The sequence below is a fragment of the Rhizobium phaseoli genome (assembly GCF_001664385.1).
In the GTDB taxonomy this organism is placed as follows: Bacteria; Pseudomonadota; Alphaproteobacteria; order Rhizobiales; family Rhizobiaceae; genus Rhizobium; species Rhizobium phaseoli.
In genome coordinates this window covers 687,341-744,695 of sequence record NZ_CP013536.1, presented here as the reverse complement: position 1 = coordinate 744,695, position 57,355 = coordinate 687,341, and the positions used below count along the sequence as shown (strand labels likewise).

The following is a 57,355-nucleotide window of genomic DNA, read 5'->3' as shown; positions in this document are numbered from 1 at the left end:
CTCGCAGCTCCGATCAACCTCGGCAGTTCCATCTGGTACCCTTCCTTTGCGATGTTCTATAACCGCATCGGTTGGGTCGCTCTCGGCCTGTTGCTGGTTATGTATCTGGCGCCGCAGTCGCAAAGCAGGCACAACGATATTGCCGATGCACTGGCCGCCGCCTTTCTTCTGCTTGTCTCGTTCTACACCAAGATGACCTACGGACTTGCCGGGACCGGCCTGATCCTGATCATCCTATCGGATCGGCAACAACGCCGCTGGGGCGTGGCAACCCTGCTGCTGACCGGGCTGGCGATGGTCGTCATCGAATACTTCTGGCGCGGAACCGCCCAGCACATCGAGGACCTTCGGGCCGCGGCCCGCGTCAGCGGCGGTCATGATGTCGGCAGTATTCTGAAGAATCTGCGCGAAAACCTGTCCGATCTGACCGTATTCGCGGCCGTCGCCTGGCTTGCCGTCTGGCGAAGCCGCAGCCTGCGGGATCTACTCTTCTGCGGGTTTTGCGCAGGCGCCGGCGTGGCGCTCATCAATCAGAATGCCCACAGCTGGGGCATCATCACGCTTTATTGCGGGGCAACCGTGCTGGCGCAGAAAACAGCCCGGCTTCAACCTGGCAATCTTGGCACACCAGCAGGACGCGTGGCTCGTGCTGCCGGCGCTCTGCCGTTGGTCGTCATCTTGTTCCTGTTGCCGCCGATCGTGCACCACAGCGCGGCCGTCGCCCTGCATACAGCCCTCGCGGCCGAGAAGGCGGGACAGTCTCTCGGTCTGCCGCGATTTGATGATCTACGGGAAGTCGATCCACCTGGTGGGGAGCCTGATTTCATAAGACGCTACCTCGACGACATCGTCAGCGGCGGTGCGCTTCTCCAGTCTCTACCGATTCCCGCCGAACGGGTTTTCGTCCTCGATTTTGCAAACCCCTTTTCGGCCGGACTGGGCATTCGCCCGCCCGCCGGTGACACCGCCTGGCTTCACTGGAACCGCAACATCAATGAAAAGTCCTATATCCCGCCGGACGTGCTCTTTGCCGACGTCAAGATCGTCATGGTGCCCAAAACAGGGATCAACAGCCTGCCGCTGCAGGAGCTGTATGGCCCGTTCCTTTCGGCGAATTTTGATGTGGTGCGCAAGACATCCGAATGGACAATTTACGAATGGCGCCCAGGCAAAGGCCCAAAGTGAGGCAAGGTGACGCGAGCATCCACGTCGATATCGCAGAAAGATAGATCGTTACCGGCCGTTCAGTTAGACCGGTGGCGTGCCATTGTCCCCGGCATCGGATTGCTTCTTGCCGGCCTCCTCGCTCTGCCTGGCGCAACGGTCACAACCAAATACGTCAACGACCTCCTGATTTTCCTTGATGGCGCACATCGGATCGCGGCTGGACAGGTGCCGAGTGTCGATTTCCACACACCTCTTGGGCCGCTGACATTCTATATCCCGGCTGTCGGCTACGCTCTATCCGGCAGCATGGGCGCGGCAATGCCAGTGGGAATGTCCCTACTGACCGTCCTGTTTTCGTTCGTCGCCGCCGAAATCGTCGGCAGCCGAATGCATTGGGCGCTCGGGCTGCCGCTGGCAACCTGTCTGCTTCTGGTGCTCGCGGCTCCTGCAAACCCGGGCGAACGGATCGGGGAACTCACCTTTGCCATGTTCTACAACCGGATCGGCTGGGCGTCACTCGGCTTGCTGTTGGTCATGTACCTATGCCGCTTGCCTGGCGCCACCAGCGGCAAAGGGACGGACGCAGCATGTGCCAGTTTCCTCGTGCTGCTGATGCTTTACACCAAGATCACATACGGTGGGGTGGGCCTTGCTTTTCTGGTATTCATGCTTTTTGACCGTCGCCAGATCGGTTGGGTCACGCTCGCGTTTGGGATGATCATTGTGAGCGTCCTGGCGATTGAGGCAGTCTGGGGCGGAGGGGTCAACTACCTTCTCGACATCCGTCTTGCCGGGAAGAACAGCGGCGGTTTCCCAACGATGACAGCAATCGGTCACGTGGTACGGAGCAATTTCGTCGACCTTCTTGCTTACCTGGCTGTCGCCGTCATCCTTCTCATCCTAACGCCAACCTATCGGCATCTGCTCTTTGCCGGCTTCTGTATGACAACCGGAATCCTCCTGATCGAGCAGAACTTCCAGTTTTTTGGGATTCTGACGCTCGGCGCGGGCGCTGCCGTGCTCTCGGAATGTTTCTTTCGCGCCGAGCATGGCTCCCGGTATGCAAGAACGCGGATCGCGCTGCCGCTGCTCGTAGCACTTCTGCTTCTGCCGGCTGCGGCCGGCAATGCTGCGTCGCTTGTCCTTCATGCCGCTTATTCGGCCGGAGGGCGAGGCGAAGCTATTCCGCTGCCTGCCTTTTCCCGGATCCGGGTTGTAGAGATGTGGAGTCCCGGTCAACTCGATTATTTCCGAAGATACAACCGCACGCTTGCCGATGGCGCCGCAGCCCTTTCGCAATTGGATGGCGGGTCCGAGCGTGTCGCCGTTCTCGATTTCGTTAATCCGTTTTCCGCAGGCCTCCGTCTCCCGCCGCCGGTCGGAGACAGCGTCTGGTACCACTGGGGACGCACTCTCGGGCCTGAATATCATCCAGCCGCGGAAGAGATGTTCGCCGATGTCGACCTGATCCTCGACCCGAAGTGGCCCATTGAAATCTGGACAGGAAACGGCATGCGGGACGTCTATGCGCATTATAGAGCCCGCCACTATCACCTCGTACGGGAGACGGCCGATTGGCGCATCTACCGCAAGAACGCCTCGCCGGCGAGGGGTTAAACCTGCAATCTCAGCAATTCTGTTCCAACCGCTCGATCTGATGCGATCGCCGACACAAATTGCCGGTCTGTCCGGTTACTCCCCAAACGGACGGGAGATGTCCGTAGTGGAGGCTGAGATTGTCAGACCACGGCTTTCCGCCTGCCCCATCGCCGTCACCAGTGCGATGATCGATGCACGGATATGGGGATCGGCGATCTTCAGAAAGGCCCGATTGAGGACCAGTCCCTCTTTGGTCTGCAGGAATTCAGCGACCGGATCGGTGCGGTCCCGTCCACCTAGCCCTGGCGCTGCCACCGGCTCGGAGTCGCCCTGCTCGAAAAAGAAGCTCGGTGAGGTGTGAAGCACTTCGGCGATCCGCTGCAAACGACTTGCGCCGATGCGGTTGATGCCCTTCTCGTATTTTTGAACTTGCTGAAAGGTCACGCCGATCTGCTCGGCAAGCCGCTCCTGGCTCATTCCGAGCAACTGCCGGCGCGTCCTGATGCGCGCTCCGACATAGCTGTCTATGGCATTTGGTGTCTTGACGTTCATTGGGTATTTTCAGCCTCGATCGCATTTCAATCGGCGCAGCTGTAGTGCCCCTCTGAACCGTTTTCCACGGTTTCTTTTCGTATAGCCTACCGCATATACGATGATCCCGGCTGACTGTGATATGAAAACCCCCATCGGAAAGAGGCGCGCCTGCGCAAGAACCCGCCCGCGACGGGAAAATCGAACAAAAGCCGTACCAATTCCGGAGAAACCGGGCTGGCGATTGAGGCCAGGCGCGGGTTAGATGCTTTTCAGCGACCGTCGCTCCGCTGTCTCGCCAGCCGCGATTGCCGCAAATCCATCGAAAACGAATGCAGCACGGCACCGATTGTGCCCGTTCAGGAGAGATATTGATGGCAACCGTTGCCGAAGGCGCGCCCCGTTTCGAAAAAACGACGATGTCTATTCTGATGGCGGTCAGCTTCTGTCATATGCTGAACGACATCATGCAGTCGCTGCTTGCCTCGCTCTACCCGCTGTTCAAGGCGAATTACGACTTGGACTTCGTGCAGATCGGCCTTCTTACCATGACGTTTCAAGTCACCGCTTCCTTGCTGCAGCCGGTGGTCGGGATCGTCACCGACCGCTGGCCGATGCCCTATTCTCTGCCGGTCGGCATGGGGAGCACCTTTTGCGGTCTTATTCTGCTCGGCAACGCCGGCAGTTTCGCACTGCTGCTGCTGGCGGCAAGCCTGATCGGCTTCGGTTCGGCGGTCTTCCATCCGGAATCCTCGCGTGTTGCCCGTCTTGCCTCCGGTGGTCGCCACGGTTTTGCGCAGTCCTTTTTTCAGGTCGGCGGCAATGCCGGTCAGGCGATCGGTCCGCTGCTTGCCGCCTTCATCGTGCTGCCGCTCGGGCAGCACAGCGTCTCCTGGTTTGCCGCCATCGCCATGGTCGGCATGATCGTGTTGAGCTGGGTGGGCAACTGGTACATGGGCCATAGGCGCCAGAACGCCAGCAGGGCTGCCGTCAGTCGAACCCTGCCGCTGCCGCAAAACAGGGTCGTCTGGGCGCTGCTGATCCTCGTGCTGCTGACGGCAACGAAGAACGTCTACATGGCGAGCGTATCCAGCTACTTCACCTTCTATGTCATCGACAAGTTCGAACTCAGCGTGCAACAGGCGCAGCTGATGCTTTTCCTGTTCCTCGGCTCGGTCGCCGTCGGCACTTTCCTCGGTGGACCGATCGGCGATCGCTTCGGTGCCCGTTTCGTCATCTGGTTTTCGATCCTCGGCGTCATTCCCTTCGCATTGTTGCTTCCCTATGCAAATCTTCTCTGGACGGGCGTGCTCAGCGTCGTCATCGGCCTGATCTTTGCTTCGGCTTTTTCGGCAATCGTCGTCTTTGCCCAGGAGCTGGTACCGGGCCGCGTCGGCCTGATTGCCGGCGTCTTCTTCGGCTTCGCGTTCGGGGCAGGGGGGCTTGGTGCGGCGCTGCTCGGTGAGTTTGCCGATACAAACGGCATCGACTTCGTCTATCGCATCTGCTCCTACCTGCCGCTGCTCGGCCTTCTGACGGTCTTCCTGCCGCGCATCCCGAAGCAGAAATCGGTCTGAGGCCATACGGCCCAGCGATCGATGCGAAGATTTCCTCCGCACCTTGGATGGGGAGGATTGGCACGGCTTTACCTGATGTCGGGCACCTGCGACTAGTCAACTGCTGCGCCATCACGATCTCGGCAGACCCGCAAGCGCCGCTTTCATTCTTTAGAACATTCTTACGGGCCGCAATTAATCCATAAATTTGATAGAAATTTATCCTGCCGATATTCATAGCAGGGCAAGAGTTTTTCAGGCCCTTCCTTCACATCAGACTTTCGTGCTTCGCCCCCGATACGCGCATTTGCCATGCTCAGCCTGCTCGGGGCGTTCGGCCTCATTCAGTCAGACGGGATATAATAATGACCAAGAACAAAAAACTTCACCGACTACAGCTTTCGCGCCGGGTGGCTCTTGCCGCCGTCGCCGTTTCCGCTGCCGCGCTTTTTACCTTTGCAGCACCCGCTCCCTCATTCGCCGAGGACAAGTCGATCAAGGTCGGGATCATGGCCGGCGAAGAGGAGGACATCTGGCGTGTGGTCACAAGTGAGGCGGCCAAGAAAGGTCTCAAGATCGAGACCGTCGTCTTCAACGACTATACGCAGCCGAACGAAGCGCTGGAGCGCGGTGAAATCGACGCCAACGCCTTCCAGCACCAGCCCTATCTCGACAACCAGATCAAGCAGCACGGCTACCACATCACTCGGGTCGGCTATACCGGTGTCTGGCCGATCGGCCTTTACACCAAGAAGTACAAATCCGTCGCGGAGATTCCGGAAGGCGCCGTCATAGGCGTGCCGAACGATCCCTCCAACGAAGGCCGGGCGCTGCGCGTTCTCCAGAACGAAGGCCTGATCAAATTGAAGGACGGCACCGGCATTCTCGCGACGGTCGCCGACGTCACCGACAATCCGAAGAAGATCGAAATCAAGGAGCTCGACGCAGGCATCGTCGGCCGTTCGATCGACGATCTGGATGCCGGTGTCGTCAACACCGACTGGGCACTGAAGAGCGGTCTTTCTCCGGCCGAACGCATTGCCCAGGAGCCGACCGCCGATAATCCGTATCGCAACTTCATCGCCGTCAAGGACGACACCAAGGATGCGGATTGGGTCAAGACGCTTGTCTCTTCCTATCAGAACGACACCGTCAAGGCCGAGTTCGACAAGGTCTACAAGGGGACGGGTCTCAGCGCCTATTGATCCGCAATAGGGCCGGGGTTAAGGCCTGCTAAGAGGCGGTCCGGGCGTTGCTTGCCCGGGCCGCCTTCGGTATTTGTAAGGAAAAGCACATGAATTCCTTTGTTTCCACCACGGCGATCGCGGCACAGCCGCAAGCGGCGGCTACCGAAGAGGTGGTGAAGCTGACCGATGTGAAGCGGCGGTTCGGAACCACACCCGCTCTCGACGGCATTTCGCTGAGCGTGAAGCGGGGCGAGATCCTCGGCATCATCGGCCGCAGCGGCGCCGGCAAATCGACGCTGATCCGCTGCCTGAACGGGCTGGAGCGCGTCGACAGCGGCGAGATCCTGATCGAAGGCCGCGATATAACGGCGCTTGCCGAACAGGACTTGCAGCCGCTGCGCCGCCGCATCGGCATGATCTTCCAGCACTTCAACCTGCTTTCCGCCAAGACCGTCGAGGAAAATGTCGCGCTGCCGCTGAAGATCGAGGGCGTAGCCAAGGCCGAGCGCCTGAAGCGGGCGCACGAGCTGCTCGAGCTTGTCGGGCTTGCCGACAAGGCGAAAGCCTATCCCGCATCGCTCTCCGGCGGCCAGAAACAGCGCGTCGGCATCGCCCGGGCGCTTGCGGCGCGTCCGGCGCTGCTGCTGTCAGACGAGGCAACGTCGGCGCTCGATCCCGAGACGACCCGGTCGATCCTGTCCCTGCTCAAAGATATCAACAGCAAGCTCGGCCTGACCATTCTGCTGATCACGCATGAGATGGAAGTGGTGCGCGGTATTGCCGATCGCGTCGCGGTCATCGATGCCGGACGGATCGTCGAAGAGGGACAGGTCTGGTCGGTCTTTGCCGATCCGCAGCAAACGATCACAAGGAGCCTGCTCGGCGGCATCCGCCCGCAGCTTCCCGATCATATCGCCGGCCGGCTGTCGGCGACGGCGGGCAACGAGGCGATCCTCAGCGTCGATCTCGCCGGGCCTGAAGCGCAAGGTGCCCTGTTTGCCGAACTCTCGGCGGCGCTGCCGCATTCTTTCCGCCTCGTCCACGGCGGCATCGACCACATCCAGAACCAACCGGTGGCACGGTTCTTCATCGCCGTTCCCGCACGCGACCCCGCGCTTGCGGAAAAGGTCGTACAATTTCTGACGGCCCGGTCCGCCCGGGTGGAGGTGCTTGGTTATGACACCGATCATGGTTGAACTGCTTCTTCGCTCGCTGTGGGAGACGGTGCTGATGACCGTCGCCTCGGGCGTGATCTCGCTGGTCGCCGGCCTGCCTCTCGGCCTCGCGCTTGTTGTCACCGCACGCGGCGGCATCGCCGAAAATCTCTGGATCAACCGCACGCTCGGCGCCGTCATCAACGGTTTTCGGTCGGTGCCCTTCATCATTCTGCTGGTGGCGCTGATCCCGCTTACGCGGCTGATCGTCGGCACGGCGCTTGGCACATGGGCAGCCATCGTGCCGCTCGCCATCGCTGCGACGCCTTATTACGCCCGTATCGCAGAAGTGTCGTTGCGCGAGGTCGACCGCGGGCTGATCGATGCCGTGCGCGCCATGGGCGGCAATCGCTGGACCATCGTGCGTGAAGTGCTGGTGCCCGAAGCGTTGCCCGGCATCGTCGCCGGCTTCACCGTCACGTTGGTGACCCTGATCGGTGCTTCGGCGATGGCGGGCGCGATCGGCGCCGGCGGCCTCGGCGATCTCGCCATTCGCTACGGCTATCAGCGCTTCGAGACCAACGTGATGATCGCGGTCGTCGCCGTCCTCATCGTCCTCGTCTGCGGCATCCAGTGGCTCGGCGACCGGCTGGTCGCCAGGCTGGATCGCAGATAGATCAGCGCCGGAAACTGGCGGCGGGATGCGCGTCGGGCAACCGGCCGTTCCCGCCGCCGAACAGCTTCTGGCGCAGCGGCCCTTCGCTGTAATCCGGCTTGAAGCAACCGCGCTCCTGCAGCACCGGCACGACGAGATCGATAAAATCGATCAGACTTTCCGGCGCCACCGTGCGCGCCAAATTGAAGCCGTCGATATCGCCGTGCTCGATCCATTCCTGCAGACCGTCGGCGATCTGCTCCGGCGATCCCACCATCGGCTTCATCCGGCTGCCGAGCACCATTTGGTCGATAATCTGTCGCTTCGTCACAGGCTTTGCCGCCTGTTTGGTGATGGCGGCAAGCGCCGATTGATTGGCGTTGGTCGAGTTCTGCTCGATGACATCATCCAACCGGTATTTCGCCAGATCGATGCCGATGGAGGCGGAGTAATGCGCAAGCGAGGCCTCGATGCTCGCATGGCGGCGGTAATCCTCCAGCCTGTCTTGTGCTTGCCGCTCCGTCCGCCCGACGACAACAGTAATCAGGTTCAGGATCTTCAATGCGGCTCCGCCGCGGCCGAATGCCTGCGCCTTCGCCCGCAGCGCATCGACGGTCGGCCGGGCCGCCCCGGGGTTCGGGCTGGCGACGAAGACACATTCGGCGTGGCGGGCGGCAAAATCCTGCCCGCGGGCCGAAGCACCGGCCTGGAAGAGCAGGGGCGTGCGCTGCAGTGAAGGCTCGGCAAGATGGATGCCCTCCATCCGGTAATATCTGCCGTCATGACGGACGGCGCGCACCTTCGACGGATCGGCATAAATTCCGCCCGTCCGGTCCCGGCGAACTGCATCGTCGTCCCAGCTGCCCTCCCAGAGCTTGTAGAGGATCTCAAGATATTCCTCGGCTGCGTCGTAACGCGCATTATGCTCCGGCAGCTTGTCGAAACCCATGCTGCGGGCGGCGCTGTCGAGATAACCGGTGACGATATTCCAGCCGATCCGCCCCTTGGTCAGGTGGTCGAGCGTCGACATGCGCCGTGCCAGCAAAAAGGGCGGCTCGTAGGTGGTGTTGACGGTGACACCGAAACCCAGATGTTTCGTCACATGCGCCATCGCCGAAATCGGGATCAACGGGTCGTTGACGGGGATTTGCGCAGCCGTCTCGATCACCGGCGCGGGGCTATCCTTATAGACGTCATAGACGCCGACGATATCGGCTAAGAAGATTCCATCCAGCTTACCGCGCTCCGCGGTCCTGGCGAATTCCGTCCAGTAGTCGAGATCGGTATAGCGCACCGATTGGTCGCGCGGATGCGTCCACAGACCGTGGTTGATGTGCCCGACGCAATTCATGTCGAAGGCATAGATCTGCATTGTCTTCATGGAAGTGTCCTGAGCCGGGAATAAAAATCAAGGATTTGTATCGCACGGCGATCCTGTGAAATGGTAGGGTGCGGATGGAAAAGGCGGAGGAAATGCATGACGAAGAAGACGCTGTCGGATTGGGCGGAGCTCGCGCAGAAGGAGCTGCGCGCCTCGGCCGAAACGCTGACCTGGCAGACGCCGGAAGGCATTGCCGTCAAGCCGCTCTATACGGCCGAGGATCTCGAGGGCGTCGCCCACCTCGGTTCGCTGCCGGGTTTTGCGCCCTTTACCCGCGGTCCGCGCGCGACGATGTATGCCGGCCGGCCGTGGACGATCCGCCAATATGCCGGCTTTTCCACGGCCGAGGAATCGAACGCCTTCTACCGTCGCAATCTGGCCGCCGGCCAGAAGGGCCTGTCGGTTGCCTTCGATCTGGCCACCCATCGCGGTTATGACAGCGACCATCCTCGCGTCGAAGGCGATGTCGGCAAGGCGGGTGTCGCCATCGATAGCGTCGAGGACATGAAGATCCTGTTCGACGGCATTCCGCTCGGCGACATGTCGGTGTCGATGACCATGAACGGCGCCGTCATCCCGATCCTCGCCTCATTCATCGTCGCCGGCGAAGAGCAGGGCGTGCCGAGGGCCGATCTGTCTGGCACCATCCAGAACGACATCCTCAAGGAGTTCATGGTCCGAAACACCTATATCTATCCGCCGGAGCCCTCGATGCGGATCGTTGCCGACATCATCGAATACACGGCAAGGGAGATGCCGAAATTCAACTCGATCTCGATCTCCGGCTATCACATGCAGGAGGCCGGCGCGACGCTCGTCCAGGAACTCGCCTTCACGCTGGCCGACGGCCGCGAATATGTCAGGGCGGCGATCGCCAAGGGCCTCAACGTCGACGATTTTGCCGGAAGGCTCTCCTTCTTCTTTGCGATCGGCATGAACTTCTTCATGGAGGCGGCAAAACTGCGCGCCGCCCGGCTGCTCTGGACGCGGATCATGGAAGAGTTTCAGCCGAAAAAGCCGGCCTCGCTGATGCTGCGCACCCATTGCCAGACCTCCGGCGTGTCGCTGCAGGAGCAGGACCCTTACAACAACATCATTCGCACCGCCTTCGAGGCGATGTCGGCCGTGCTTGGCGGCACGCAGTCGCTGCACACCAATTCCTTCGACGAGGCGATCGCGCTGCCGACGGAATTTTCCGCCCGCATCGCCCGCAATACCCAGCTGATCCTGAGCCACGAAACCGGCGTGACCAAGGTGGTCGATCCGCTCGCTGGCTCCTATTACGTCGAGAGCCTGACGCAGGAGCTTGCCGACAAGGCCTGGGCGCTGATCGAGGAGGTGGAAGCTCTCGGCGGCATGACCAAGGCCGTCAACGAGGGCCTGCCGAAGCGGTTGATCGAGGAAGCGGCCGCGCGCCGCCAGGCTGCCGTCGACAAGGGCGAAGAGGTCATCGTCGGCGTCAATCGCTACAGGCTCGACAACGAACAGCCGATCGACATTCTGGAGATCGACAACAGCGCGGTGCGCATTGCCCAGATCAAACGCATCGAGGAAACCAAGCGCCGCCGCGACGGCAACGCCGTGCGCGAATCGCTGGCCGTCCTCGCCGAGACCGCGCGCAGCGGCCGCGGCAACCTGCTCGAAGCGGCGATCGAAGCGGCGCGAGCCCGGGCCACCGTCGGCGAAATATCCGACGCCATGCGCGCTGCCTTCGGCGATCATGCCGCAACGCCCGAGGTCATCACGGGCATTTACGGCGAGGCCTATGACAACGAGCCGGAACTTGCCGTCCTCAAGGAGCGCATGACGGAGGTCACGGAAACGATGGGGCGCCGGCCGAAAATCATGGTCGCCAAACTCGGCCAGGACGGGCATGACCGCGGCGCCAAGGTGATCGCCTCGGCTTTCGGCGATATCGGCTTCGATGTGCTCGCCGGTCCGCTGTTTCAGACGCCTGACGAGGCCGTCGAAATGGCGCTTGGCGAAAAGGTCAATGTCGTCGGCGTCTCGTCCTTAGCGGCAGGCCACAGGACGCTGCTGCCGCAGCTGGTCGACAGGCTGAGAGCGCAGGGCGGTGACGATATCATCGTCGTCTGCGGCGGCGTCATTCCGCGGCAGGACTATGAGTTCCTGCACGAACACGGCGTCGCCGCCGTGTTCGGCCCGGGAACCAACGTTCTGGAGGCGGCCAATTCCGTTCTCGACCTGCTGCAGGGCAGGCGGCGGAATCAGTAGTTACAGCAACCCGCGCTTCGCCAGATTGCCCATCAGCGCCGCAATGCCGAAGGTCCAGGGCGGGCATTCGGTGGAGAGGCGCACGGTGTTGACGAGAGCGCCGAGACCTGCCGAGGAAATCTCGACGACATCGCCGATCTTGTGGGTGAAACCCTGCTTCGGAGCGTCACGATCCTGAGTCGGGGCAAACAATGTGCCGAGAAAGAGCATGAAACCATCGGGATACTGGTGATGGGGCCCAAGTGTCTGTTTGACGAGATCGGTCGGATCGCGGCTGATCTGCGACATCGAGCTCTTGCCGTTGAGCACGAAGCCATCGCGGCCGGTGACCTTGAGATCGAGTTCGGCCTTGCGCACGTCATCCAGCCCGTAACTTGCATCGAACAGGCGGATGAAGGGGCCGATCGCGCAGGAGGCGTTGTTGTCCTTGGCCTTGCCGAGCAGCAGCGCCGAGCGGCCCTCGACGTCACGCAGGTTGACGTCGTTGCCGAGCGTCACACCCTTGATTTCACCGCGGCTGTTGACTGCAAGCACGATTTCCGGCTCGGGATTGTTCCAGGTCGAAATCGGATGCAGACCGACATCCGCACCCCAGCCGACCGACGAGAGCACCGGCGCCTTGGTGAAGACCTCGGCATCCGGGCCGATGCCGACTTCGAGATATTGCGACCACATGCCCTCGTCAATCAGCGCCTGCTTGACCTTGGCGGCCTCGGGCGAACCGGCCTTGAGATTGGTGAGGCTGCCCCCGATCAGCGCGCTGACGCGTTCGCGGATCGAGGCGGCGCGATCGGGATTACCGGCCGCCTTCTCCTCGATGACACGCTCGATCATTGATTGGGCGAAGGTGACGCCGCAGGCCTTGATCGCCTGCAGGTCGGCGGGCGCCAGCAGATAGGGCCGCGCGGTGTCCGGCGTCCCGGTACTATTGTCGGCGACCTCCTCCAAGGACCCGACCGCCGTGCCCGTTGCCGCGCGGACGAAGCCGGCGGCATCCTGTTTTTCGAGCAGGGCGCTCAGCGTCGGCGCATCGCGCGAGGTAATATCGACCAGCATCCCCTCGCGAAGCGTCACGATGCTCGGGCCGGCGGCCTCGGGGCTCCAGACGCGGCCGACAAAAAGACCAGCCGAAGCAGCGGCATCGAGAAGGGAATGAGTCATGGTGATCCTCCGTCACATGCAAGCGGGGCGGGCGCTTTGAAATTTCCGAGATGGCGCCATCCTCCAAGCCGGCGGCGGCTGAAATCGATCACATTCACGCTGACGGGGCAAGACATGTTGGAGAAAAAGACTTTCGTCCAATCGGATCGAATAAGCGGCTTGTCCGGCAAAACGTCGTCGGAAATCCGTAAATAACTATTTAGATACAAAATACCCATTTAATTTCAAATGTTTACATATATCAATACGCACTTTCAGCCTCGATCTCGCCTTGACAGGAGGCAAGTTTCGTTATCTGTTTTGCCCGATATGGAGGATGCCGGCGTCAGCCGGGCTTGAGAAAATCCCGGGAGGATATTGCAGCGATGTTGAGATTTGCCGTCGTCGGAATCGACCATGGGCATACGTTCGATCACGTGAAGGGATTGCTGGCCGCAGGCGGCGAGTTCGTCGGCTACTGCCCGCAGACCTCGGTGCCGGCATTGCGTGAGACGTTCGAGAAGACCTATCCCGATGCGCCGCAGATCGATCGGGAAAAGCTGTTCGACGATCCGTCGATCGATGTCATCTGCATTGCCGCGATCCCGCGCGACCGCGCCGGACTTGCTATCCGCGCGATGAGAGCAGGCAAGGACGTGATGACCGACAAGCCCGGTGTCACGACCTTCGCGCAGCTCGAAGAGGTCAAGCGCACCGTCGCCGAGACCGGCAGGATCTTTTCGATCTGCTTTTCCGAGCGCCATTGCGTGCGCTCCGCCGTCAAGGCTGGCAAGCTCGTCGCCGAAGGCGCGATCGGCAAGGTGATCCAGACGCTCGGCGTCGGCCCGCACCGCCTGCAGCTGCCGACCAGGCCCGACTGGTTCTTCGATCCGGAAGCCTTCGGCGGCATCATCGTCGATATCGCCTCGCATCAGGTGGATCAGTTCCTGTTCTATACCGGCTCGACGTCGGGCGAAGTCATCGCCAGCTCGATCGGCAATTTCGGCATGCCCGACAAACCCGCCTTCCAGGATTTCGGCGAAGTGCTGCTACGCTCCGACAGAGCGGCAGGCTACGTCCGCGTCGACTGGTTCACACCGGAGGCGTTGCCGACCTGGGGCGATGGACGCCTGACCATCCTCGGTACCGAGGGTTATATCGAGCTGCGCAAATACATCGACATTGCCGGCCGGCCGGGCAAGGATCACCTCTTCCTCGTCAACGGCAAGGAAATGACCCATATCGATTGCAGCGGCGAGAAACTCGATTATTTCGATGCTTTCACCGCCGACGTCGGCAACCGCACGCAGATGGCGATGACGCAGGATCACGTCTTCGAAGTCTGCCGCCTTTCGCTCGAAGCCCAGACGAAAGCCGCGCGCATCGGCGCTCGCTGAGGAGGATAGCATGACCAGGAAATTGCGCGTCGGTGTCATCGGCGCAGGGATTGCCGCCCGGCATCTGACAGGTTTCGGCTGGAACAAGGATCTCTTTGAGATTCCCGTACTCTGCTCGCTCGATGAGGATCGCGGCAAAGCGCTGTGCGAAGAGTTCGGCATCGACGAATATACGCAGGATGCGGACTCGCTGTTTGCCCGCGACGATCTCGATATCATCGACATTTCCACGCCGCCGAGCTCGCATTTCGAGCTGTGCCGCAAGGGCATCGAATCCGGCAAGCACGTCATCTGCGAGAAGCCGCTCTTCGGCTCGATCGCCGAGGTCGACGAGATGGAGCGCATCCTCGCCCGCTTCCCCGGCAGGAAGCTGATGCCGATCTTCCAGTATCGCTACGGCTCCGGCCTGCAGAAACTGAAGCTGCTGATTGAGCAAGGCCTGGCGGGCAAGCCGTTCCTGACGACGATCGAAACCCATTGGTGGCGTGGACCGGATTATTACGCCGTGCCGTGGCGCGGCAAATGGGCGAGCGAGCTCGGCGGCGGCCTTCTCGGCCATGCGATCCACGCCCACGACATGCTGAATTATGTGCACGGCCCCTGCGCCGAGGTGTTTTCCTATGGCGCGACGCTGGTCAACCCGATCGAGGTCGAGGATACCGCCGCGCTATCGGTGAAGATGCAGAACGGCTCGCTGGCGACGCTGTCGATGACGCTCGGCTCACGCAAGGAGATCTCGCGGCTGCGCTTCTGCTTCAGCGATCTCGTCGCCGAAAGCATTCTCGAACCCTACACGATGGGCCGCGATCCCTGGGTCTTCACGGCAGGAACGGAGGAACAGCAGGCGAAAATCGACGCGGCGCTGGCCGCCTATGTGCCGGGCGAGGACGGCTATACCCGCCAGTTCGAGCTGTTCCACAAGGCGATCATTGAGGGCAAGGACCCGCCGGTGACGCTGCAGGATGCCCGCAACTCACTGGAGCTGGTGACAGCCGCCTATTTCTCGCAGCGCACCGGCAAGCCGACGCCGATGCCGATTGCCGCCGATCATCCGCTCTACCGCTCCTGGCTTCCGCAAGAATAGGGCGTGGCTGCTGGGCTACGCGAGAAGCGGGGGGTCTGATAAGGCGGAGCTTCGATCGGATCATTCCGACGAGGTCTTCGACATCGTCAAAGAGAAGATGTCGGGCGGCGCCCGGCACCTAGCTTGAACCGTTTCTTGATCCGATCGACGGCCGTTCCGTCCAGAAGCGGTACCTGGACAAGCCTGTCATAGGGCTGGAAACCCATCTTTGCGTAATAGGCAAGACCGCCGATATTATCGGCACGAATGGTCGCATTGATGAACTCGAGCCCGAGCGCTTCGGCTGCTGCCCGCGTCGCTGGAAAGAGGGCGCTGCCGACGCCTGAGATCTTCGGGCTCGCGCGGGCAAATGTTGCGATGTCGGCATACCCTTTCGGTGGATCGCCGTACAAGCTCAGCGACTGAAAGCCGACAAGCGACCGATCATACACAGCCACATGGCAGACAAGGGGAAACTCGCCGTCGATGAACCAATCTGCGAATTCCGCGGCCGTCAGCGGCGTCTCGAGCGCGGTTGTTCCGCCGGCCAGGATAATTTCGTTCAGGAGACTACACAGCTCCTCCGCATCGGCGGATACCGCCTTTGAATATGCATGACTTTGGTGGCCTCGTGTTTCGACGACAACCTAGTGGCGAGATTGAGAGAGCGCAACCCGTCGGCGGTCCCCAGCAATCCCGCTCATTCTAGAATTCCAGGGCGCGACCGAAATCCGTTCTCATCTGCAAACGAAAGAAGCACCTATGCTGAAATCCTTCGAACATATCGGCATGACGGTCAGCGACATGGATCGTGCCATCGATTTTTACTGCGGCCTGCTCGGCCTGCGCCTGCACCTGCGCAAGACGATGGCAGACGGCTCTGGGATCGCCTTTCTCGATGCCGGTGGCGGCATGCTCGAGATCTTCGCGCCGGCCGGCGGGGCGGCGAGGGCGGTCGACGTTCCCGAGGGCACGGCAGGGCTACGCCATCTGACTTTCTTATTCGAAAACGTCGATGAAACATTCGCTCGACTGGAACAGGCTGGCGTCGAGATCAAGGAGCGGCCGCGCCTGGCTGTCAATGCCGAAGTTCTGCACAAGGTCGCCTTTCTGCGCGATCCTGATGGCATTGAGATCGAACTTGCCGAGAAACGGTCGTCTGGCGTCGACCCGTTGCGATCGGCCGGGAACGATCACAGCTAGTTCTGGAAGGCGCCGGCGGGCACCGTCGTCACCAGCCGGATATCCCGGCGGAAATCCGATGGCGACATGCCGGCGATATGGCGGAAGGATTTGTTGAAGGCGCTGATCGAGCCGAAGCCGCTGTCCATCGCCACCTGCAGCACGTTGGCGCCCTCGCTCATCAGCATCGCCTGGGCGCGCGACAGCCTGAGCAGCGTCACATATTTGCTGATCGTCATGCCGGTCGATCGCTTGAATAGATTCATCGCATATTTCGGATGCAGATCGGCGGCGCGGGCGATGTCGACCGAATCAATGTCCTGCAGGAAATTGGCGGCGATGAAATCGCACATGCGCGCGACGCTGCGCGATGAATTCGGATGTGGCTGATCGCCTTCCAGGCTGACGGTCGTCTTCGATGTCGTCATCGAATAGGGTTCGAGCGCAATGCGCTCGATGCGCAGCAGCAATTCATCAACGGCGTGCTGAGCCTTGGCGGAATCGCCGGATTTGGCATAGCGGAACCAGCGAGCGAAATTTTCGTTGTCGGCGGCATCGGTTGCCGAGGTCAGCAGCGTCTCGCCTTTCATCAGCCGGCTGGAAATGCTGATCGGCAGACGCAGCCGGAAGAAATAGATGAGCGGCAGATGGGCGCCGGCATAGAGCGAATCATCCGACGATTCGTCCATCTGATGCGGCTGACCGCCCCAGAAGAGGCACATTTCGCCGGCGTTCAGCCGGAATTCGTGATCGCTCATCCGATAATGAACAGTGCCGCGCATCACGTAGTTGACCTCGACCTGCGCATGCCAGTGCGGCATGGCCATGACGAGCGGATGGGCATGAAACATCTGCAGCGCCGTCGGCGAACCCTCGATACTGCTTGCGCCGGGTTGGTAGATTGCATGCGTGCCGATCTTACTTTCCGCCAAATCCATGTTCCCTTTTTAGGAGACAGCCGCTCCCTTGCGGATAGTTTAACCGGGTTCGTGAAAGATCGGCAATTGAAAAGGGAGGATTTTCAATGCGCTTCAAACTTCTCGCTGCCACCGCAGCTGTCGCACTGCTCGCTTCCGGCTCCGCCTTTGCGGAACCGGCCAATCTCACCATCTGGAGCTGGAACGTCGCCGCGTCGGCATTGAAGTCCACGCTTCCAGGCTTCAACAAGCAGTTTCCCGACATCAAGGTCACCGTGGAGGACCTCGGAAACAGCCAGGTCTTCGACAAGACGCTCGCAGCCTGCGCTGCCGGCGGCGAAGGCTTGCCCGACATCGTCAGCATCGAAAATTTCGAAGCTGAAATCTTCTGGAGCCGCTTCCCGGATTGCTTCGCCAATCTGAAGGAGCTCGGTTACACTGCCGATATTCAGGCAAAGTTCCCCGACTTCAAGCGCACCGAGCTTGAGGTCGGCGATGTTGCCTATGCTATGCCGTGGGATTCCGGTCCCGTCGCCGTCTTCTACCGCCGCGATCTCTATGAAAAGGCCGGCGTCGATCCGAGCACCATCAGCACCTGGGACGATTTCATCGCCGCCGGCAAAAAAATCTCGGCCGCCAATCCCGGTGTCGTCATGGCGCAGGCCGATTTCAACGGCGACAGCGAATGGTTCCGCATGATCGCCAACGAGCAGGGCTGCGGCTATTTCTCGACCGACGGCCAGAATATCACCATCAACCAGCCGGCCTGCGTCGCTTCGCTGCAAAAGGTGAAGGAAATGAAGGATGCCGGCACGCTGACATCAGCCAACTGGGACGAAAAGATCCAGGCCAATACCGCCGGCAAGGCCGCGAGCCAGCTCTATGGCGGCTGGTATGAAGGCACCGTGCGCTCGACCTCTCCCGATCTCAAGGGCAAGTGGGGCGTCTACCGGATGCCGAGCCTGACGGCCGATGGCCCGCACGCGGCTAATCTCGGCGGTTCGTCGCTTGCCATTTCGGCAACATCCGCAAACAAGGAAGCGGCCTGGAAGTTCGTCAACTACGCCCTCGGCACCAACGAGGGGCAGGTGACCATGCTGAAGGAATTCGGCCTGGTGCCGTCGCTGCTTTCGGCCGAGAAGGATCCCTTCGTCAACGAGGCGCAGCCCTATTGGGGCGGGCAGAAGGTCTGGGCCGATATTCTGGCGACTCTGCCGAAGATCGTTCCGAGCCGCGGCACCGCCTTCCAGAGTGATGCCGAAGGTATCTTCAGGGCGACGCAGACGAAATTCCTCGCCGGCGGTTATCCCGACGCCAAGGCGGCTCTCGACGACGCCGCCAAGCAGATCGCTTCGGCGACGGGTCTTCCGATCGCACAATGAATGACGATGCCGGGCGCTTCGGGCGCCCGGCATTCCCCCGGCCTGCAAAGCGGCCGGTCATTCGTTGATTTCGTGTGGAGGAAACTGGATGCCGTTCAGAACCCGGAGCGCCTATGCGTTCCTCGCTCCCTATCTGCTGATCTTTGCCACCTTCTGGGTCTGGCCGATCATCAATTCGTTCCTGATTTCCTTTCAAAACACCCGCATCAACCCGTGGAAATACAGTCTGCAGTCCAATTGGGGCCGGCTCTTCTACGACCCTGCCTTCTATAACGCTCTTTACAACACGCTGATCATCCTGGTGATCCAGGTGCCGGTCATGATCGCGCTTGCGACCGTCATGGCCGTGCTGCTCAATTCGCCGCTCCTGAAAGCGCGCCCGCTGTTCCGTTTCGCCTTCTTTGCGCCGGTCGTCGTCGGTGAGGTCGCCTACGCAGCCGTGTTCCGGCTGATGTTCAGCCTCGATTTCGGCGTCATCAACAAGATGATTTCGGCCGTCGGTTTCAGCCCCGTATCCTGGTTCGACAATGCCAATGCGGCGATGGCGGTGATCATCCTCGCCGTCACATGGCGCTGGGCCGGCTATAACGCCATCATCATCCTCGCCGGCCTGCAGGCCATTCCGGACGATGTCTACGAGGCAGCCACCCTCGACCGGGTGAGCAAGGTACAGCAATTCTTCCACATCACCCTGCCGCTGCTGAAGCCGATCATCCTCTTCTGTGTGGTGCTCTCGGTTATCGGCACTATGCAGCTCTTTACCGAGCCTTTCCTGATCACAAATCGCGGCGGTCCCGGCGGTGGCACGGAGACACTCGGCCTCTTCCTCTACCGCCAGGGCTTCACCTCGCTGAACTTCGGCTATGCCTCGGCGATCGCCTATACGATGGCGGCCCTCGCCGTGGTGATCTCGCTTCTCAATCTCTGGCTCGGGAGGGAACCGAAATGAGATCCAAGTCGCAATCCCTTCTCATCCGCCAGATCGCGCTGCACGCCGTGCTCGCGCCGCTGGCGCTGATCTGGCTGTTTCCGCTCTGGATGATGTTCGTCTTCTCGACCATGCCTGATAACGGCATCTTCAGCCCTGAGATCGTGCTCTGGCCGTCGACCAACTTCGTCGCAAATTTCCAAAACCTGCAGGCCGATACCGATTTCATCGGCGCGATGGTGATCTCCGTCGGCGTCGCGATCATCTACACCATCCTCTCGGTGCTGTTGACCTCGATGGCCGGCTGGGCGCTGGCGCGTTATCGTTTCGTCGGCCGCTCCGTCGTCATCGCCATCATCCTCGGCACGATCACGCTGCCTTTCTCGGTGGTCGTCATCCCGCAATTCATCATGGTGGCGCGCGAATTCAAGCTGGCGAACACATGGGTGGCGCTGATCGTCCCGCCGCTCTTCAATTCGCTCGGCGTCTTGTTCATGCGGCAATCCTTCTCGATGATGCCGGGCGAACTCTTCGATGCGGCTCGCGTCGAGGGCGTCAAGGAATGGCAGATCTTCCTGCGCATCGCCTTGCCGTTGGCGCGCCCGACGATGGCGGCATTGGCGATCATTCTCTTCCTGCACTCGTGGAACAATTACCTCTGGCCGCTGCTGATCAATTCCAGACCGGGGATGATGACGGCGCCGGTGGCATTGGGAACGCTGATCGGCCTCACCAAGGTCTCCTGGGGCGGCATCATGGCTGGCGCGGTGCTGCTGACGGCGCCGATCCTTGTCGTCTTCGTGGCGCTTCAACGCCATTTCATCGCCGGCATCGCGGCCGGCGCAATCAAATAATCGGGTAGGCTGCATGGCAGAGCTTTCACTCAGCAATATCGTCAAGCGCTTCGGCGGCTTCGAGATCATCCACGGCGCCAATCTGGAGGTGAAGGACGGCGAATTCGTTGTCTTCGTCGGCCCGTCCGGCTGCGGCAAATCCACGCTGCTCAGGATGATCGCGGGGCTCGAGGATATCACCTCGGGCGAGCTTCGCATCGGCGGCAGGGTCGTCAACGATGTCGAGCCGGCCGATCGCCGCATCGCCATGGTCTTCCAGTCCTATGCACTCTATCCGCACCTGACGGTGGAGGAAAATTTGAGCTTCGGCCTGCGCATGAACGGCAATCCGGCGGCCGATACCGAGCGGCGCGTGGGCCATGTCGCTGACATCCTGCAGATCACCGAGCTGATGAAGCGGCGGCCGAAGCAGCTTTCCGGCGGCCAGCGCCAGCGTGTCGCGATCGGCCGCGCCATCGTGCGTGAGCCCGAGGTCTTCCTGTTCGACGAGCCTTTGTCGAATCTCGACGCGGAATTGCGCGTGCAGATGCGTGTCGAGATCTCGAGGCTGCACAAGCAGCTCGGCACGACGATGATCTACGTCACCCACGACCAGACGGAAGCGATGACGCTGGCCGACAGGATCGTCGTGCTGCGCGCTGGCAATATCGAGCAGATCGGCGCGCCGCTCGATCTCTACGACGATCCCGCTAACCAGTTCGTCGCTGGCTTTGTCGGCTCGCCGAAGATGAATTTCCTGAAGGCCGTGGTGGTCGAGGCGCAGCCGGGCAGGGCGGTGATCGCGCTGGAAAGCAATCCCGCGACGCAGCTGCCGCTCCCCATTGCCAGCCCCATCGAAACCGGCGCGAAGGTGACCATCGGCATTCGGCCCGAACATTTCGTCGATGCCGGCGCGGGCGACGCCGATCTCACCGTCTCGGTCGATGTCGCCGAACATCTCGGCAATACCAGCTACATCTATGCCGCCATCGGCAGCGAGCAGCTGATCATTGAACGGCCGGAATCACGCACAGCCGGTAATCGGGAGACGCTGACCGTCGGCCTTCCCGCCCGCCACACATTCCTTTTTGACGGCGCCGGCAGCCGGCTCCGCTAGAACAGGATGATTTTAGGCCCGGGCCGGCCTGAGATCTGAATCCCGTTCTAAATTAAAGAGTTAGAGCATGATGTCGTCCCGAAAACCACTGACACTTTTCGGCATCATGCTCTGTCGCAATCCCAAGGCAGAAAGACGAAAGAGGATTTTCCATGACTTCCGATCGACCGATCCGCTGGGGCATTATCGGCCCCGGCACCATCGCCCGCACCTTTGCAGACGGCGTCGCCCATTCGCGCACCGGCAAACTGGTGGCGATCGCCACGCGCAATCCTTCCAAGCCGGGACTTGCCGAAAACTTCCCCGGCGCCCGCATCGTCAATGGTTATGAGGCGCTGCTTTCCGATCCAGAGGTTGATGCGGTCTATATTTCCGTGCCTCATACCGGCCATGCCGAATGGGCGATCAAGGCGGCCCGCGCCGGCAAGCATATCCTGGTGGAAAAGCCGATCGCGCTGTCGGCCTATGATGCCGAAGCCGTCTACTACGAAGCCAAGAAGGCCGGCGTCTTTGCCGGCGAAGCCTTCATGTACCGCGTGCATCCGCAGACGGAGAAGTTGGTCGAACTCATCAAGAGCGGCGTCATCGGCACGCTGCGTATCATTCGCTCCAGCTTCGGCTTCAACATGGGCAGCTACCGGCCGGAGCACCGGCTGTTCGCCAATGACACGGCAGGCGGCGGCATTCTCGATGTCGGCGGCTATCCGGTCTCGATGGCGCGGCTGATCGCCGGTGCTGCGGAAGGCAAAGCCTTCCTCGAACCGGAAAAGGTTTCGGGCGTCGCCCATCTCGGAGAAAGCGGCGTCGATGAATGGGCGTCGGCCGTGCTCAAATTCCCCAATGAGATCATCGCCGAAGTCTCATGCTCGATCATGGCACAGCAGGACAACGTGCTGCGCATCATCGGCTCCGAGGGCCGGATCGAAGTCGCCGACTTCTGGTTCGCCTCGGGCCACAAGGGCGGCGCCGGCAAGATCGAGATCTTCAAGGGCGGCAAGCAGGAAACGGTCGAGGTCAAGGAGGATCGCTGGCTCTATTCCTTCGAAGCCGATGCGGCGGGCGATGCCATCCGCGCTGGCAGAACCGAATTCAGCGCCCCCGGCATGAGCTGGGCGGATTCGATCGGAAACCTGCGCGTGCTGGACCAGTGGCGCGCCTCGGTCGGCCTCGAATACGGCGTCGAAAAAGCGGCAAAGCGCACGACCAACATCGCCGGTGGCACGGTCACGCGCGGCAACAGCATCCCGCAGCGCCAGATCCCCGGCATTTCCAAGCCGGCCTCGGTCGTGACACTCGGCTTCGAATTCTTCCCGAATTTTGCCGCCGCCTCGCTGACGCTCGACGCCTTCTACGAGGCCGGCGGCAATGCCTTCGATACGGCCTTTGTCTATGGAGCCGGCAAGACGGAATCGATCTTCGGCGACTGGCACACGAGCCGCAAGGTGCCGCGTGAGGAGATCGTGCTGATTGGCAAGGGCGCGCATTCGCCGCTCTGCTATCCCGATATGATCGCCAAGCAGCTCGACCAGTCGCTCGCCCGGCTGAAGACCGACTATGTCGATGTCTATTTCATGCATCGCGACAATACCGACGTTCCCGTCGGCGAATTCGTCGACGCGATGGATGCCGAGGTCAAGCGCGGCCGCATCCGCGGCATCTTCGGCGGGTCGAACTGGACACGCGCTCGTTTCGACGAGGCGATCGCCTATGCTGAAAAGACTGGCAAGGCGGCACCGGCGGCACTCTCCAACAACTTCTCGCTTGCCGAGATGCTCGATCCGATCTGGGCCGGCTGCGTCGCCGCCTCCGACGACGATTGGAAGAAATGGCTGAACGAGAAACAGATCCCGAACTTCGCCTGGTCGAGCCAGGGCCGCGGCTTCTTCACCGACCGCGCCGGCCGTGACAAGAAGGACGACGAGGAGATCGTGCGGGTCTGGTATTCCGAGCGCAATTTCGGCCGCCGCGACCGCGCCATCGAACTGGCCAACAAGCTCGGCCGCAACCCGATCCACATCGCGCTCGCCTATGTGATCGCCCAGCCCTTCCCGGTCATCCCGCTGATCGGGCCGCGCACCGTCGCCGAGCTGGAAGACAGCCTTTCGGCGCTGGACATCAAGCTGACGCCCGATCAGGTGAAGTGGCTGGAAGGCTGATGATAAGGGGGCGCGGGCTCGAACCGCGCCCCCTTGATTTACTTGCGCGCTTCGGACGCCTTCTTTCTGGCTGCGTCATCGACCAGCTCGTACCACATGGCGTTGAGGACGGCGAAGGCGGCCGCCAGCGGCAGGCCGAGGATCCATGCGAAATACCACATTGTTTCATCTCCCTCAGTAAGCGTGACCGTTCTTGTCGGTGACGGATTTCTCGTCGACCTTGCCCCACAGGACCTTGTAGACCCAGGCGGTGTAGGCGACGATGATCGGCAGGAAGATCGCCGACACCACCAGCATGATGAACAGGGTCTGATGGCTCGACGACGCATCCCAGACCGTCAGGCTCGATCGTGGATCGAGCGAGGAGGGCAGGATGAAGGGGAACATCGACAGACCGACCGTCGAGATGATGCCCAATATCGCGATCTTACTGAAGATGAGCGTTATCACCTCTCGTCTTGCGCGCATGGCGATGAAGGCCAGTGCGGCGCCGGCAAAGCCGAGGATGGGTGCCACAATCATCCACGAATGGGCGCTGTAATTGGCAAGCCATGCGCCGTTCTCGATCACCACCGTCTTCAGCAGCGGATTGGAAGGTCCAATCGGGCTGATATCGCTGGTGATGCGATAGCCGCTGACCCCGGTCCAGAGAAAGAGGCCGCCGAGCGCGAAAAGCAAAATAGCGGCAAGAGCGGCGATACTGCCGTAACTTCTGGCCCGCTCCGCGACCGGACCGCTCGCCTTCACCACCAGCCAGGCCGCGCCGTGCATTGTCAGCATGGCAACGGAGAGCAGGCCGCAGAGCAGCGCATAGGGGTTGAGCAGGGCGAAGAACGAGCCTTCGTAGAAAATCCGCATGTCGTCGGCAAAACGGAAGGGCACGCCTTGCAGCACATTGCCGACGGCAACGCCGAAAATCAGCGACGGCACAAAACCGCCGACGAAGAGCGCCCAGTCCCAGCCGCTGCGCCAGCGGGCGCTGTCGCGCTTCGACCGGTATTTGAAGCCGACCGGGCGCAGGATGAGCGCGAAGAGGATCGCGAACATCGCGAGATAAAAGCCCGAGAAGGAGACAGCATAGAGCGGCGGCCAGGCGGCGAAGATGGCGCCGCCGCCGAGGATCAGCCAGACCTGGTTGCCTTCCCAGGTGGCGCCGATCGTGTTGATCGCCACCCGTCGTTCCGTATCGGTCCTGGCGACGAAAGGCAGGAGCGTGCCAACGCCAAGGTCGAAGCCGCCTGTGGCCGCAAAAGCGATCAGTACGACGCCGAGCAGCAGCCACCAGATGACGCGCAGGGTTTCATAATCGATGAATTCGTGAAGGATCATGGCAGGTCACTCCGCAGCCGGGATGAGGGTTTCGGAAATCAGCGCCGATTCCGGCTCGTCATCCGGTTCCGGCCCCTGTCTGATCGCCTTGATCATCAGGCTCATCTCGATGACGATCAGCACCGAGTAGAGGGCGCCAAAACCGATAATGGTCAGCAGCACCGTGCTGGCGCCGAGGCTGGAGACGGCCGCCGCCGTCGGCAGCACGCCTTCGATCACCCAGGGCTGGCGGCCGAATTCGGCCACCACCCAGCCGAGCTCGATGGCGACCCAGGGGAGAGGGATCGCCAGCACGGCAATCCTCAGCAGCAGCGGGTACGTGTCGAGATGACGCCGCGCCGACAGCCAGAAGAAAGTGGCGGTCAGCAGGATAAAGAACATGCCGAGGCCGACCATGATGCGGAAGGACCAGAAGAGCGTCGGCACATGCGGGATCGTATCGCGCGCCGCCTGAGCGATCTGCGCGTCGGTTGCCTGGCGCGGATCGTCGACATAGCGCTTCAGAAGAAGGGCGTAACCGAGATCATGGCCGAGATCCTCGAAGGAGCTGCGCACTTCCTGCGCAACCTGGTCCTGCGCCGGCGCCGTGCGGATCTGCATCAGCGCGTCATAGGCCTTGATGCCGTCGCGGATGCGGGTTTCGGCCTGCTGTTCGAGTTTGTCGATTCCGGGAATTTCGGTCGTCAGCGAGCGTGTGCCGATCAGGCCCATGACCCAAGGAATGTGCACGGCAAAATGCGTTTCGCGCGCCTCCTGATCGGGGAAGCCGAAGGCGGTGAAGGCAGCCGGCGCCGGCTCGGTCTTCCACATGCCCTCGATTGCGGCGAGCTTCATCTTCTGATTTTCGGTCGCGAGATAACCGCTTTCGTCGCCGAGCACGACGACCGAGAGCGCCGAGGCGAGGCCGAAGGAGGCGGCAACCGTCATCGAGCGCTTGGCAAGCTCGATATGCCGGCCCTTCAGCACATACCAGGCGGAAACGCCGAGCACGAAGATCGAGGCGCAGACATAACCCGCCGAGACCGTATGAACGAATTTCGCTTGGGCGACCGGGTTGAAGACCACGTCGAAGAAGCTTGTGATCTCCATGCGCATCGTCTGCGGATTGAGCGCCGATCCCACTGGGTTCTGCATCCAGCCATTGGCGATGAGGATCCAGAGTGCGGAAAAATTCGAGCCGAGCGCCACCGCCCAGGTGGCAACGAGATGGCCGACCTTCGACAGCTTGTCCCAGCCGAAGAAGAATAGACCGACGAAGGTTGCCTCCAGGAAGAAGGCCATCAGACCTTCGATCGCCAGCGGCGCGCCGAAGATGTCGCCGACATAATAGCTGTAATAGCTCCAGTTCATGCCGAACTGGAATTCCATGACGATGCCGGTGGCGACGCCGATGACGAAATTGATGCCGAACAGCGTCCCCCAAAATTTCGTCATCTGCCGCCAGATCTGGCGGCCGGTCATCACATAGACGGTTTCCATGATCGCCAGCAGCACGGACAGGCCGAGCGTCAGCGGCACGAACAGGAAGTGGTAAAGCGCCGTCAGCGCGAATTGGAAGCGCGAAAGTGCTACGATATCTAGTTCCATTGTCTTTCTCCCACGGTCCCACGGGGTACAGAGCATTCCCAAGCGCCGGTTGGCGGTTGAGGGCATGCAGGTCTCGCTTAGTCCGGCCGAAGCCGGTCGAGCGCCTTTTCGAACGCCGCCTCGCCGCGGCGCGAAATTTCTGAAATTCGGCCGCCTTCGATGACGACGATGTAGTCTGCGATGGCCGCTTCGCGGCGGATATGCGTGGCGATCACCAGCGAGCGGCCCGCCGCCATCGCCGAGAGACGGCCGAGCACGTCACGGGCGGTGGCGCCGTCGAGGCCTTCGGTCGGCTCGTCGAGCAGCCAGAGCGGCGTGTCGCGCAGGAAGAGCCGGGCGAGCGCCAGCCGGCGCGACTGGCCGCCGGAAAGGCCGAGGCCGCCTTCGCCAAAGCCGCGTATCGATCCCCCGCGGCATGGCCTCGACATCGGCAAGCAGACCGGCGGCGGCAAGCACGTCATGGAGACGGGCCTCGCTTGCATTCAGGTCGGCAAGGGTCAGGTTCCCCCGCAGGCTATCCTCAAAGAGTTCCGTCCGTTGTGTCAGCAGCGTCGCGGTCGTCGCGGCAATGCTTCCCGTCCTTGCCGGCAACTCGCCGGCAAGCAAAGCAAGCAGGCTCGACTTGCCGGCGCCGCTGCCGCCGATGACGGCCAGGCGTTCGCCCTGCCGGAGCGCAAGATCGATATCCTTGAGCGCCGCCGCAGTGGAGCCTTCATGGAAGGCGCACACATCCGCCAGCGAGAAGGCGTATCCCGGCATAGGAGGGGCCACTGGTTCGGGCGGGACGACGACGGCAAGCCGCGGCGCGATGCGCCTTGCCGCAAGCAGCGTCCTGCCGAGGTCAAGGGCGCCGCGACGCAGCGCCGCAAAGGGTTCGACCGCTGCAAAGGCGATAAGCAGCCCGAGGGCCGCAACGGGAGCGGTGATCAGCTTGGCTTCGGCAAGAGCCGCAACGGCAAGCAGCGATGCCGTCAGCAGCAGCGCCGAGGCAAGGCCGAAACCGAAGATCAGGCCGGTCTCGACGCGGTTCAGGCGGTCGTCGGCACAGGCGGCGTACCGATCGGCAGCGGCGATTGCCTCTTTCTGCGCAGAAAGCCGGCCGGCCATCAGCAGGTCGGTCTGGCCGGCGACGAGATCGATCGTCCGCGACCGCAGCGCCTCGATGCCATGGGCGCGCCGGCGGGCATGGTTGCGGGCTGCGCGGCCGGCCAGCAGCGGCAGACCGAGGCCGGCGCCGGCGAGAAGCAAGCCAAAACACAGTCCGAACAAGGGATGTATCAGCCCCAGTGCGAGGCTCGCGACCAGCGCTGCGCCGACGGCCACCGCGGCCGGCACGAGAATACGGAGATAAAGGGAGTCGAGCGCATCGACATCGGCCGTCAGCCGGAACAGCAGCCGTGCGGGACGATAGTGCAGGGCGCGCGCCGCACCCGGTTCGGCAAAACCGCGAAACAGTCTCTCACGCAGGGCGGCAAGCACGCCGAGCGTGGCGTCATGGGTCGCAAGCCTTTCGCCGTAACGGGCTGCCGTGCGGATGATGGCCAGCAGGCGAATGCCGGCCGAGGGCGCGAAAACGTCGAAAGTGACGGCGGCCGCGGTCGAAAGACCGGCAAGCGAGGTGGCGGTGATGAACCAGCCGGACAGGCCGAGAAGGGCAATGCCCGCGGTCACCGTCGCGGCCGAGAGTGCCGCACCGAGCAGCAGTGCTCGCCGGCGCTCGGCAAGGAACAGGCGCAGGATCGGCTTGAGATCTGCAGCAAATCCGCTCATTCGGCCGCCTCCCGGAGAAAGCTGTCGGAATCGATGCGGACACTGCGATGCATGCGCGCAGCAAGCAGCGGATCGTGGGTCGCGACAACAAGAGTGCGTCCCCGGGCGAGTGAAAGCAGGCTCTCGGTAACCTCCGCCGCGGTGGCGGCATCGAGATGCGCGGTCGGCTCGTCGGCCAGGATCAGCCGCAGGTGAGGATTGCAGGCCGCCCGCGCGATCGCAAGCCGCAGCGCCTCGCCGCCGGAAAGCCCGATGCCACCCTCGCCGAGCGGCCGTTCACCATAGGCCTCTGTTACCTTTCCGAGTCTCGCGACACCAAGTGCATCCGTGATATCGAAGCGTGCTATGCCGGACCTGCCGAGCGAAATATTGCCGGCGATGGTGCCGACAAAGATATGCGGCTTTTGACCGATCCACGCCATGGCGCCCCGCAGGCTGCCGACAGCTGCATCCGCAAGCTCGACGCCGCCGATGACGATGCGACCACCGCTGCAGGGCGCCAGCCCCGCGATCAAGGAAAGAAGCGTCGATTTGCCAGAGCCGCTTGCCCCGAGAAGCGCCAGATGTTCACCAGCGGTGATATCGAGGTTGAAACCGTCAACGATCAGCGGTTCGCCGGCACCGTAGCGAAAGGCGAGATTTTCGAGGCGGACGGCCGGAGCACCGACGCTGGCAGGCGCTGCTGCTTCGTTCGATCCCCGGATCGGCAAACCGCCTGCAGCCAGAGCGTCCAGCGCTTTCAGCGCCGCTTCACCAGCCGCTCGATCGTGCCAGACGGCCGAAAGCTCGCGCAGCGGCTCGAAGAAGGCCGGCGCCAGCAGCAGAATGAACAATCCCTCGGTCAGGTCGAGCCGGCCTGCCCAGGTGCCGAAGCGGATTTCGCCAAGCAGGCTGAAACCAACGTAGACGGCGATCATCGCCACGCCGAGTGCTGCAAAAAGCTCGAGCACGGCCGAGGAGAGGAAAGCGATCTTGAGCACCGCCATGGTCCGCAGGCGCAGCGATTCCGCCTCGCCGCGAAGCCGCAGCGCGGTGGCATCCACCGCGTCGAGCGCTCGGATCGTCGCCAGTCCGCGCAGCCGGTCGAGCAGGAAACCATTGAGGCCCCCGGTCGCAACGAGCTGTTTTTCGCTGGCCGCCTGGGCGCGCCAGCCGATCAGCGCCATGAAGATGGGGATCAGCGGCGCGGCAAACAGCAAAACCAGCGCAGCGATCCAGGAGACCGGCAGGATGAACGCAAGGATGACGAGCGGCACAAGGCTCGCCTTCATCCGCGCCGGCTGAAAACGGGCAAGATAGGGCACGATGAGTTCGGCCTGTTCGCCGACAACGCTGGCGGCTTTGCCGGAGGCCGGCCGACCACGATCGATCGGCGACGACAGGGAAAGCGCGGCGACCGCGGCCTGCCGCTTGCGGCTGAGCTCGGCGCGGGCGACCTGAAAGGCCAGACGGCTGCCGGCTGCGTCGAGACAGCTTCTTGCCAGTCCGAGTGTGAGGGTACCGAAGGCCGGCCAGAGGACATCATGCAATCCACCGCCATCGGCGATGCGGCCAACCGAGATGGCGAGCAAGCCGGCCTGCGGGATCCAGATGGAGCCGGCCAGCGCCTGCAGCGTTGCCGCCCTGCGCAGCCTGCCTTTCGCCGCAACGCTGCGAGGTGAAACGGCATCGCTGTTCGGCGGCTGCGTCTCTGGTTTGTCTGTCGCGTCGAAGAAAGCAGTGCCCATGGCGCTAACTCTTGTTCGCAGGATTCGGCCGGCGGCCGCGGCCGAGCGAAACGACCCGGTCCTTGGCCTCCAGAAGCTTTGTCACTTTCGCGCCGAGCGAGAGTAGCGTTGCAAGCCTTTCCGTTTCAAGTTGTTTTACGTCCTCGTACCAATGGGTCAGCTGTTCGATCAGCGTGTGCATTTCACTCATGCGCTGCTGCGCATGCCGTTCGGCTTCACTGGCAGGGCGCTGCATCAGAATTTCGCGCAGAACCGACAGCGTCGGATCGACTTCACGCTTCTTTCGTTCCTCGGCAAGCGTTCGCAAGATGAGCCAGACATCATCCGGCGTCGTGAAGAAATCGCGGCGATCGTCCGGCTTGTGTTTGAGAAGGACGAGGTTCCAGGCCTGCAATTCGCGCAGGCTCATCGACACATTGGATCGCGAGATGCTGAGCGCTTCGGCGATCTCCTCGGCGCAGAGCGGTCCGGGCGAGACGAAGAGCAGGGCATAGATCTGCCCGACCGTGCGGTTGATCCCCCAACGCGATCCCATTTCGCCGAAATGGAGAACGAAGGACTGGACGAGAGGCGGAAGAGTCATGGCGGTTCCCGTTGCATCTGTGATTTCAGAAATTTCTGAAATTACTATACAGAGTTTTGCATTCCGCCGACAATGCGCAAGAGGCGCCTGCGTCAATTTGGATATCGTCAATTTACGCGCCGGATTCGACCGCGGCAGGAATTACGCGCGGCAAGTTCATTGCCGGACAGAGAACGACGCAAAAAAGCCCGGCAATAGGCGCCGGGCGTCCTCGTCTATCAAGGGTGCATCCAGACGCGCACCCGCTTTCATTTCAGCGATCGGCCAGCTCAGATCAAGCCGGCCAGGATGCCGAGGCCTGAAATCGCGGCAACGCCGCCCGCCATCCGCGTCACCACAACGCTTCGGTTTTCGCCGGCGCGACCGATCACGTAACCGAGGGCGAGGCCGGCGATATGCAGCAGCCCCGTCGCGATCATGAAGCCGGCAGCATAGGCAGCGCCGGCCGCATCTTCCGGCATTTCGGCGCCATGCGCATGGCCATGAAAGATGGCGAAGAGACCGACCATGCCGAGCGCTGCGGCGAGCGGCGCCTTGACGTTCAGCGCAACGACGGCCCCAAGAACGATGACGGAAAACGCGATGCCGGTTTCAACAAAGGGAACATTGACGCCGGCAACACCGAGAGCGCCGCCAAACGCCATCACCATGACGAAGGTTGCCGGCAGGAGCCAGAGAGCGCGGCCGCCAAGCTGGAAAGCCAAAACGCCGACCATCACCATGGCGAGGACATGATCGAGACCGGACAGCGGATGAGCAAAGCCATGAGTAAAGCCGGCAGCTTCGCCAACGGCGGGATGGGCGGAAGCGACAGCCGGAAGCGCCACGGCAGCCAAGGCAAGCAGGCCGCTCTTCAGTGCTGATTTCATTGTCGATTTCCTCGCGTTTTTTCCAAAAATCCTGCGGTCGCCGACGACCGCCGAGTTCCAAGTCGTGCGCAGCAAGCTAAGTCAAGAAATTCGCGGCGTCAACGATGGGATCATAAAACAATAAGCCAATTCAATTGCTTATCTGATAGGCAATTGCCGCTTTCCATGGCTTCGCCCGCGCCGGCGGCGCTGGATCGACTCCGGTTTTGCAGTTCGCCGCTCGGCATTCCTCTTCGGCGAACTGGAAACTGCCGCAAGCAGGGGCTATCAATCCTTCGGCCGAGGCGATGCAAGCCGCCCGCGACGGAGGAGACACCCATGACGAATGCCGAACGGCCGCTGGCAATCAGCGCGCCCGAGCCGCGCACCCTCGATCTGATCTTCAGCGATAAGGCGCGCGCCGAATTGCACGCGAAATACGAGGTCATCGAAGCCGATCCGGAGAATATCGCCGGGCTTAGCGACGAGATTCTCGGCAGAGCGCGTTACATCATCGGCCAGCCGCCGCTTTCGGCGGAAACCTTGGCCAGAATGCCGGCCTTGCGATCGATCCTCAATGTCGAAAGCAATCTCCTGAACAACATGCCCTATGACGTGCTCTTTCAGCGCGGCATCCATGTCGTGACGACAGGCCAGGTCTTCGCCGAACCGGTGGCCGAAATCGGTCTCGGCTTCGCTCTGGCCTTGGCGCGCGGCATCGTCGACGCGGATGTCGCTTTTCGCCATGGCAACGAACTCTGGGGCGGAGAGGGCAATGCGAGCGCCCGGCTGATCGCCGGCTCGGAGATCGGCATTGTCGGCTTCGGCGATCTCGGCAAGGCGCTGCGGCGGGTGCTGTCCGGTTTCAGGGCACGTATCAGAGTGTTCGATCCCTGGCTGCCCGGCTCGATCCTCGAGGAAAACGGCGTCGAGCCCGCGAGCCTGGAGGATGTCCTGACGAAGAGTGATTTCATCTTCGTCGTCGCCGCCGTCACCAGCGAAAACAAGGGATTCCTCGGCGCCGCGGCCTTCGCCGGCATGCGCCAAGGCGCCGCCTTCATTCTTCTCAGCCGCGCCGACGTCGTCGATTTCGACGCGCTGATGGCGGCCGTCGCCTCCGGCCATATCGTCGCGGCGAGCGACGTCTATCCTGAAGAGCCGCTGCCGCCCGGCCATCCGGTGCGCAGCCTGAAGGGCTTCCTCCGCTCGGCGCACCGGGCCGGTGCGCTCGACAGCGCCTTCAAGAAGATGGGCGACATGGTGCTTGAAGATATGGACCTGATGGATCGCGGCCTGCCGCCGATGCGCTGCAAGCGGGCCGAACGCGAGACCGTTTCCCGCATGCGCTCCAAGCCGGTCGCGGTCAACTAAAACGCCGCCCGAGCTGACCAGCAGCTTGGGCGGCATCACAAGTGCTTTCGTTGGCTTTCGTTAAGCGGCGCGCTGCCCGGTGCCCTGGATTGCGGCAAGCTTCCAGTCCCCGCCGGGCTTGCGCACGAACGTCCATATCTCGGTGCTCTCGCTCGGACGGCGGTCGTCGCCGGAAACGACACGGCCACTGTCGCGCTCGACCATGGCGTCGATTGAGGAATAGCGCATGGCGAGCGTCGCATATTCCTGGCCGTCCTCGCGCCAGGCTTCGGCGATATCGCCCTGCAGCAGCTTGACGTCGGAGACGCGGTTGCGCACGCCGTTGGTGGCGTTTTCGCCGAGCTCCTCGGCAAGATAGGACATTGCCTCGGGCGTCGTCAGTCGGCGCAGTGTGCCGTAATCCTCGGCGCCGTAAGCGGTCTGAACGTTGGCCAGCAATTCCTCGAACTGGTCGAGGTCGGCCTGGGCCAGCCCGATCTCATCGCTCGGCCGGTTGCCGCGCGACTGCCCGCCGAAACCGGCGCCCGAACCGATCGCCGGAATCTGGAAGGACGAATTGTTGGTGGGCGACATGCTATAGGACCGGCTCTGGCCGCCGGCGCCATAAGAAGGCTGGCGGCGGTTGGCGAAATAACGCATCGCCAGCATGATGGCGCCGCCGATCAGGGCGATCTGCAGCAACATGCCGAGGAAGCCGAAGCCACCGCCGAAACCGTGACCGAGCAGCATGCCGAGAAGGCCGCCGGCAATCAGGCCGCCGATCATCGAACGGCCGAAGCCGTTGAAGAAGCCAGGGCGCTGCTGGGCATAGCCGGGCTGCTGCGTGTTGTAGGGTGCGGTCGTCTGCGGGCGTGGCGTCATCGAGCGTTCGATCGGCGCAGCCGGGGCAGGTGCGGTGCGAGTGACCGGTGGGGCGCTGAAGGTCCGCGTGCCGCGGCTTCCGAATCCACCGAATCCGCCGGCGCGGCGCGCATCGGCATCGCTGATCGTGGCAAAAACGGTAGCGCTCGTCAGTACGGCAATGGCGGCGATCCTGGCAAAACGCGAAACGGCACTCGGCATTTCTTGGTCTCCTGTCATGCACAATCACGGCATGTCGGGATAGAATATAGGTACTGTTTCCGCCGTTTGAAGTTCTCGGCCGCTTTACTGGCAGACATCGACCCAGCTGGCGCCTGTCAAGGCGGCGAGCCGCCCGGTCGCGATCCGCACCGCCGAATTCGTCGAACCGGCCGCGGGCAGGACTTCGTCGAAACGTTTCAGCGAAATATCGCAATAGACCGGCAGCGGTGCGGGTAGGCCGAAGGGGCAAACGCCGCCGACCGGATGGCTGGTGAGCGCCACCACCTCTTCGGCGTCGAGCATGCGCCCTTTGGCTCCGAAAGTGTCCTTGAACTTGCGATTGTCGAGCCGGGCCGTGCCGCCGGCGACAACGAGCATCATCTGCTCGCCGACACGCAGGCAGATCGTTTTGGCGATCTGCGCAGGCTCGACGCCGTGGGCCTCGGCGGCAAGCGCCACCGTCGAGGAGCTCTCGGCGGTTTCGATGATATCGATATCGGGTGCATGCGCACGCAGGAAGGCGCGGACGGATTCAAGGCTCATGCCGTCATGCTAGACCAGCATAAACACAATTTGAAGTGCAAAAGAGCTGCACTGAAAAGCGGCGCTTGCAAGTCTTTCCGACGCTGTCATAATAATTTTGCACACGTGCTCAATTTTGTCATTCGGCCGTTACGTTCAGCCCATAGAGCGGGACATGTCACGTTTTCGTGGGGTTTCGGAGCGGCCGTCAAGCGACAGTGCTGACCCGTCAAGAGGCCTCACACTGCTCTTCCAGGGAGACGAAGAAAATGACCATATTGCCGACGTTGAAATCACTTACGATCGCGGCCGCCATCCTGGCCTCGACCTCCGCCTTTGCGCTTGCCAAGGACGTTACCATCAGCGTCTGGGCCGGCGGCACCGGCCCCAACGACACCTATCGCCTCGACGCCATCGAGATCGCAGCCCAGCAGCTGCAGCGCGAAGCCGCCCTCAAGGGTGAGGACCTGAAGATCACCATCGAGAAGAAGCCCTATTCCGCCTGGGAGGACTTCAAGCAGGCGCTGACCCTTGCCGCCGAAGCCAAGACCGCCCCGAACATCGTCGTCAGCGGCCATGAAGACATCGCGCCGTGGTCGCAGGCGGGCCTCATCGTTCCGATCGAGGATTATGTCGATCTCGACTCCTGGCCGCTCAGCGACATCTACGAGAACCTGCTGAAGATCGCCTCTTACAACGGCACCGTCTATGGCATTCCGCAGGATGCCGAATCCCGCCCGATGTTCTTCTGGAAGCCCTATATGAAGGCGATCGGCTACAGCGACGCCGATCTCGATGCGCTGCCGCAGAGCGTTCAAGACGGCAAATACACGATGAAGAATCTGCTCGAAGACGCCAAGAAGATGCAGGACAAGGGCCTCGTCCAGCCCGGCTACGGTTTCTATCCGCGCACCAGCAACGGCCCTGATTACTGGCAGTTCTACACCTCGTTCGGCGGCACGATGGAAGAAAACGGCAAGCTCGTTTTCGACAAGCCGGCGATGACCCGCACCTATCAGTTCTTCGCCGATGCAGTTAAGGCAGGCGTCACCAAGAAGAACCACATCGGCATGCCGGGTGATCAGTGGTGGAAGGAAGTCGCCACCGGCAAGGCCGGTATCTGGGACGGCGGCACCTGGCACTATGCCCGCCTCGTCAACCAGGAAGGCCTCAAGGACTTCTTCGGCAATGTGATCTTCACGCTGATCCCGGCCGGCGAAGGCGGCAAAGCCAACACGCTGACTCACCCGCTCGTCTACCTCCTGACCGCAGGTCACGACCAGGAAGAGACGGAGATCGCCGCCCAGCTGGTCAAGATCGCCTCCGAGCCGCGCACCAACGCTCTGCATGCGGTCAAGTCTGCCCATCTCGGCATCTCCAAGTCGGAATCCACCGTCGACTTCTACTCGGCCGACCGCTGGACCCGTGAAGCCACCGAGCGCCTGCTGCCGCATGCCAATGCGATGCCGAACAATTCCGATTTCGGCAAATATTGGAACATCATGTGGAAGAACCTCGAAGCATCCTGGACCGGCGCCAAGACCGTCGACGCCGCCATCGGCGATGCCGAGAGCGAGCTGAAAAGCACGCTCGGCGACAAGATCGTCATCCGCTGAAGTCGAAGCACTCTTCCGGGCAGCGGCGACCCCGCTGCCCGGTCGGCCCGCGAGGAGGCTTCCATGAAATCGTCCAGAACGCTCGGACTGGTGATGATCGCGCCGGCGGCAATCATGATCGTCCTGTTCTTCCTGATGCCGGTGGTTCTGACGGCGGTCTTCTCGATGACCAATATGACGACGGCGACCGGCATTTCCGGCGGCGTCTACCAGATCGCGCCCAATTCCCTGATCGCGCTGAAATCGGCGATGCCCGAGATCGCCGCCGAAATGGCCGAACCGCGCTACACGATCGATGAGGCGGGCCTCAAGGCCGTCGAGGGCCTCGGGCTGGCGCCTGACATCGCCGCCGAATTGCGCGCCAAACATATCGGCGAAGTCTTTCCGACACGCCGCGACGTCGAACGGATGATCAAGGATCTCAGCGAACGGCCTTCGACGCGCGACGTCAAGCAGATTTCCGAACAGTTCAACCGCTCCGTGCTGAACACCCGCTTCGACAGCAAGGAGCAGCTCTTCTCGGCGCTGGACGGCCTGGGTTTCAAGCTGACGCCGGAGCAGAAGGAAACAGTCGCCACGATCACCTATACCGGCTGGATCTGGACATCAGACAATTTCTCGCGCATGACCACGTCGCCTGATATGGCGCGGGTGCTTTTCAACACCGCCCTCTACGTCGCGCTGGTGCTGGTGTTCTTCAATGTCGGTTATGCGCTGCTGCTTGCCATCTGGACGCATTATATGCCGCCGACGCCGGCCTCGATCTTTCGCGGCATCTGGCTTCTGCCGCGCATCACCCCCGTCGTCATCTACGTCATGCTGTGGAAATGGCTCGCCTGGGACACCGGTTTCATTTCGATCCTGATGGGTAAGTTCGGCTATCCGCCGAAGAACTACCTGCTCGACAACGCTTATAATGCCTGGTTCTTCGTCGTGCTGATCAACGGCTTCATCGGCGCCTCGATGGGCATGCTGGTGTTCTCCTCGGCGATGAAGGCCATTCCGAAGAGCCAGTTTTATGCCAGCGAGGTCGACGGCGCCTCGCGCTGGCAGCAGATCCGCTACATCATCCTGCCGCAGATGCGCTGGCCGATCCTCTTCGTCACCTGCTACCAGACGCTGTCGCTGCTCGCCTCCTTCAATGAAATCCTGCTCGCCACCAATGGCGGACCGGGCAACGCGACCGAGGTCTGGGCGCTCTCCGCCTATCACACCGCGCTCAGGAATTATGCCGGCAATCTCGAATACGGGCTGGGCGCGGCCATGGCGCTGGTGCTCGTCGTCATCGGGGTGATGCTGTCGCTCCTTTATCTGCGCGTCTTCAACTACGGCACGCTTGTCGCCAAGCCCCTGATCGAGGACTGACCATGGCCGAACAATCGCAGCCCTCGGCAAATTATCGCAGCTGGCCCGTCATCACGGCGCTGACCATTGTCAGCCTGCCGCTGCTCCTGATGTATCTTTATCTCTTCCTCGACACGGTGACGGTGAAACAGCCGGATGCGCTGCTGCCTTCCGGCCTGACACTCAATCACTGGCGTTTCCTGTGGCAGACGACGGCGGGCAAGGCGAATATCTGGCAAGTGACGGTGAATACGCTGCTGTTTTCGGCCTGCACCACCAGCCTGGTGCTCATCGTCTCGTCGATGGCCGGCTATGTGCTGTCGCGGCTGAACGTGCCGGCGCGCGGCTTCTTCCTTGCCGGCGTCATGGTGCTGCACGCCTTCCCGTCGGTGACGCTGATCATCGCCATCTTCATCGTGCTGCAGATGATCGGCCTCTACAATTCGCTGATCGGCGTCATCCTGGTGAAGGCGGCGATCGACCTGCCGCTCGGCATCTGGCTGATGAAGGGTTTTTACGACACCGTGCCCTGGGAAATTGAAATGGCCGGCGTCGTCGACGGCGCCTCGCGTTTCCGGGTCTGGCGCAGCCTCGTGCTGCCGCAGGTCAAGCCCGGCATCATGGCGCTCGGCCTGTTTTCCTTCCTCGCCGGCTGGGGCGAGTTCATCCTGCCGCAGGTGCTGGCGCCGGGAAATGACGTGCAGGTTCTGTCGGTCTATCTCGCCGGCTTCCTCGCCGACGACAACAATTACGATTTCAATATGTTCAAGGCGGTCGGCCTCTTCTACCTCATTCCGGTTCTGATCGCTTACGCGCTCTTCAACAAATACCTCATGAACATCTACGGCGGCGGGAGCAAAGGCTGATGCGCATCCTCCTCGACAATTTCTCGAAGAGCTTCGGCTCCACCAAGGTCATCGAGAATATGCAGCTCGAAGTCGGCAACGGCGAAATGCTGGCGCTGCTCGGTCCTTCCGGCTGCGGCAAATCGACGACGCTTTTTGCGGTCTGCGGCATTCACCGGCCGACCAGCGGACGCATCCTCTTCGGCGACCGCGATGTCACCGACCTGCCGAGCCAGGCCCGCAATGTCGGCGTTGTCTTCCAGTCCTATGCGCTCTACCCGCACATGACGGTCGCCGAAAACATCGGCTTTCCGCTGAAGGTAAAGGGTGTGCCTGCCGCCGAGATCCGCAAGGAGGTCGACAAGATCGCCGCCCTCGTCCAGATCGGCAATCTGATGGGCCGGCGGCCGGCCGAGCTTTCCGGCGGCCAGCAACAACGCGTGGCGCTGGCGCGCGCCCTGATCCGCAAGCCCGACGTGCTGCTGCTCGATGAACCGCTCGCCAATCTCGACGCCAAGCTGCGCCTCGAAATGCGCTCGGAAATTCGCCGCCTGCAGCGCGAGACCGGCATCACCGCGATCCTCGTCACCCATGACCAGGTGGAAGCGATGAGCATGTGCGACCGCATCGCCATCATGAAGGAAGGCGAGATCGTCCAGATCGCCACGCCCGCCAAAATGTACAATGATCCGAAGACCGCCTTCGTCGCCGGCTTCCTCGGCAATCCGCCGATCACTTTCCTGCGCGGCGTCATGGACAAAGGTGCCTTCATAGTCCCCGAGAGCGAGATCCGCGTGCCGCTGCCAAGAGCCATCGGCGCCGCCGAGGGCAGCAAGCTGATGCTTGGCGTCAGACCGGAGCATTTCACACCGGCGGGTGATACCCCCGTCACCGGCAAGATCACCTTCGCCGAGACACAGGGCCGCGAAAACCTCTATGACGTTCACCTTGCCGGCGGGCCGCTGCTGCGTTCGATTCAGCCGGTGCGCAACGATATCCATGTCGGCGACCATGTCACCTGGGCGATCGACAGCCGTGGCGTGTTCGTCTTCGACGAAAATGGCAGGAGGATTTGATGACCCGCGATTTTTCCGCATTTTTCGCGCGTTACGGCTGGCCGTCGGACAAGGGCCAGCTGCCCTTCTGCATCGGCCATCGCGGCGCCAGCGGCCATGAACGCGAGAACACGATCGCCGCCTTCCGCCGCGCTGCCGAACTCGGCGCCGAGATGTGGGAGCTCGACACGCAACTGACCCGCGACGGCGTGGTCGTCGTCTCGCATGACGATCATCTCGAGCGCGTCTTCGGCATCGACCGACGCATTTCCGAAATGACGGCGGCCGAGCTTGCCGCCCTCGACGGCGTCGATGTGCCGCGATTTTCGGAGGTCGCCGCGCTTGCCCGCGAGACCGGCACCGGCCTCTATGTCGAGCTCAAGGCGCCGGGGACCGGCCTGCTCTGCTGGCGCCTTCTTGCCGAGATGAACCAGCGTTTCGCCTGCCTCGGCTCCTTCGATACGGCGCAGGTGCGCGAACTCCGCGACGCGGGCTGCGATTTTCCGCTTTCCGTGCTGATCCGCGTCGGCCACGATCCGCATGCGCTGGCCGACGAGGCCGGCGCCGATATTCTGCATCTCTGCTGGGAGAGGGCAGGGGATCGGCCGCAGGATCTGGTAACCGCCGCGCTGATGCAGCGTGCCTTCGAGGCAGGCCGCGAGATCGTGCTCTGGCACGAAGAACGGCGAGCCATCCTCGATGATATCATGAAGCTTCCGGTTCTCGGTATCTGCACGGATCTGCCCGATCTGATGCGGCCGTCGGCAGAGAGGGAAAAAGCAGTTGCCAGACAGGGATAAGGGACCGCGCAAGGTAACCTCCTTCGATGTCGCCCGGGTGGCCGGCGTCTCGCGTGCGGCCGTTTCGCGCGCCTTCACGCCGGATGCCAGCGTCTCGCCGAAAACCCGGGAAAAGGTCTATCAGGCCGCCAAGGAGCTCGGTTACCGGGTGAACTATCTTGCCCGAAGCCTCACAAACAAGCGCTCAGATCTCGTCGGGGTCGTCGCCGCCGGCCTCGACAATCCGTTCCGCACATTGCAGATCGAAAATCTGGCGAGAGTGCTGCTTGCCCGCAATTTCCGCCCGATCCTGCTGCCGACCTCGCAGCAGGCGGATACGTCGGCGGTGATCGGCCAGCTGCTGCATTACGCCGTGTCCGGCGTCATCGTCACATCGGACGCACCGCCGACCGCGATCTGCGAGCAATGTGCGGCCGAGGGCGTGCCGATCGTGCTGATCAACAAGGGCAACGATATTCCCTTTGTCGATCGCATCATCTCGGACGACCGCATGGCTGGCCATCTCGCAGCCACCCACTTGATCGAAAGCGGCGTGCGAAAGCCCGCGGTGATGGCCGCACCCGCCATATCTTATACGGCCCGACAGCGCAGCGAGTCCTTCATTGCCCGCTGCAAGCAGCTCGGCGCCGAGCCGCAGTTGCTGCAGATCAGGATCAACGACTACCGTAGCGGATATGATGGGGCCGGCCAACTTGCCGGATCAGGCATTGACGGCTTGTTCTGCGCCAACGACTACATGGCCTGCGGCGTCCTCGACCGCGTCATGCAGGGTCGCGGCCGCGACGACGCGCCGCCGCTATCGATCATCGGCCATGACGATATTCCGCAGGCGAGCTGGACCGCCTATGAGCTGACGACAGTCCGACAGCCTTGCGATGTCCAGGCCGAACAGACTGTCGATCTGCTGATGAGCCGGATAGCCGAGCCGGACCTGACGGCGCGGGTCGAATTCACGCCGGTGACTTTGGTAAAAAGAAGGACTGCCTGATGAAATCCCCATTCGATAGCGCTGCCATCAGCGCCCGGGCGGAGGTCGCGGTCGCCGTTGCGCTCGAGGTCGGTCGGGAAGCGGCACGTTTTCGGAGCGACTCCAATCCCGGTACCCTCGCCGTCGAGAACAAGGGATTGCAGGATTTCGTCACCGTCGCCGACAGAAGGGCCGAGCAGGCAATCCGCGACGGACTCATCTCGCCCTTTCCGGATGACATGTTCATGGGGGAGGAAAGCGGCGGCCGATCGGGCGCGACCGGCACTTGGGTCGTCGATCCGATCGACGGCACGACCAACTACATCAGGGGCTTTCGTTACTGGGCAGTTTCGATCGCCTTCGTGGTCGGCGACAAGATCGAGATCGGCGTCGTCTACGACGCGGCCGAGGATAAAGTCTTTCATGCCGTGCGCGGCGGCGGCGCCTTCAAGGACGGGCTGCCGATTCACGCGGCGGCGACCATCGATCCAGCCAATGCGCTGGTCATTCTGGGCCATTCCCGCAGGACCAGCTTCGACGACCATCTCGCGCTCTCCAGGCGCCTGCATGAGCGCGGCATGGATTATCGCCGCACGGGCGCGGCCGCTATCGACCTCATCCGCATCGCCGAGGGTGCGGCCGATCTCTATTACGAACGCCACCTCAACGCGTGGGATATGCTCGCCGGTGCGCTCATCGCCCAAGAGGCCGGCGCGACCGTGGCGATGCCGCCGCTCGAAAGGCTGCTTGCGGCTGGCGGACCTGTCATTGCCCATGCGCCGGGGCTGGCAAGCGAATTCGCCTTCATCCTTGAGAACGAGGGGCTGTCACTCGCCGGCTAAAGCCCGCTGCTGAAGGTATCCCGTCGTCTGGAACGGCCGCACATTTCCGGGCGAGTTAGCCGGCCACGCGTCGGCGCCAGGCGCGTTCGGTCGCCGGCGCCTCGTCGGTGGTGATCTGATCCGGCTTCAGCGCCATCAGCGCCGAAAAGCTCCGCCATTCGTCTTCGCTGAACCCAACCTCCGGATCCTTCAGCGTGAAGGTCCATGCATCGACGCGTTTGCCTTCGTCACGGCAGAGGCCTATCACGTCGAGGCCATCCTTGGCGGCAGCAAGGATCAGCGGCCAGTGGAGATAGACCGTGTCCGGTTCGGACGGGCCGCTGAGGTCGGCGCGCAATTCCGTTTCAACTGCCTTCCAGCCGCCGGCCTGCCTGATATCGTAAAGCTTGTCGGTCGGGTCGATGCCGCGCAGCAGATGCGGAAGCTTTTCCTTGACGGCGACGATGAGGTCGAGACTGCCGGCGCTGACGATTACCGAGGCGGAGACATCGCGGAAATGTTCGGCAAGGTGCGCTATGCCGCCGACGCCGATCGCTTCGTAATCGTCCTTGATGTCGAATTGCAGCAGTGCCGCCGGGTGCGATGATTGCATCATGGCGGCGAGATCCTCGCTGAGGGTCAGCGGCCGGTCCCCGTCCTTCATCCTGATCTTGCGGAGGTCAGCGAGGCTCGTGCCGGCGATCGGTCCATGGCCTGTCGTTTCACCTTCGAGCTCGCTGTCGTGCAGCACGACGAAACCGCCGTCGGCGCGCACGCGCAGATCGAGCTCCATCGATGCGCCTATCGCAAAACCCTCCGCCATTACCTCGGCGGAGAACAGCCGATCGGCAAACCGCTTGCGCAGCCGGTGCCATTTCAGGCGGGTGCGTTGCCCCTCGTGCAAAATCTCCAGGCCCTGCGCATCCAGCAATTTTGTCATCCGCATCCGGTCTCCGCGATGCCACTCTCCTGCCTTGCCAAGCCGCAATTATCAAGACCCGAATATGGGTTTCAGCGACTGTAGGCTGCAGCTATCGCCTCTGCCGCGGCGGCGATATCCGCGGCACGGCCCGCCTGCCTGAGAGCTGCGCCGTAGGCGACAACATTCGAAAGCACCGTCTGGAATGCGGCGCGCGGACCTGTGTGATTCAACCGCACGAGATGGGCGGCGGCCCCGGTGCCTGCGGCCAGTTCGACACCCAGGCACCCGGCGGATGCGATCAGCGCCGCCGGCGTCAGCCCCTCCGGCATCCTTACCGCCGTCACTAGGTTCGAAGCCTTTGCCGCCGGCACCCAGCTTCCGGCGCCGAGTGCGGCAAGCCCGGCCCGCGTCGCCGATGCCGCCTGCGCATGGCGGCCAATGACATTCTCCAGCCCCTCGGCCTCGACGCGGTCGAGCGCGGCCGCCAGCGCAAAGAATTCCAGCGGCGCCGGCGTTCCCGGCAGGACGCGCCGGCCGTCGTCGATCCATCGCTTCAGATCGGCCAGCGACAGGATCGAATCGCGCGGCGCGCCGTCCTTGAGAATGAGATCCCAGGCACGCTGACTGATGGAGAGCGCAGAGACCCCCGCCGGACCACCGAGCGCCTTCTGCGGACCGATCACCGCGATGTCGATGCCGAGATCGTCGAGCTCGAGCTGATGTCCGCCGACCGAGGCGACCCCATCGACGACGGTGACGATGCCGCGGGCGCGCGCCAGCGTGAGGATCTCTGGCAGCGGGTTGAGAATGCCGCTCGCAGATTCCGCGTGAACCACGGCGAGCACATCGATGTGAGGGCCGGCATCGAGCGCTTTGGCGACGGCGTCAATCTCGACCGGCAGGCCCGGTTCGGCGACGAGATTCCGAACGGTTGCGCCGCCTCGCCGCAGCCACTGCCCGAACCAGTCGCCATAGGGACTGGTGACGAGGTTGAGGGCTGAAAGGCCGGGACGCGCGAGACTGACGGCTGCCGCTTCCAGCGCGACCACCGCCTCTGCCTGCACCAGCACGATATCGCCCCGGCTGCGCAAGATGCCGCCGATCCTGTCGGCGAGGACGGCATAGCGCTCCGCAGGATAGGAGGGCACGCCGTGCAGGGGATTCCAACCAAGATCGGACATGGGCTTCTCCTTCAGGACGGATCGGTCATGAGGCGAGGCACGGCGGCAACAAGCGCGCGGGCGGCCTCCGATTGCGGCGCTGCAACGACTGCCGCCGCCGGACCGGTCTCGACGATCCGCCCGCCGTCCATGACGGCGATGCGGTGGGAGACGGCGCGGACCATGGCAAGATCGTGCGAAATGAACAGACAGGCAATGCCGTGCTCCTTCTGCAGCGCGACCAAAAGTTCGAGGATCCTGCCGCGCACGGTGACGTCGAGCGCCGAGACCGCCTCGTCGAGCACCAGCAGCGACGGCCTTGTCGCGATCGCCCGGGCAATCGCCACACGCTGGCGCTGACCGCCGGAGAGCGCGCGGATCGGCCGGCGGGCATAGTCGGCAGGCAGGCCGACACGTTCGAGAAGCATGGCGATCTCGCCGGCACGCCGGTCTTTCGACACGACGCCGTGGATGCGCAAGGGATCCTCGAGCACCGAGCCGACATTCGCCAGCGGGTTGAAGGCGGCGAGCGGATCCTGGAACACCATCTGCATGCGCGCCCGCCGGCGGCGCAGGGCAGCACCCTTCAACGTCAGCCAGTCCTCTCCTTCGAAGCGGATCGTACCGGCATCACAGGAGAGAAGCCGCAGCAGGAGCCGCGACAACGTCGATTTTCCGCTGCCCGAGGCACCGACCAGACCAAGCGTTTCCCCGGCTGCGATCGTCAGCGACACATTGTCAAGGGCGGCGACCCGGCGGCCTGCCGACGAAAAGCCTTTCGAGATATTTTCGATGGACAGCAAAGGATTCATGGCGCCAGCTCTTCGATCAGCGGTGGCGTCGCGAGGTCGCGATGGCTGGCGATGAGAGCGGCGGTGTAGTCGCTCACAGGCGCCGAAAGCACCGGGCGGACGGGACCGGTCTCGACCAGCCGTGCATGGCGGAAGACGGCAATCCGGTCGACGAAGCCGGAAGCGAGCGCGATATCATGGGTGATGAAGAGCAGCGTCATGCCGTCCTCGCGCACCAGCCCGTCGAGCAGGCGGACGATCTCGGCCTGGACGACGACATCGAGGGCGCTCGTCGCCTCGTCGGCGATCAGCAGCGCAGGCTTGGCAGCGATTGCTGCTGCGATCGCCACCCGCTGGCGCTGGCCGCCGGAAAGCTGATGCGGAAAGGCCCGCAGCGCCTTCCCGGGCTGCGGCATCCGTACCCGTTCCAGCAGTTCCTCGGCCCTGATGGCGGCCTGTTTCCAGCTAAGCCCGAGATGACGCCTGGCGCCTTCGGCGATCTGTTCTCCGATTGTCAGGACAGGATTGAGGCTCGTGCCCGGATCCTGGAAGACGAAGCCGAAATCACGGCCCGGGCGCGGCGGACGGCCGAGCGCGGGCCAGAGCATTTCGCCGGTGACTTTCGTTCCCTCGGGCAGCAGACCGGCGAGTGCCCGGGCGAGCGTGCTCTTGCCGGAGCCGCTTTCACCGATGATTGCCAGCCTTTCGCCGGCGGCGATATCGAGATCGATGCGGTCGAGAGCGGCGGCAGCATTGTTTTTGTCGCGCCGATAGGTGACCGAAAGCTGCCGGAGGCTGCAGAAGATATCGCTCATGCCCCCCTCCTGCCGTCATCGCCAAGCGCCCTGCCGAAACCTTCGCTGAAGAGATGAACGCCGAGCACGGTCACGGCAAGTGCCGCGCCCGGTATGACGGAGAGATAGGCGGCCGAGCGCAGCACACTGCGGCCCTCGGCGATCATCGAGCCCCAGGTGGCGATATTCGGATTGCCGAGGCCGAGAAAGGAAAGCGCCGCCTCGGTGAGGATCGCGCCGGCGACGATGGTGGCGGAGAGCGCCAGCACCGGCGGCAACGCATTCGGCAGGATCTCGCGGAAGGCGATCTCCGCGGGATGCATGCCGATCACCCTTGCCGAGGCGACATAGTCCTGCTCGCGGATCGCCAGCACCTGGGCTCGCGTCAGCCGGGCCGGATCGGCCCATGCGCCAAGCGCGATGGCAAGCACGACGATCGGGGTCGACACCCCGATCGTGCTGACGAAGGCAAGCGCAAGCAGGAAGCCCGGCACGATCTGGAAGGCGTCGACCACGCGCATCAACGCCTCGTCGACGAACCCGCCGAAAAACCCGGCCGCCATGCCGACGCAGACGCCGAGGACCATGGCCGAAAAGGCTGCCGCGAGGCCGACGGCAAGCGAGGTTCGCGCGCCGTAGAGCAGGCCGGCGAGCACGTCGCGTCCGAGGCGATCCGTGCCAAGTGGAAAGGCCGGGTCGGAGAAGGGCGCAAGCAGCGCCCGCCCGGCGATCCTGAGGGGATCGCCGGGCGAGATGACGGGGGCAAGCAGCCCGAACAGGAGCAGGATGACCAGGATTGCAAATCCGGCCATGCCCTCCCACGTGCCGAGCAGACGCCGGAAACGGCTCATGCGCCACCCTCCGAAGCGCCGATGCGCGGGTCGAGCGCGGCATAGATGAGATCGACGAGGAAGTTCACCGAAATGACGAGAACGGCGCTGGTGACGACGATGCCCATCAACAGCGGCGCGTCGCGGCCATTGACCGCGTCCTGCGCCAAGCGCCCGAAGCCGGGGATCGCAAAGACGCTCTCGATCACCACGCTGCCGCCGAGCAGGGCCGCCGATTGCAGCCCGAGCATGGTGATGAGCGGCAGCAGCGCATTGCGCGCCACGTGGCGCAGCACGACGCGGCTGCGCGACAGCCCCTTGGCGCGGGCAAAGAGGACGAAATCGAGCTTCCAGGCCTCAGCCATGCCGGCCCGCATCACCCGCAGGAACAGGGCGAGATAAATCAGGGCCAGTGCGCCGACCGGCAGAACCAGATGATCCGATATGTCGAGCGCACGGGAAAACCCCGTCTTGCCCGAAGCGATCGTCTCGATGCCGGCGATCGGAAACCAGCGCAGCTTCACCGAAAAGGCGATGCTCAGGACCAGGCCGAGCCAGAAGCTCGGAATGGCATAGACGATCAGCGAGCCGATCGACAGCAACCGGTCGCGCAAGGTTCCCGGCCGCGCCCCGGCGAGGATGCCAAGCGCCGAACCGAGACCGAAGGAAAGTGCCGTCGCGCTGCCCATCAAAAGCAGCGTATTGGGCAGACGTTCGGCGATGAGCGCGCCGACCGGCCGGTCGAAGGCGACGGACCAGCCGAGATCGAGCCGGGCCAGCGAGGAAAGATAGAGCCAGAGCCGTGCCAGCACGGACCGGTCGAGGCCGTAGCTCTCGCGCAGCGCCTGCCTGAGTGCCGCATCGCCGCCACCAATCGCGCCGAGATAGGCGTCGACGGCATCGCCCGAGGCGGATTCGAGCAGGAAAAAGGTGAAGATCACCACGATCAGCAGCACCGGAATGCTGCTGATCGCCCTGCGCCTCAGGAGAGTGATTGCACGTTTCACGCCGGACAGGGCCTCTGGTGGAGATTTGCCGCCGATCTATCTTTGTTTTTACGCAATTCCGAACGCAAAACCGCGGCACACTTTTGCTAGAATTGCTCTATCACGATTGCAGCGCGGTATCGCCCCAGTTCGAGACGGCCCAGCGGGGATTGTCCGAAACGTTGAGGACGCTGTCACGCGCGACGGTGATGAAGCCCCACTCCGCGACGTTGATCAGCGGCAGATCGGCGACGACGAGCTGTTGAAACTTGCGGTAGAGATCGGTGCGCGCCGCCGTGTCGACGGTCTCGGAGGCCTGCTTGATGATCTTGTCGAGCTCGGGATTGGCATAACCGCCCTGGTTGGAGAAGGGAACACCATCAGGGGTGCCGGACTGGACGAGAATGGTGGTGGAGATCGCCGGATCGCCGCGGAAGACCGGCGGGGCGACGGCAAGGTCGAAATCATGGTCGGTATAAACAGCCTTCTGATGCGCGGCCGCATCGGCATTGACGATCTCGGCATCGATGCCGATGGCGGCAAGCGCCTGGCGAAGGTAATCGCCGAACTGGCGGGTCTCGTTGAAATAGGGCGCAGGCCGGAGCTTCAGCGTGAAGCGCTTGCCGTCCGCCCCCTTGGCGTAGCCGGCCTTGTCGAGAATATCGTTGGCGACCGCGGGATTGAAATCATAGATCGCGACATCGGATGTATAGAATTCCGGCGCATTCTTCGGCACCGGACCGGTGGCGGCGGCGGCATAACCAAGGAAGATCGTGTCGACCACGAATTTCTTGTCGATCGCATGTGCGATCGCCTGGCGGACCCGGAGATCGGCGAGTTCCTTGCGGCGGTGATTGATCTCGACGACGAGCTGGTAGGTCAGGGCCTCATAGCCTTTCGAGATCACCTTGATGCCCTCGACCTTGGAGATGCGGTCGAGATCGGCCAGCGGCACCGCCGAGAAGGCGGCAAGCTGAATTTCGTCGGCTTCGAGCGCCGCCCCCGCCGACGCGCGGTCGGGCAGCACGCGGAAGACGATCTCGTCGAGCTTCGGCTGGTCCTTGTCCCAATAATTCTCATTGCGCGTCAGCTGGTAGTATTCGCCGGGCTTGTGTTCGGCGAACTTGAATGGGCCGGTGCCGATGAGCGTATTGTTGGCCGGATTGGTAGCGATATCGCTACCGTCGAAGATGTGCTTAGCGACGACGCTGGTGACGACGGGCAGGGCATTGCGGATGAGCTGGAACGGCGTCGGCTTGGAGAAGCGGAAGATGGCGGTGTAGTCGTCGGGCGTATCGACGGCTTCGAGATTGGCGAAGACCAGGCGGCCGAGATTCTGCAGCGGCTTCCATATTTTGAGGGCGGAGAAGGCAACGTCGACCGAGGTGAACGGCTTGCCGTCGTGCCAGGTGACGCCGTCGCGCAGCTTGAAGGTGACGGAACGGCCGTCGGCCGAGCCTTCCCAGGAGGTGGCGAGCCGCGGCGCAAGCCCGTCCTTGCCGTCGAACGAGGCTTCGGCCAGCGGTTCGATCACCTTGCTGGCGATGAAAAAGACGCCGTTTGAAGCGACGAGGGCAGGGTTGAGGTTCTTGGGCTCGGAATCGGCCGCAACGACCAGTCTCCCACCGCCAGGTGCTGTCTGCGCCAGCGTCTGGCGGGCGAGCGCCGTCGAGGCAAGCAGCAGGGCGGTGCCCTTCATCAGCGTGCGTCGCGAGATTTCTGGAATGGTCATGAGCCCTCCTGATCGATCGAAACCAGCCACCATATTCGACCCGAAACACCGGTTCGGATAGAGATTAGATTCGAATGATCGGGCTCCGCGAGACATTTTTTGTCACCCAGCCATTATATCCCCTGCCGTGCTCGCAGGGGCTGCCGAAGCCGGCAACCTTCAGACCTCCGTCAGCTGAAACGCGTCGCTTTCCCCTGCCACCAGTTCGAGCGGCCAGATGATGTTGCCACCGTCATTGGAATAGAATTCTCGATAGGCCGGCATGTGGGCGAGCAGCATCTGGCCGAGCGCCACGCCAAGATCGTACAGCGACATGCGGAAACAGCTGAGCGGCGGCTGCAGAAACCGGGCGCGCGGAGCATCGCGGAAGCCGATCACCGCGAGATCACGGCCGGGCATGACCCCCGATTCCATCAGGCGGCGGTAAAGGCCGATCGCCATCAACTCGTAGATCAGGATCACGGCCGTCGGCCGTTGCGCCAACAGCAGCAGTTCATGGCCCGCTTGGTAGCCGCCCTGTTCGCTCGATTTGACGCGGATGACGAGCGACTGATCAAAGGCGATACCGTGCCGCTCGAGCGTACGGCGATAGCTCTCGACAAAGACATAGCCGAGATTGACCTCGCTCGACGGCGCGGTAATTGCGATCCGGCGGTGGCCGCGCGCAACCAAGCGCTCGACGGCACGCTCGGCCACGCCCTCGAAATCGAGATCGATCCATGGGAAATTGTTCGCCGACAGACTGCGACCGACTGTAACGAACGGAATCTTTGCCCGCGACAGAAGATCGATGCGAGGGTCGATGCGCTGCGTATTCGAGATGATCATCGCATCGACGATGCGCCGCGCTACCATGCGCTTCAAATATTCGTGCGGGTCCTCATCGCTGGGGCAGGGCAGCATGACGAGATCGAGCTTGTGGCGGGCGAAGACGCTCTGCAAGCCACTGGTGACGCCGAGGAAGAAGTTATCGGCATTTTCGACCGCCTCCGCGCTGGATTCGATCATTAGGCCGATGACCTTGGTCTCTCCCTGCCTCAAGCTCCGCCCCGATTGGTTGGCGACATAGCCGAATTTCTTGGCCGCCGCCAACACCCGAAGACGAGTTTCCTCATTGACATCAGGCCTGCCGTTCAGCGCGCGGGAGACCGTTCCGATCGAGATATCCAGGGATTCGGCAAGCTGGCGTATCCCTTTCATCTGTTGTGTTTTTCCTCCCATCCGTAATTTCACAATTGGCCTCTATTGACTCCGCAAAATGTTTTCGCATACTGTCGTAAACGTTTACGGAGTGCATGTCACGAGGAGAGTTGACAGTATTCTCTGGAGGAAATCGTGAAATTCAGTGCCATTCTGTGCGGGTGCGGAGCTATGTCCAAAGGTTGGTTGCGGGCCATCGCATCCAACCCTGATCTCGCCGAATCCATCACCATCGTCGGCCTCGTCGACCTCAATCGCGAGACGGCCGAAAAGCTCGCTGCCGAGTTCGGCCTCGACAGCGCCGTCATCGGCTCGAATCTCTCTGAGGTCATCGCGGCAACAAAAGCCGATCTGGTCTTCGACATCGTCATTCCGGCCGCCCGCTACGATGTCGTTTCGACGGCGCTCAAGGCCGGCTGTCATGTGCTCAGCGAAAAGCCGATGGCGGCCTCGCTTGCCGAGGGGGCCGCGCTGATCGACCTTGCCGCCGAAACCGGCCGCATCCACGCCGTCATCCAGAACCGTCGCTTCATCTCCGGCATCCGGCGCCTGCGCCGTTTCGTCGACAGCGGCGCCATCGGTGAACTCACCGCCATTCATTGCGATTTCTTCCTCGCGCCCCATTTCGGCGGCTTCCGTGAAGAAATGGACAATGTCCTGCTGCTCGACATGGCGATCCACACCTTCGATGCCGCGCGTTACGTCGCCGACAGGAAGCCGCTCACCGTCTATTGCGTCGAGCGCAATCCGAAGGGGTCATGGTACCGGCACGGCGCCTCGGCGAACGCCATCTTCGAATTCTCCGACGACATCGTCTTCACCTATCGCGGCTCCTGGTGCGCCGAGGGCGAGCGCACCAGTTGGGAAAGCCAGTGGCGTCTCGTCGGCTCGAAGGGCATGCTCACCTGGGATGGCGAGGAGAGTTTCAAGGCGGCCGTCGCCGGCGAGGAGCCCGGTCTTTTGCGCGGCTCGATTGCCGTAAACGTTCCCGGTCCGGAACACGATGCCGAAACCCACGGCCATGCCAGCGTCATCGCCGATTTCATCGCCTCGATCCGCACCGGCAAACATCCCGAAACGGTCAATTCCGACAATATCAGAAGCCTGGCGATGGTCTTCGGCGCCATCGAAAGCGCCAAGACCGGCCGGCGCATCGAAATTTCAGCATAGGATCAACTGACGTGAGCAATCCTGCAAAATCCATTCGCATTGGCACCATGGTGAGCGGCAACAAGGGCGACGCCGCCACGCGCATCGGCCAGATTGCCGAGCTGGGCTTCGAGAGCTTCGAACCCTTCTTTTGGCAGACGACCAAGGGACAGAACCTCGCCGAGCTCGGCAAGCGCTGCCTCGACGCGATCGGCGACCGCGACATCACCATTTCGACGCTCGGCATGTTCGGCAACCCGCTGGAAGAGGACGCGATCGACCTGGAGACTTTGCAGGGCTGGAAGGACTGCATCGACAACGCCCATCATTTCGGTGCCACCTGCGTCGCCGGTTTCACCGGCCGCATTCGCGGTAAGCCGCTGACCGACAGTCTTCCGCGCTACAAAGAGATCTGGAGTGAACTCGCCAAACGCGCCGCCGATAAGGGCGTTAAGATCGCCTTCGAGAATTGCGCCATGGACGGCAACTGGGCAAGCGGCGACTGGAACATTGCTCACAATCCCGACGCCTGGGAACTGATCTTCAACGAGACGCCTGATGACCATATCGGCCTAGAATGGGAGCCGTGCCATCAGATGGTCTATCTGATCGATCCCATGCCGCAGATCCGCAAATGGGCCCACAAGATCTTCCACGTCCACGGCAAGGACGCGACCATCCGCTGGGAGGTCATCAAGGAGCACGGCATCTTCGGCAGGGAAAAGTTCGTCTTCATGCGCACGCCGGGCTTCGGCGACAGCAACTGGACCGACATCATTTCCGAACTGCGGCTTGCCGGCTGGTCGGGTTCGATCGACATCGAAGGCTGGCACGACCCGGTCTATCGCGACGAACTCGAAATGACCGGCCAGGTTCACGGGCTCAACTATCTAAAGAAATGCCGGGGCGGAGATTTCATTGTTGATCCCTGATCAACCGCCTAAGGTGGAGCGCCGCCGGGCTGGGAGGCCGGGCGGGGCGCCATGACTGACTAACTGGTCTTTTCGCGGCGCAGCCGCTTTTTTGGGAGGAAGGCATGAAAAGAATTGCAACACTTGCGCTAGCACTCGGCACGGCGATGCTGATGACATCGATCGGCCATGCCGAACAGAAGACCTTCAAGATCTGGTGGTTCGAGGAGCCGACCACGGCTCAGGGCATTGTCTGGAAGAAGGCGCTTGAGGAGTTCAAGGCGAAACACCCTGACATCAACGTCAGCTTCGAGCAGAAGACCTTTCAGCAGTTGCAGGCCTCAGGAGGCATGATCCTCAATTCCGACCAGGCCCCCGACGTGCTTGAGTACAACAAGGGCAACGCGACCGCTGGCTTGGTGGCAAGCCAGGGATTGCTGACCAATCTGGATGCCTACGTGAAGAAGGAGGGCTGGGACAAGATCCTTAACGAAGGCGATTTTGTCCTAAGCCGTTACGACGAAAAGGGCATCTATGGCTCCGGTCCTGTTTGGGGCGTGTCTGTCTTCGGCGAATATGTTTCGTGCTTCTACAATATCGACATGTTCGAAAAGGCAGGCCTCAAGCCGCCGACGACGCTTGAAGAGTGGGTCGCTGACCTGGAAGCCTTCAAGCAGAAAGGTCTCACGCCTCTCGCGCTCGGCGCCATCGACACCAGTGGCCAGCACTTGCTTGCCTCTCTCGCCTACACCAAGGCCGATGACGCCTGGATCCAGAATTATCAGGGTTTGAAGGCCCCACTCGACGGCGCGCCTTACCTCTATGCAGCGCAGACATTGGTCGACTGGGTCAGCAAGGGCTACATCAGCAAGGACTCCACGGGCATGAAGGACCCCGACGCAGCTCTGCTCTTTACCTCCGGCAAGGCACCAATGTACGTCTCGGGCACGTGGAATCTCGGCACCTTTGCCTCGACTATCAAGGACTTCAAGTGGGGTCAGTTCGTAATTCCAACGCCGAAATATTCTGTCGGCTCGACAGGCAATCTCTGGGTCGTTCCCAAGAGCAGCAAGAATCCCGATCTCGCCGCAGAGTGGATCAGCCTGACCTTGTCGCCGAAGTACCAAGCTGAACTCGGCAATGCGGGCGGCGTCCCGATCGCCGCTGATCTTTCCGCCATCACCAATCCGATCGGCAAGAACGCCGCAGCGGTTTTCAAGCAGATCTCTGACAAAAACGGCCTCGGTTTCTATCCTGACTGGCCGGTCCCCGGTTACTACGACGTGCTCAATCAGAAAGACACCGGCCTCTTCCAGGGCAGTCTGACTGCGGAGCAGTTCGTCGAAGAGATCAAGCAGGTCTACGACGACGCGCAGGAGAATCAGTAGCGCGACCTTGAACGCTGGGCTGCGCCTCCGGCGCAGCCCATTGTGGTAGGCTGAAGGAAGAATGATATGGCCATATCCAGCCAGAGATCGATCGACGGGTCACGAAGCTATAGCCTCTACCTCATCCCGGGGGTGATCGGCTTCATTCTGATCGTGCTCATACCGCAGCTTGCTAATATCGGGCTGAGCTTCACGGCATGGAAAGGCGTTGGCACGCCGCGGCCGGTCGGCCTGCAGAACTATCATCGCCTGCTTGCCGACGATCAATTCTGGGGATCGATGTACCACACGCTGCTGTTCATCGTCTCGATGACCGTGATACCCGTATGCATCGGCCTGGTACTGGTGGCTCTGCTGTTCGACTACGTCAGGGACCAATTCGGGGAATGGGTCTCAAGCTTCTTCAGGGCCGGTTTTTACCTACCGCAGATCCTGCCCGTAACGGTCGCGGGCGTGCTCTGGGGTTGGATTCTCAATCCCGTCGGTGTCATCAACATCACGCTAAAGGCTATCGGCCTTGACAATCTTGCCCAGAACTGGATCGGCGATGCGACATACGCGCTTGCTGCCGTCTCGCTCGTTATTGTCTGGATACAGGTCGGCTATTGTCTGGTGGTTTTCATGGCCGGTCTTTCGCGCATCGACCCTTCTCTCTACGAGGCTGCCGACCTCGACGGGGCGAACTGGTGGAGCCGGCTGGTGACACTCACCATTCCACTCCTGGCGCCGGAGATTTTCGTCGTTGTGCTGACGACGCTGATCGCAGCGCTTAAAGTGTTTGCGCCAATCTTCGTCATCACCGCCGGCGGCCCCGACAATTCCACCCTGGTACCATCCTATCTGACCTACTACCATTTCTTCACAACACAACGCGTCGGCTATGCCGCAGCTATCGCGGTCGTGCAAACGACTCTGACGATCGCTTTGGCTGTGATTTTCCTACGCTTCCAGAGCCGGCAGGAGTCGAAGGGGTAGATCATGGCTTACTCAGTTCTCAGCGATAGTAAGACCGAGGCAAAGGCGACGGCGGCAGCCGATGGCGCGAGACGCGATCCCATGCGGTGGGTGGTGCTGGCCATCCTAATCCTACTCCTCGCCTTTACACTCTTTCCTTTTTTCCTTGCTCTGCTCAACGCCTTCAAGGCGAGCACCGAATACGCAGTGGGCGGACCGCTTTCGATTCCTCGGTCGATCGATCTCACGGCGATCAAGAAATTCTGGACGGTGTCGGATTTCAGCCGCAAGCTGCTCAACAGTGTGGTGATCAGTCTCGCTGTTTCGGTTTTGGGTGTACTGATAAGCCTATTCAACGCCTATGCGATCGGGGTGGGCAAGGTGCCGGGGTCGCGAGTGATTTTGGTGGTCTTTCTTCTCGGCATTATGGTGCCGCAGGAGTCCATTATCTACCCGCTTTACTACATGGCGAAAGCGAGCGGCCTGTACGATACACAGCTTTCCGTGATCATCATTTTCGCGGTCCTGCAAAGCGCTTTCGGGACCTACCTGCTCTCGACCGTGCTGAGTACCTTTCCCAAGGAAATCCTTGAAGCGGCGGAGATGGATGGCTCGACCCACTGGAAAACGCTGTGGTTCGTAGTCGTCCCGGTGCTGAGGCCGTCGCTCATGGTCCTGGGAACCTTCTTTTTCATCTGGACTTGGAATGAATTCTTGATCCCGCTCGTCATGCTGGTTTCCAACAACAACCAGACGGTCTCGGTTGCCATGGGCCTCACCCGCGGACAGAACATGTCGGACCCGGTGCTGCAAGCCTCGGCCGCTTTCCTGGGTATAATACCGACCGTGATCTTCTTCTTGATCTTCCAGCGTACGCTAACGCGCGGCATCGCCGCTGGAGCGGTCAAGTGACGACGTTTTTCACCCTTGACCATCTTATCGGTCCCGGTTGGGGACCAGCAAGGTTTTCGGAATGAGCCAGGACATACAAATCGAACTCTCGGGCGTCGAGAAGCACTACGGCGCCTTTCACGCGCTCAAAAACGTCAACCTTTCAATTCCCAAGGGCACGTTCGTGGCGCTGGTCGGTCCGTCCGGATGCGGCAAGTCCACGTTGCTCCGTTCGCTTGCCGGGCTGGAAAGAATTACCGGCGGCACGCTGAAGATTGCCGGCAAGGTGATGAACGACGTGCCGCCGCGGGCACGCGATATCGCCATGGTTTTTCAGAGTTACGCCCTCTATCCGCATATGACGGTGGAACAGAACCTGACCTATTCGCTGAAAATGCACGGCGTTCCTAAGGCCGAGGCAAAGCAGAAGGCGGAGGAAGTCGCTGTCATCACCGGTCTTTCCCGGCTGCTCGACCGTTATCCGCGCCAGCTTTCTGGGGGCCAACGGCAGCGCGTCGCCATGGGCCGCGCGATTATCCGCAACCCTCAGGCCTTCCTGTTCGACGAGCCGCTTTCCAACCTCGATGCTGCGCTGCGTGTCTCGATGCGCAAGGAAATCCGCGCCCTGCACGACCGGCTGGGCGCTACCTTCGTTTACGTCACGCATGACCAGGTCGAAGCGATGACGATGGCCGACCACGTGGTGGTGATGCGCGACGGCGTGATCGAACAGCAGGGCGCGCCGCTCGAGCTTTACGATCGGCCGGCAAACCGCTTCGTTGCCGGTTTCATCGGTTCACCGGCGATGAATTTCATTCCGGCAATCGTCGCGGAAGACGGCAAGAGCCTGATCCTGGATTTCGGCGCGGTGAAGCAGACACTTGCCATCAACCGCGCCATCGAGCCCGGGCGCAAGCTCGTCGCGGGTGTCAGGCCTGAACATATCGAGGTTGTCGCTCCCGGGCAGGGCAGCTTCGACGTGCCGATTGCCTTCGTCGAATCGACCGGCTCTTCGACCTTCATCGTCGCGGCGACCGAGCCGGAATTGACGATCGTCGAGACGCGCCGCGACCGGGTTAAGGCGGGAGACATGATTGGCCTCTCGGTCGATCCGGCTCAGATCCATCTCTTCGATGCATCGACGGACCGATTGACATAACAATCGGTGGACAGGGGCGGCGGTCAGCTTCATAAAGCCATCATCGCCCTGGCGAAGGAATTGCCTCCGCACAAGTCACTCCGTCCCATCTGCAGCATCCGGATTGTTCATGGCATCCTCCCTGATATCAGCGCGTCTTTCACCGACCGCGTCGTCCCGCCTTGTCGTGCTTGCTGAAGCCGTAGTGAAGGCGGGCGAAACCGCCCGCGTCTCGCTGCGGCGGCGAACCTCTCGGGAAATGCTCGCCAAGGCGCCACGTGACTATCAGACCGAGATCGATGTCGCCGTCGAGCGGATCATCGTCGACGAGATGACCAAGGCCTTCCCCGACTATGCCATCCAGGGTGAGGAGGCGGTCGGCAACCGCACGGCCGGGCCCGACGCACCGATCATCTACATCGACCCGATCGACGGCACCACCAATTATGCCTGGGGCGTCCCGCATTTTGGCATGACGATCGCAATCGCCGAAGGCGGCAGTCTGGTGGCCGGCGTCGTCTATGACGCCATGCAGGACGAGCTGTTCAGCGCCGAGCGCGGCGGCGGCGCCTATCTCGATGGCGAGCGTATCCGCTGCGCCGATGTCGGCGACATCGAGAACGTGCTCATCGGTGCCGGGCTGCCGGTCCCCGGCCAGGTCAAGGCGGTGGCGGAAGAGACT

General features: G+C 62.1%; 51 protein-coding genes and 1 pseudogene (2 of these 52 cut by a window edge). 30 read left to right on the top strand and 22 right to left on the bottom strand.

The genetic code is table 11. The features are described 5' to 3' along the window. Both AMC88_RS30575 and AMC88_RS30570 read left to right on the top strand, forming a co-directional pair. On the top strand, positions 1–1,185 hold the 3' portion of the coding sequence (locus AMC88_RS30575; protein ID WP_237353195.1) for a hypothetical protein. It extends 504 nt beyond the left edge of the window; only the last 1,185 of its 1,689 coding nucleotides appear in the window; its start codon lies off the left edge, out of view; its stop codon occupies positions 1,183–1,185. Positions 1,186–1,191: 6 nt separating this feature from the next. After that, positions 1,192–2,784 carry a hypothetical protein gene (locus AMC88_RS30570; protein ID WP_064826363.1) on the top strand — a complete coding sequence of 531 codons (1,593 nt, stop codon included), beginning with the start codon at positions 1,192–1,194 and terminating at the stop codon, positions 2,782–2,784. Positions 2,785–2,859: 75 nt separating this feature from the next. On the opposite strand, the gene AMC88_RS30565 is transcribed toward AMC88_RS30570, so the two are convergent. Further along, positions 2,860–3,318, bottom strand: a complete 459-nt coding sequence (locus AMC88_RS30565) for a helix-turn-helix domain-containing protein (protein ID WP_064826364.1) — start codon at positions 3,316–3,318, stop codon at positions 2,860–2,862. Positions 3,319–3,671: 353 nt separating this feature from the next. Between AMC88_RS30565 and AMC88_RS30560 the strand changes: the two genes are divergently transcribed. From AMC88_RS30560 to AMC88_RS30545, 4 genes are all read left to right on the top strand, one after another. Then, positions 3,672–4,874 carry an MFS transporter gene (locus AMC88_RS30560; RefSeq protein ID WP_010008585.1) on the top strand — a complete coding sequence of 401 codons (1,203 nt, stop codon included), beginning with the start codon at positions 3,672–3,674 and terminating at the stop codon, positions 4,872–4,874. A 344-nt stretch (positions 4,875–5,218) separates the two neighbouring features. After that, positions 5,219–6,058: a MetQ/NlpA family lipoprotein gene (locus tag AMC88_RS30555; protein WP_064826365.1), complete on the top strand. Its 840-nt coding sequence runs from the start codon at positions 5,219–5,221 to the stop codon at positions 6,056–6,058. Between the two features lie 89 nt (positions 6,059–6,147). Further along, complete coding sequence (locus AMC88_RS30550) at positions 6,148–7,236, top strand: methionine ABC transporter ATP-binding protein (RefSeq protein ID WP_037146158.1); 1,089 nt, start codon at positions 6,148–6,150, stop codon at positions 7,234–7,236. Beyond that, positions 7,217–7,870 (top strand): methionine ABC transporter permease, encoded by a 654-nt coding sequence (locus tag AMC88_RS30545; RefSeq protein ID WP_064823878.1) that lies wholly within the window; start codon positions 7,217–7,219, stop codon positions 7,868–7,870. Before AMC88_RS30550 ends, AMC88_RS30545 begins: the two co-directional genes overlap by 20 nt. A gap of 1 nt (position 7,871) precedes the next feature. Here AMC88_RS30545 and AMC88_RS30540 read toward each other — a convergent pair whose 3' ends face one another. Next, entirely contained in the window at positions 7,872–9,230 is a 1,359-nt protein-coding gene (locus tag AMC88_RS30540) for an LLM class flavin-dependent oxidoreductase (protein ID WP_064830284.1), read from the bottom strand. 96 nt (positions 9,231–9,326) lie between these two features. On the opposite strand from AMC88_RS30540, the gene scpA reads away from it, so the two are divergent. Next, positions 9,327–11,465 (top strand): methylmalonyl-CoA mutase, encoded by a 2,139-nt coding sequence (gene scpA, locus AMC88_RS30535; protein ID WP_064823880.1) that lies wholly within the window; start codon positions 9,327–9,329, stop codon positions 11,463–11,465. On the opposite strand, the gene AMC88_RS30530 is transcribed toward scpA, so the two are convergent. Next, positions 11,466–12,626, bottom strand: coding sequence for a fumarylacetoacetate hydrolase family protein (locus AMC88_RS30530; protein WP_064823881.1), 1,161 nt, complete (start codon positions 12,624–12,626; stop codon positions 11,466–11,468). Positions 12,627–12,991: 365 nt separating this feature from the next. Between AMC88_RS30530 and AMC88_RS30525 the strand changes: the two genes are divergently transcribed. Together AMC88_RS30525 and AMC88_RS30520 are read left to right on the top strand one after the other, a co-directional pair. Next, positions 12,992–14,002 (top strand): Gfo/Idh/MocA family protein, encoded by a 1,011-nt coding sequence (locus AMC88_RS30525; RefSeq protein WP_064823882.1) that lies wholly within the window; start codon positions 12,992–12,994, stop codon positions 14,000–14,002. Between the two features lie 10 nt (positions 14,003–14,012). Beyond that, entirely contained in the window at positions 14,013–15,086 is a 1,074-nt protein-coding gene (locus AMC88_RS30520; RefSeq protein WP_064826368.1) for a Gfo/Idh/MocA family protein, read from the top strand. 86 nt (positions 15,087–15,172) lie between these two features. On the opposite strand, the gene AMC88_RS30515 is transcribed toward AMC88_RS30520, so the two are convergent. Then, positions 15,173–15,643 (bottom strand): GNAT family N-acetyltransferase, encoded by a 471-nt coding sequence (locus tag AMC88_RS30515; protein ID WP_064826369.1) that lies wholly within the window; start codon positions 15,641–15,643, stop codon positions 15,173–15,175. Between the two features lie 184 nt (positions 15,644–15,827). Between AMC88_RS30515 and AMC88_RS30510 the strand changes: the two genes are divergently transcribed. Beyond that, positions 15,828–16,268, top strand: a complete 441-nt coding sequence (locus AMC88_RS30510; protein ID WP_064826370.1) for a VOC family protein — start codon at positions 15,828–15,830, stop codon at positions 16,266–16,268. Here AMC88_RS30510 and AMC88_RS30505 read toward each other — a convergent pair. After that, positions 16,265–17,185, bottom strand: a complete 921-nt coding sequence (locus AMC88_RS30505; protein WP_004680284.1) for a helix-turn-helix domain-containing protein — start codon at positions 17,183–17,185, stop codon at positions 16,265–16,267. The genes AMC88_RS30510 and AMC88_RS30505 overlap by 4 nt on opposite strands. A gap of 86 nt (positions 17,186–17,271) precedes the next feature. On the opposite strand from AMC88_RS30505, the gene AMC88_RS30500 reads away from it, so the two are divergent. The 5 genes from AMC88_RS30500 (at position 17,272) to AMC88_RS30480 (ending at position 23,580) form a co-directional block, all read left to right on the top strand. After that, positions 17,272–18,546, top strand: a complete 1,275-nt coding sequence (locus AMC88_RS30500; protein WP_004680282.1) for an extracellular solute-binding protein — start codon at positions 17,272–17,274, stop codon at positions 18,544–18,546. Between the two features lie 88 nt (positions 18,547–18,634). Continuing rightward, complete coding sequence (locus AMC88_RS30495; protein WP_004680281.1) at positions 18,635–19,495, top strand: carbohydrate ABC transporter permease; 861 nt, start codon at positions 18,635–18,637, stop codon at positions 19,493–19,495. Further along, complete coding sequence (locus AMC88_RS30490) at positions 19,492–20,328, top strand: carbohydrate ABC transporter permease (RefSeq protein ID WP_012489738.1); 837 nt, start codon at positions 19,492–19,494, stop codon at positions 20,326–20,328. Before AMC88_RS30495 ends, AMC88_RS30490 begins: the two co-directional genes overlap by 4 nt. Before the next feature lie 13 nt (positions 20,329–20,341). After that, positions 20,342–21,424 carry an ABC transporter ATP-binding protein gene (locus AMC88_RS30485; protein ID WP_064820146.1) on the top strand — a complete coding sequence of 361 codons (1,083 nt, stop codon included), beginning with the start codon at positions 20,342–20,344 and terminating at the stop codon, positions 21,422–21,424. A gap of 152 nt (positions 21,425–21,576) precedes the next feature. Continuing rightward, complete coding sequence (locus tag AMC88_RS30480) at positions 21,577–23,580, top strand: aldo/keto reductase (RefSeq protein WP_064826371.1); 2,004 nt, start codon at positions 21,577–21,579, stop codon at positions 23,578–23,580. Between the two features lie 38 nt (positions 23,581–23,618). On the opposite strand, the gene cydX is transcribed toward AMC88_RS30480, so the two are convergent. The 7 genes and pseudogenes from cydX to AMC88_RS30445 all read right to left on the bottom strand — a co-directional run bounded on the left by cydX (position 23,619) and on the right by AMC88_RS30445 (position 31,445). Continuing rightward, a complete protein-coding gene (gene cydX, locus AMC88_RS30475; RefSeq protein ID WP_016735521.1) occupies positions 23,619–23,741 on the bottom strand; it encodes a cytochrome bd-I oxidase subunit CydX in 123 nt (40 codons plus the stop codon). Positions 23,742–23,754: 13 nt separating this feature from the next. Further along, entirely contained in the window at positions 23,755–24,909 is a 1,155-nt protein-coding gene (gene cydB, locus AMC88_RS30470; RefSeq protein ID WP_064826372.1) for a cytochrome d ubiquinol oxidase subunit II, read from the bottom strand. Positions 24,910–24,915: 6 nt separating this feature from the next. Then, entirely contained in the window at positions 24,916–26,496 is a 1,581-nt protein-coding gene (locus tag AMC88_RS30465; protein ID WP_064830283.1) for a cytochrome ubiquinol oxidase subunit I, read from the bottom strand. A gap of 77 nt (positions 26,497–26,573) precedes the next feature. After that, positions 26,574–28,266, bottom strand: a pseudogene (locus tag AMC88_RS30460) (amino acid ABC transporter ATP-binding/permease protein). After that, positions 28,263–29,993: a thiol reductant ABC exporter subunit CydD gene (gene cydD, locus AMC88_RS30455; protein ID WP_064826375.1), complete on the bottom strand. Its 1,731-nt coding sequence runs from the start codon at positions 29,991–29,993 to the stop codon at positions 28,263–28,265. Before cydD ends, AMC88_RS30460 begins: the two are co-directional and overlap by 4 nt. A gap of 4 nt (positions 29,994–29,997) precedes the next feature. Beyond that, entirely contained in the window at positions 29,998–30,576 is a 579-nt protein-coding gene (locus tag AMC88_RS30450; RefSeq protein WP_064826376.1) for a GbsR/MarR family transcriptional regulator, read from the bottom strand. 269 nt (positions 30,577–30,845) lie between these two features. Continuing rightward, positions 30,846–31,445 (bottom strand): HupE/UreJ family protein, encoded by a 600-nt coding sequence (locus AMC88_RS30445; RefSeq protein WP_037146134.1) that lies wholly within the window; start codon positions 31,443–31,445, stop codon positions 30,846–30,848. A gap of 318 nt (positions 31,446–31,763) precedes the next feature. Between AMC88_RS30445 and AMC88_RS30440 the strand changes: the two genes are divergently transcribed. Then, complete coding sequence (locus tag AMC88_RS30440) at positions 31,764–32,795, top strand: hydroxyacid dehydrogenase (RefSeq protein ID WP_012489748.1); 1,032 nt, start codon at positions 31,764–31,766, stop codon at positions 32,793–32,795. 60 nt (positions 32,796–32,855) lie between these two features. On the opposite strand, the gene AMC88_RS30435 is transcribed toward AMC88_RS30440, so the two are convergent. Beyond that, complete coding sequence (locus AMC88_RS30435) at positions 32,856–33,857, bottom strand: Tim44 domain-containing protein (RefSeq protein ID WP_037146131.1); 1,002 nt, start codon at positions 33,855–33,857, stop codon at positions 32,856–32,858. 84 nt (positions 33,858–33,941) lie between these two features. Next, entirely contained in the window at positions 33,942–34,400 is a 459-nt protein-coding gene (locus tag AMC88_RS30430) for a YbaK/EbsC family protein (RefSeq protein WP_010004040.1), read from the bottom strand. A gap of 248 nt (positions 34,401–34,648) precedes the next feature. Between AMC88_RS30430 and AMC88_RS30425 the strand changes: the two genes are divergently transcribed. The 7 genes from AMC88_RS30425 (at position 34,649) to AMC88_RS30395 (ending at position 41,848) form a co-directional block, all read left to right on the top strand. Further along, positions 34,649–35,995, top strand: coding sequence for an extracellular solute-binding protein (locus AMC88_RS30425; protein WP_064826377.1), 1,347 nt, complete (start codon positions 34,649–34,651; stop codon positions 35,993–35,995). Between the two features lie 63 nt (positions 35,996–36,058). Beyond that, positions 36,059–37,360 (top strand): carbohydrate ABC transporter permease, encoded by a 1,302-nt coding sequence (locus AMC88_RS30420; RefSeq protein ID WP_016735532.1) that lies wholly within the window; start codon positions 36,059–36,061, stop codon positions 37,358–37,360. Positions 37,361–37,362: 2 nt separating this feature from the next. After that, positions 37,363–38,205 carry a carbohydrate ABC transporter permease gene (locus AMC88_RS30415; protein ID WP_012489752.1) on the top strand — a complete coding sequence of 281 codons (843 nt, stop codon included), beginning with the start codon at positions 37,363–37,365 and terminating at the stop codon, positions 38,203–38,205. After that, entirely contained in the window at positions 38,205–39,260 is a 1,056-nt protein-coding gene (locus AMC88_RS30410) for an ABC transporter ATP-binding protein (RefSeq protein WP_064823892.1), read from the top strand. Before AMC88_RS30415 ends, AMC88_RS30410 begins: the two co-directional genes overlap by 1 nt. Next, positions 39,260–40,039, top strand: coding sequence for a glycerophosphodiester phosphodiesterase (locus AMC88_RS30405; RefSeq protein ID WP_037146127.1), 780 nt, complete (start codon positions 39,260–39,262; stop codon positions 40,037–40,039). The genes AMC88_RS30410 and AMC88_RS30405 overlap by 1 nt, the downstream gene beginning before the upstream one ends. Next, positions 40,023–41,027 carry a LacI family DNA-binding transcriptional regulator gene (locus AMC88_RS30400; protein WP_064826379.1) on the top strand — a complete coding sequence of 335 codons (1,005 nt, stop codon included), beginning with the start codon at positions 40,023–40,025 and terminating at the stop codon, positions 41,025–41,027. Before AMC88_RS30405 ends, AMC88_RS30400 begins: the two co-directional genes overlap by 17 nt. Further along, positions 41,027–41,848 carry an inositol monophosphatase family protein gene (locus tag AMC88_RS30395; protein ID WP_064826380.1) on the top strand — a complete coding sequence of 274 codons (822 nt, stop codon included), beginning with the start codon at positions 41,027–41,029 and terminating at the stop codon, positions 41,846–41,848. Before AMC88_RS30400 ends, AMC88_RS30395 begins: the two co-directional genes overlap by 1 nt. Before the next feature lie 55 nt (positions 41,849–41,903). Here the strand turns inward: AMC88_RS30395 and AMC88_RS30390 are convergent, their stop codons facing one another. From AMC88_RS30390 to AMC88_RS30355, 8 genes are all read right to left on the bottom strand, one after another. After that, on the bottom strand, positions 41,904–42,773 hold the full coding sequence (locus tag AMC88_RS30390; RefSeq protein ID WP_064826381.1) for a glycerophosphodiester phosphodiesterase: 870 nt from the start codon (positions 42,771–42,773) through the stop codon (positions 41,904–41,906). Between the two features lie 65 nt (positions 42,774–42,838). After that, a complete protein-coding gene (locus tag AMC88_RS30385) occupies positions 42,839–43,930 on the bottom strand; it encodes a pyridoxal-phosphate-dependent aminotransferase family protein (protein ID WP_064826382.1) in 1,092 nt (363 codons plus the stop codon). Positions 43,931–43,941: 11 nt separating this feature from the next. Beyond that, positions 43,942–44,721: an ABC transporter ATP-binding protein gene (locus AMC88_RS30380; protein WP_064826383.1), complete on the bottom strand. Its 780-nt coding sequence runs from the start codon at positions 44,719–44,721 to the stop codon at positions 43,942–43,944. Beyond that, positions 44,718–45,515, bottom strand: a complete 798-nt coding sequence (locus tag AMC88_RS30375; protein WP_064826384.1) for an ABC transporter ATP-binding protein — start codon at positions 45,513–45,515, stop codon at positions 44,718–44,720. Before AMC88_RS30375 ends, AMC88_RS30380 begins: the two co-directional genes overlap by 4 nt. Next, the gene (locus AMC88_RS30370) at positions 45,512–46,345 is read right to left on the bottom strand and encodes an ABC transporter permease (RefSeq protein WP_064826385.1); all 834 of its coding nucleotides are present in this window, start codon (positions 46,343–46,345) and stop codon (positions 45,512–45,514) included. The genes AMC88_RS30375 and AMC88_RS30370 overlap by 4 nt, the downstream gene beginning before the upstream one ends. Further along, entirely contained in the window at positions 46,342–47,331 is a 990-nt protein-coding gene (locus AMC88_RS30365; protein WP_064823901.1) for an ABC transporter permease, read from the bottom strand. Before AMC88_RS30365 ends, AMC88_RS30370 begins: the two co-directional genes overlap by 4 nt. A 100-nt stretch (positions 47,332–47,431) precedes the next feature. Next, positions 47,432–49,042 (bottom strand): ABC transporter substrate-binding protein, encoded by a 1,611-nt coding sequence (locus AMC88_RS30360; RefSeq protein WP_064826386.1) that lies wholly within the window; start codon positions 49,040–49,042, stop codon positions 47,432–47,434. A gap of 159 nt (positions 49,043–49,201) precedes the next feature. Further along, positions 49,202–50,242 (bottom strand): substrate-binding domain-containing protein, encoded by a 1,041-nt coding sequence (locus tag AMC88_RS30355; RefSeq protein WP_064830282.1) that lies wholly within the window; start codon positions 50,240–50,242, stop codon positions 49,202–49,204. A 135-nt stretch (positions 50,243–50,377) separates the two neighbouring features. Between AMC88_RS30355 and AMC88_RS30350 the strand changes: the two genes are divergently transcribed. The 7 genes from AMC88_RS30350 to AMC88_RS30320 all read left to right on the top strand — a co-directional run. Further along, positions 50,378–51,412 (top strand): Gfo/Idh/MocA family protein, encoded by a 1,035-nt coding sequence (locus AMC88_RS30350; protein WP_064826388.1) that lies wholly within the window; start codon positions 50,378–50,380, stop codon positions 51,410–51,412. Between the two features lie 11 nt (positions 51,413–51,423). Next, the gene (locus AMC88_RS30345) at positions 51,424–52,323 is read left to right on the top strand and encodes a sugar phosphate isomerase/epimerase family protein (protein WP_016735545.1); all 900 of its coding nucleotides are present in this window, start codon (positions 51,424–51,426) and stop codon (positions 52,321–52,323) included. Between the two features lie 104 nt (positions 52,324–52,427). Then, the gene (locus tag AMC88_RS30340; protein ID WP_011427579.1) at positions 52,428–53,690 is read left to right on the top strand and encodes an ABC transporter substrate-binding protein; all 1,263 of its coding nucleotides are present in this window, start codon (positions 52,428–52,430) and stop codon (positions 53,688–53,690) included. Positions 53,691–53,756: 66 nt separating this feature from the next. After that, a complete protein-coding gene (locus AMC88_RS30335) occupies positions 53,757–54,665 on the top strand; it encodes a carbohydrate ABC transporter permease (protein ID WP_064830281.1) in 909 nt (302 codons plus the stop codon). A 3-nt stretch (positions 54,666–54,668) separates the two neighbouring features. Further along, positions 54,669–55,556, top strand: coding sequence for a carbohydrate ABC transporter permease (locus AMC88_RS30330; RefSeq protein WP_081277779.1), 888 nt, complete (start codon positions 54,669–54,671; stop codon positions 55,554–55,556). Between the two features lie 61 nt (positions 55,557–55,617). Continuing rightward, positions 55,618–56,694 (top strand): ABC transporter ATP-binding protein, encoded by a 1,077-nt coding sequence (locus AMC88_RS30325; protein ID WP_004680244.1) that lies wholly within the window; start codon positions 55,618–55,620, stop codon positions 56,692–56,694. Positions 56,695–56,803: 109 nt separating this feature from the next. Next, positions 56,804–57,355, top strand: partial view of an inositol monophosphatase family protein gene (locus AMC88_RS30320; protein WP_011427575.1) — the 5' portion only. It continues 282 nt past the right edge of the window; 552 of the gene's 834 nt are visible here — the first part of the coding sequence; the start codon lies at positions 56,804–56,806; its stop codon lies off the right edge, out of view.

Excerpts from the sequence above, each read along its gene's own strand:
- AMC88_RS30490 (WP_012489738.1), top strand. The coding sequence starts at position 19,492 with ATGAGATCCAAGTCGCAATCCCTTCTCATCCGCCAGATCGCGCTGCAC.
- AMC88_RS30465 (WP_064830283.1), bottom strand. The coding sequence starts at position 26,496 with ATGGAACTAGATATCGTAGCACTTTCGCGCTTCCAATTCGCGCTGACG.
- AMC88_RS30550 (WP_037146158.1), top strand. The coding sequence starts at position 6,148 with ATGAATTCCTTTGTTTCCACCACGGCGATCGCGGCACAGCCGCAAGCG.
- AMC88_RS30395 (WP_064826380.1), top strand. The coding sequence starts at position 41,027 with ATGAAATCCCCATTCGATAGCGCTGCCATCAGCGCCCGGGCGGAGGTC.
- AMC88_RS30530 (WP_064823881.1), bottom strand. The coding sequence starts at position 12,626 with ATGACTCATTCCCTTCTCGATGCCGCTGCTTCGGCTGGTCTTTTTGTC.
- AMC88_RS30370 (WP_064826385.1), bottom strand. The coding sequence starts at position 46,345 with ATGAGCCGTTTCCGGCGTCTGCTCGGCACGTGGGAGGGCATGGCCGGA.
- AMC88_RS30440 (WP_012489748.1), top strand. The coding sequence starts at position 31,764 with ATGACGAATGCCGAACGGCCGCTGGCAATCAGCGCGCCCGAGCCGCGC.
- AMC88_RS30445 (WP_037146134.1), bottom strand. The coding sequence starts at position 31,445 with ATGAAATCAGCACTGAAGAGCGGCCTGCTTGCCTTGGCTGCCGTGGCG.
- AMC88_RS30495 (WP_004680281.1), top strand. The coding sequence starts at position 18,635 with ATGCCGTTCAGAACCCGGAGCGCCTATGCGTTCCTCGCTCCCTATCTG.
- AMC88_RS30340 (WP_011427579.1), top strand. The coding sequence starts at position 52,428 with ATGAAAAGAATTGCAACACTTGCGCTAGCACTCGGCACGGCGATGCTG.
- AMC88_RS30505 (WP_004680284.1), bottom strand. The coding sequence starts at position 17,185 with ATGGATTTGGCGGAAAGTAAGATCGGCACGCATGCAATCTACCAACCC.
- AMC88_RS30480 (WP_064826371.1), top strand. The coding sequence starts at position 21,577 with ATGACTTCCGATCGACCGATCCGCTGGGGCATTATCGGCCCCGGCACC.
- AMC88_RS30360 (WP_064826386.1), bottom strand. The coding sequence starts at position 49,042 with ATGACCATTCCAGAAATCTCGCGACGCACGCTGATGAAGGGCACCGCC.
- AMC88_RS30410 (WP_064823892.1), top strand. The coding sequence starts at position 38,205 with ATGCGCATCCTCCTCGACAATTTCTCGAAGAGCTTCGGCTCCACCAAG.
- cydB (WP_064826372.1), bottom strand. The coding sequence starts at position 24,909 with ATGATCCTTCACGAATTCATCGATTATGAAACCCTGCGCGTCATCTGG.
- AMC88_RS30525 (WP_064823882.1), top strand. The coding sequence starts at position 12,992 with ATGTTGAGATTTGCCGTCGTCGGAATCGACCATGGGCATACGTTCGAT.
- AMC88_RS30420 (WP_016735532.1), top strand. The coding sequence starts at position 36,059 with ATGAAATCGTCCAGAACGCTCGGACTGGTGATGATCGCGCCGGCGGCA.
- cydX (WP_016735521.1), bottom strand. The coding sequence starts at position 23,741 with ATGTGGTATTTCGCATGGATCCTCGGCCTGCCGCTGGCGGCCGCCTTC.
- AMC88_RS30485 (WP_064820146.1), top strand. The coding sequence starts at position 20,342 with ATGGCAGAGCTTTCACTCAGCAATATCGTCAAGCGCTTCGGCGGCTTC.
- AMC88_RS30325 (WP_004680244.1), top strand. The coding sequence starts at position 55,618 with ATGAGCCAGGACATACAAATCGAACTCTCGGGCGTCGAGAAGCACTAC.
- AMC88_RS30450 (WP_064826376.1), bottom strand. The coding sequence starts at position 30,576 with ATGACTCTTCCGCCTCTCGTCCAGTCCTTCGTTCTCCATTTCGGCGAA.
- AMC88_RS30355 (WP_064830282.1), bottom strand. The coding sequence starts at position 50,242 with ATGAAAGGGATACGCCAGCTTGCCGAATCCCTGGATATCTCGATCGGA.
- scpA (WP_064823880.1), top strand. The coding sequence starts at position 9,327 with ATGACGAAGAAGACGCTGTCGGATTGGGCGGAGCTCGCGCAGAAGGAG.
- AMC88_RS30425 (WP_064826377.1), top strand. The coding sequence starts at position 34,649 with ATGACCATATTGCCGACGTTGAAATCACTTACGATCGCGGCCGCCATC.
- AMC88_RS30430 (WP_010004040.1), bottom strand. The coding sequence starts at position 34,400 with ATGAGCCTTGAATCCGTCCGCGCCTTCCTGCGTGCGCATGCACCCGAT.
- cydD (WP_064826375.1), bottom strand. The coding sequence starts at position 29,993 with ATGGGCACTGCTTTCTTCGACGCGACAGACAAACCAGAGACGCAGCCG.
- AMC88_RS30560 (WP_010008585.1), top strand. The coding sequence starts at position 3,672 with ATGGCAACCGTTGCCGAAGGCGCGCCCCGTTTCGAAAAAACGACGATG.
- AMC88_RS30540 (WP_064830284.1), bottom strand. The coding sequence starts at position 9,230 with ATGAAGACAATGCAGATCTATGCCTTCGACATGAATTGCGTCGGGCAC.
- AMC88_RS30510 (WP_064826370.1), top strand. The coding sequence starts at position 15,828 with ATGCTGAAATCCTTCGAACATATCGGCATGACGGTCAGCGACATGGAT.
- AMC88_RS30375 (WP_064826384.1), bottom strand. The coding sequence starts at position 45,515 with ATGAGCGATATCTTCTGCAGCCTCCGGCAGCTTTCGGTCACCTATCGG.
- AMC88_RS30335 (WP_064830281.1), top strand. The coding sequence starts at position 53,757 with ATGGCCATATCCAGCCAGAGATCGATCGACGGGTCACGAAGCTATAGC.
- AMC88_RS30330 (WP_081277779.1), top strand. The coding sequence starts at position 54,669 with ATGGCTTACTCAGTTCTCAGCGATAGTAAGACCGAGGCAAAGGCGACG.
- AMC88_RS30555 (WP_064826365.1), top strand. The coding sequence starts at position 5,219 with ATGACCAAGAACAAAAAACTTCACCGACTACAGCTTTCGCGCCGGGTG.
- AMC88_RS30565 (WP_064826364.1), bottom strand. The coding sequence starts at position 3,318 with ATGAACGTCAAGACACCAAATGCCATAGACAGCTATGTCGGAGCGCGC.
- AMC88_RS30390 (WP_064826381.1), bottom strand. The coding sequence starts at position 42,773 with ATGCGGATGACAAAATTGCTGGATGCGCAGGGCCTGGAGATTTTGCAC.
- AMC88_RS30405 (WP_037146127.1), top strand. The coding sequence starts at position 39,260 with ATGACCCGCGATTTTTCCGCATTTTTCGCGCGTTACGGCTGGCCGTCG.
- AMC88_RS30380 (WP_064826383.1), bottom strand. The coding sequence starts at position 44,721 with ATGAATCCTTTGCTGTCCATCGAAAATATCTCGAAAGGCTTTTCGTCG.
- AMC88_RS30435 (WP_037146131.1), bottom strand. The coding sequence starts at position 33,857 with ATGCCGAGTGCCGTTTCGCGTTTTGCCAGGATCGCCGCCATTGCCGTA.
- AMC88_RS30415 (WP_012489752.1), top strand. The coding sequence starts at position 37,363 with ATGGCCGAACAATCGCAGCCCTCGGCAAATTATCGCAGCTGGCCCGTC.
- AMC88_RS30385 (WP_064826382.1), bottom strand. The coding sequence starts at position 43,930 with ATGTCCGATCTTGGTTGGAATCCCCTGCACGGCGTGCCCTCCTATCCT.
- AMC88_RS30545 (WP_064823878.1), top strand. The coding sequence starts at position 7,217 with ATGACACCGATCATGGTTGAACTGCTTCTTCGCTCGCTGTGGGAGACG.
- AMC88_RS30500 (WP_004680282.1), top strand. The coding sequence starts at position 17,272 with ATGCGCTTCAAACTTCTCGCTGCCACCGCAGCTGTCGCACTGCTCGCT.
- AMC88_RS30520 (WP_064826368.1), top strand. The coding sequence starts at position 14,013 with ATGACCAGGAAATTGCGCGTCGGTGTCATCGGCGCAGGGATTGCCGCC.